At 70.6% G+C, this 57671-nt stretch carries 49 protein-coding genes, 2 rRNA genes and 2 pseudogenes (1 of these 53 only partly in view); 10 read left to right on the top strand and 43 right to left on the bottom strand.

Translation table 11 applies throughout. The features are described from left to right. Positions 1-106: 106 nt before the first annotated feature. Complete coding sequence (locus OG953_RS33405) at positions 107-922, bottom strand: DUF1684 domain-containing protein (protein WP_405688960.1); 816 nt, start codon at positions 920-922, stop codon at positions 107-109. A gap of 4 nt (positions 923-926) precedes the next feature. Continuing rightward, positions 927-1224, bottom strand: a pseudogene (locus tag OG953_RS33400) (F420-dependent methylene-tetrahydromethanopterin reductase); the annotation flags it as partial. Here OG953_RS33400 and OG953_RS33395 point away from each other — a divergent pair. Beyond that, positions 1210-1380 (top strand): annotated as a pseudogene (locus OG953_RS33395) (ABC transporter substrate-binding protein); the annotation flags it as partial. The pseudogenes OG953_RS33400 and OG953_RS33395 overlap by 15 nt on opposite strands. A gap of 64 nt (positions 1381-1444) precedes the next feature. On the opposite strand, the gene OG953_RS33390 reads toward OG953_RS33395, so the two are convergent. After that, positions 1445-2677: a DUF5685 family protein gene (locus tag OG953_RS33390; RefSeq protein ID WP_405692200.1), complete on the bottom strand. Its 1233-nt coding sequence runs from the start codon at positions 2675-2677 to the stop codon at positions 1445-1447. Positions 2678-2985: 308 nt separating this feature from the next. On the opposite strand from OG953_RS33390, the gene OG953_RS33385 reads away from it, so the two are divergent. Next, entirely contained in the window at positions 2986-3429 is a 444-nt protein-coding gene (locus OG953_RS33385) for a cell division protein SepF (RefSeq protein WP_405688958.1), read from the top strand. 22 nt (positions 3430-3451) lie between these two features. On the opposite strand, the gene OG953_RS33380 is transcribed toward OG953_RS33385, so the two are convergent. Next, positions 3452-4663, bottom strand: a complete 1212-nt coding sequence (locus tag OG953_RS33380; protein ID WP_405688956.1) for an acyl-CoA dehydrogenase family protein — start codon at positions 4661-4663, stop codon at positions 3452-3454. Positions 4664-4736: 73 nt separating this feature from the next. Further along, a complete protein-coding gene (locus tag OG953_RS33375; protein WP_405688955.1) occupies positions 4737-6461 on the bottom strand; it encodes an MFS transporter in 1725 nt (574 codons plus the stop codon). 555 nt (positions 6462-7016) lie between these two features. Between OG953_RS33375 and OG953_RS33370 the strand changes: the two genes are divergently transcribed. Further along, a complete protein-coding gene (locus OG953_RS33370) occupies positions 7017-8051 on the top strand; it encodes a phosphatase PAP2 family protein (RefSeq protein WP_405688954.1) in 1035 nt (344 codons plus the stop codon). Positions 8052-8167: 116 nt separating this feature from the next. Here the strand turns inward: OG953_RS33370 and OG953_RS33365 are convergent, their stop codons facing one another. The 4 genes from OG953_RS33365 to OG953_RS33350 form a co-directional block, all read right to left on the bottom strand. Next, the gene (locus tag OG953_RS33365) at positions 8168-8383 is read right to left on the bottom strand and encodes an I78 family peptidase inhibitor (protein ID WP_405688953.1); all 216 of its coding nucleotides are present in this window, start codon (positions 8381-8383) and stop codon (positions 8168-8170) included. A 414-nt stretch (positions 8384-8797) separates the two neighbouring features. Next, entirely contained in the window at positions 8798-9757 is a 960-nt protein-coding gene (locus OG953_RS33360; RefSeq protein WP_405688952.1) for a helix-turn-helix transcriptional regulator, read from the bottom strand. Positions 9758-9814: 57 nt separating this feature from the next. Continuing rightward, entirely contained in the window at positions 9815-10669 is an 855-nt protein-coding gene (locus tag OG953_RS33355; RefSeq protein WP_405688951.1) for a transferase, read from the bottom strand. Next, on the bottom strand, positions 10666-11949 hold the full coding sequence (locus tag OG953_RS33350) for a glycosyltransferase family 4 protein (RefSeq protein ID WP_405688950.1): 1284 nt from the start codon (positions 11947-11949) through the stop codon (positions 10666-10668). The genes OG953_RS33355 and OG953_RS33350 overlap by 4 nt, the downstream gene beginning before the upstream one ends. Positions 11950-12306: 357 nt before the next feature. On the opposite strand from OG953_RS33350, the gene OG953_RS33345 reads away from it, so the two are divergent. Both OG953_RS33345 and OG953_RS33340 read left to right on the top strand, forming a co-directional pair. Beyond that, the gene (locus OG953_RS33345) at positions 12307-13098 is read left to right on the top strand and encodes a hypothetical protein (protein ID WP_405688949.1); all 792 of its coding nucleotides are present in this window, start codon (positions 12307-12309) and stop codon (positions 13096-13098) included. Between the two features lie 137 nt (positions 13099-13235). After that, positions 13236-13601, top strand: coding sequence for a hypothetical protein (locus OG953_RS33340; RefSeq protein ID WP_405688948.1), 366 nt, complete (start codon positions 13236-13238; stop codon positions 13599-13601). Positions 13602-13670: 69 nt separating this feature from the next. Here the strand turns inward: OG953_RS33340 and der are convergent, their stop codons facing one another. The 7 genes from der to OG953_RS33305 all read right to left on the bottom strand — a co-directional run bounded on the left by der (position 13671) and on the right by OG953_RS33305 (position 22236). Continuing rightward, positions 13671-15140 carry a ribosome biogenesis GTPase Der gene (der, locus tag OG953_RS33335; RefSeq protein ID WP_383974253.1) on the bottom strand — a complete coding sequence of 490 codons (1470 nt, stop codon included), beginning with the start codon at positions 15138-15140 and terminating at the stop codon, positions 13671-13673. A gap of 67 nt (positions 15141-15207) precedes the next feature. After that, positions 15208-15864 carry a lysophospholipid acyltransferase family protein gene (locus OG953_RS33330; protein WP_405688947.1) on the bottom strand — a complete coding sequence of 219 codons (657 nt, stop codon included), beginning with the start codon at positions 15862-15864 and terminating at the stop codon, positions 15208-15210. Beyond that, positions 15861-16577, bottom strand: a complete 717-nt coding sequence (gene cmk / locus OG953_RS33325; protein WP_405688946.1) for a (d)CMP kinase — start codon at positions 16575-16577, stop codon at positions 15861-15863. Before cmk ends, OG953_RS33330 begins: the two co-directional genes overlap by 4 nt. A 124-nt stretch (positions 16578-16701) precedes the next feature. Beyond that, positions 16702-17787, bottom strand: coding sequence for a prephenate dehydrogenase (locus tag OG953_RS33320; RefSeq protein ID WP_405688944.1), 1086 nt, complete (start codon positions 17785-17787; stop codon positions 16702-16704). Beyond that, positions 17784-18146 carry a chorismate mutase gene (gene aroH, locus OG953_RS33315; RefSeq protein ID WP_093893778.1) on the bottom strand — a complete coding sequence of 121 codons (363 nt, stop codon included), beginning with the start codon at positions 18144-18146 and terminating at the stop codon, positions 17784-17786. The genes OG953_RS33320 and aroH overlap by 4 nt, the downstream gene beginning before the upstream one ends. A 252-nt stretch (positions 18147-18398) precedes the next feature. Further along, positions 18399-18830 carry a YidB family protein gene (locus OG953_RS33310; protein WP_405688943.1) on the bottom strand — a complete coding sequence of 144 codons (432 nt, stop codon included), beginning with the start codon at positions 18828-18830 and terminating at the stop codon, positions 18399-18401. Between the two features lie 85 nt (positions 18831-18915). Next, positions 18916-22236, bottom strand: coding sequence for a hypothetical protein (locus tag OG953_RS33305; protein ID WP_405688942.1), 3321 nt, complete (start codon positions 22234-22236; stop codon positions 18916-18918). 112 nt (positions 22237-22348) lie between these two features. Here OG953_RS33305 and OG953_RS33300 point away from each other — a divergent pair, with 112 nt between their 5' ends. Beyond that, entirely contained in the window at positions 22349-23053 is a 705-nt protein-coding gene (locus tag OG953_RS33300) for a DNA polymerase beta superfamily protein (protein ID WP_405688941.1), read from the top strand. Between the two features lie 57 nt (positions 23054-23110). Here the strand turns inward: OG953_RS33300 and OG953_RS33295 are convergent, their stop codons facing one another. From OG953_RS33295 to OG953_RS33230, 14 genes are all read right to left on the bottom strand, one after another. Next, a complete protein-coding gene (locus OG953_RS33295; RefSeq protein WP_405688940.1) occupies positions 23111-23923 on the bottom strand; it encodes a DNA polymerase beta superfamily protein in 813 nt (270 codons plus the stop codon). Positions 23924-23926: 3 nt separating this feature from the next. After that, the gene (locus tag OG953_RS33290) at positions 23927-24949 is read right to left on the bottom strand and encodes an ADP-ribosylglycohydrolase family protein (RefSeq protein WP_405688938.1); all 1023 of its coding nucleotides are present in this window, start codon (positions 24947-24949) and stop codon (positions 23927-23929) included. Then, positions 24946-25680 (bottom strand): NUDIX hydrolase, encoded by a 735-nt coding sequence (locus OG953_RS33285; RefSeq protein WP_405688937.1) that lies wholly within the window; start codon positions 25678-25680, stop codon positions 24946-24948. The genes OG953_RS33290 and OG953_RS33285 overlap by 4 nt, the downstream gene beginning before the upstream one ends. After that, positions 25677-26756 (bottom strand): AAA family ATPase, encoded by a 1080-nt coding sequence (locus OG953_RS33280; protein ID WP_405688936.1) that lies wholly within the window; start codon positions 26754-26756, stop codon positions 25677-25679. Before OG953_RS33280 ends, OG953_RS33285 begins: the two co-directional genes overlap by 4 nt. 26 nt (positions 26757-26782) lie before the next feature. Beyond that, entirely contained in the window at positions 26783-27484 is a 702-nt protein-coding gene (pnuC, locus tag OG953_RS33275; RefSeq protein ID WP_405688935.1) for a nicotinamide riboside transporter PnuC, read from the bottom strand. A gap of 127 nt (positions 27485-27611) precedes the next feature. Then, the gene (locus OG953_RS33270; RefSeq protein ID WP_405688934.1) at positions 27612-28718 is read right to left on the bottom strand and encodes a pseudouridine synthase; all 1107 of its coding nucleotides are present in this window, start codon (positions 28716-28718) and stop codon (positions 27612-27614) included. Continuing rightward, positions 28718-29365 carry an SMC-Scp complex subunit ScpB gene (gene scpB, locus OG953_RS33265; protein WP_405688933.1) on the bottom strand — a complete coding sequence of 216 codons (648 nt, stop codon included), beginning with the start codon at positions 29363-29365 and terminating at the stop codon, positions 28718-28720. Before scpB ends, OG953_RS33270 begins: the two co-directional genes overlap by 1 nt. Further along, entirely contained in the window at positions 29362-30456 is a 1095-nt protein-coding gene (locus OG953_RS33260) for a segregation and condensation protein A (RefSeq protein WP_405688932.1), read from the bottom strand. The genes scpB and OG953_RS33260 overlap by 4 nt, the downstream gene beginning before the upstream one ends. A 109-nt stretch (positions 30457-30565) precedes the next feature. Next, on the bottom strand, positions 30566-31189 hold the full coding sequence (locus OG953_RS33255) for a hypothetical protein (protein WP_405692199.1): 624 nt from the start codon (positions 31187-31189) through the stop codon (positions 30566-30568). Next, positions 31186-32304: a ParA family protein gene (locus OG953_RS33250; protein WP_093893768.1), complete on the bottom strand. Its 1119-nt coding sequence runs from the start codon at positions 32302-32304 to the stop codon at positions 31186-31188. The genes OG953_RS33255 and OG953_RS33250 overlap by 4 nt, the downstream gene beginning before the upstream one ends. A 369-nt stretch (positions 32305-32673) precedes the next feature. Further along, positions 32674-33789 (bottom strand): alanine dehydrogenase, encoded by a 1116-nt coding sequence (gene ald / locus OG953_RS33245; protein WP_405692197.1) that lies wholly within the window; start codon positions 33787-33789, stop codon positions 32674-32676. Positions 33790-33932: 143 nt separating this feature from the next. Further along, positions 33933-35996, bottom strand: coding sequence for a tetratricopeptide repeat protein (locus OG953_RS33240; protein ID WP_405688931.1), 2064 nt, complete (start codon positions 35994-35996; stop codon positions 33933-33935). A 248-nt stretch (positions 35997-36244) separates the two neighbouring features. Further along, the gene (locus OG953_RS33235; protein ID WP_405688929.1) at positions 36245-36871 is read right to left on the bottom strand and encodes an NUDIX domain-containing protein; all 627 of its coding nucleotides are present in this window, start codon (positions 36869-36871) and stop codon (positions 36245-36247) included. 89 nt (positions 36872-36960) lie between these two features. Further along, positions 36961-38646, bottom strand: a complete 1686-nt coding sequence (locus OG953_RS33230) for a CTP synthase (RefSeq protein ID WP_405688928.1) — start codon at positions 38644-38646, stop codon at positions 36961-36963. 405 nt (positions 38647-39051) lie between these two features. Here OG953_RS33230 and OG953_RS33225 point away from each other — a divergent pair, with 405 nt between their 5' ends. After that, a complete protein-coding gene (locus OG953_RS33225; protein ID WP_405692196.1) occupies positions 39052-40854 on the top strand; it encodes a glycoside hydrolase family 15 protein in 1803 nt (600 codons plus the stop codon). A gap of 43 nt (positions 40855-40897) precedes the next feature. Here the strand turns inward: OG953_RS33225 and OG953_RS33220 are convergent, their stop codons facing one another. Then, positions 40898-41791: a sulfurtransferase gene (locus OG953_RS33220; protein WP_405688927.1), complete on the bottom strand. Its 894-nt coding sequence runs from the start codon at positions 41789-41791 to the stop codon at positions 40898-40900. Positions 41792-42058: 267 nt separating this feature from the next. Between OG953_RS33220 and OG953_RS33215 the strand changes: the two genes are divergently transcribed. Next, positions 42059-43684 carry a PucR family transcriptional regulator gene (locus OG953_RS33215; protein WP_405688925.1) on the top strand — a complete coding sequence of 542 codons (1626 nt, stop codon included), beginning with the start codon at positions 42059-42061 and terminating at the stop codon, positions 43682-43684. A gap of 27 nt (positions 43685-43711) precedes the next feature. Here the strand turns inward: OG953_RS33215 and OG953_RS33210 are convergent, their stop codons facing one another. The 6 genes from OG953_RS33210 to OG953_RS33185 form a co-directional block, all read right to left on the bottom strand. After that, positions 43712-44809, bottom strand: coding sequence for a glycosyltransferase family 4 protein (locus OG953_RS33210; protein WP_405688924.1), 1098 nt, complete (start codon positions 44807-44809; stop codon positions 43712-43714). Positions 44810-44987: 178 nt separating this feature from the next. Beyond that, entirely contained in the window at positions 44988-45749 is a 762-nt protein-coding gene (locus OG953_RS33205) for a hypothetical protein (RefSeq protein ID WP_405688923.1), read from the bottom strand. 135 nt (positions 45750-45884) lie between these two features. Continuing rightward, positions 45885-47630 (bottom strand): DNA repair protein RecN, encoded by a 1746-nt coding sequence (gene recN, locus OG953_RS33200; protein ID WP_405688922.1) that lies wholly within the window; start codon positions 47628-47630, stop codon positions 45885-45887. 108 nt (positions 47631-47738) lie between these two features. Next, the gene (locus OG953_RS33195) at positions 47739-48644 is read right to left on the bottom strand and encodes an NAD kinase (RefSeq protein ID WP_383977202.1); all 906 of its coding nucleotides are present in this window, start codon (positions 48642-48644) and stop codon (positions 47739-47741) included. Further along, positions 48641-49456, bottom strand: coding sequence for a TlyA family RNA methyltransferase (locus OG953_RS33190; RefSeq protein WP_405688921.1), 816 nt, complete (start codon positions 49454-49456; stop codon positions 48641-48643). The genes OG953_RS33195 and OG953_RS33190 overlap by 4 nt, the downstream gene beginning before the upstream one ends. Positions 49457-49463: 7 nt before the next feature. Beyond that, a complete protein-coding gene (locus OG953_RS33185) occupies positions 49464-49814 on the bottom strand; it encodes a hypothetical protein (protein ID WP_405688920.1) in 351 nt (116 codons plus the stop codon). A 43-nt stretch (positions 49815-49857) separates the two neighbouring features. On the opposite strand from OG953_RS33185, the gene OG953_RS33180 reads away from it, so the two are divergent. Beyond that, entirely contained in the window at positions 49858-50205 is a 348-nt protein-coding gene (locus tag OG953_RS33180; protein ID WP_405688919.1) for an SCP2 sterol-binding domain-containing protein, read from the top strand. 59 nt (positions 50206-50264) lie between these two features. Here OG953_RS33180 and OG953_RS33175 read toward each other — a convergent pair whose 3' ends face one another. Both OG953_RS33175 and OG953_RS33170 read right to left on the bottom strand, forming a co-directional pair. Continuing rightward, positions 50265-51107 carry an ABC transporter ATP-binding protein gene (locus OG953_RS33175; RefSeq protein ID WP_405688918.1) on the bottom strand — a complete coding sequence of 281 codons (843 nt, stop codon included), beginning with the start codon at positions 51105-51107 and terminating at the stop codon, positions 50265-50267. Between the two features lie 176 nt (positions 51108-51283). Beyond that, on the bottom strand, positions 51284-52309 hold the full coding sequence (locus OG953_RS33170; RefSeq protein ID WP_405688917.1) for an HAD hydrolase-like protein: 1026 nt from the start codon (positions 52307-52309) through the stop codon (positions 51284-51286). A gap of 71 nt (positions 52310-52380) precedes the next feature. On the opposite strand from OG953_RS33170, the gene OG953_RS33165 reads away from it, so the two are divergent. Further along, positions 52381-53658 (top strand): DUF1015 family protein, encoded by a 1278-nt coding sequence (locus OG953_RS33165; RefSeq protein WP_405688916.1) that lies wholly within the window; start codon positions 52381-52383, stop codon positions 53656-53658. Positions 53659-53716: 58 nt separating this feature from the next. On the opposite strand, the gene OG953_RS33160 is transcribed toward OG953_RS33165, so the two are convergent. The 4 genes from OG953_RS33160 to OG953_RS33145 all read right to left on the bottom strand — a co-directional run. Next, complete coding sequence (locus OG953_RS33160) at positions 53717-54451, bottom strand: tetratricopeptide repeat protein (RefSeq protein ID WP_405688914.1); 735 nt, start codon at positions 54449-54451, stop codon at positions 53717-53719. Further along, positions 54451-55686, bottom strand: a complete 1236-nt coding sequence (locus OG953_RS33155) for a hypothetical protein (protein ID WP_405688913.1) — start codon at positions 55684-55686, stop codon at positions 54451-54453. The genes OG953_RS33160 and OG953_RS33155 overlap by 1 nt, the downstream gene beginning before the upstream one ends. Positions 55687-55952: 266 nt before the next feature. Continuing rightward, positions 55953-56069 (bottom strand): 5S ribosomal RNA (gene rrf, locus OG953_RS33150). A gap of 108 nt (positions 56070-56177) precedes the next feature. Continuing rightward, positions 56178-57671, bottom strand: a 23S ribosomal RNA gene (locus tag OG953_RS33145); it runs 1631 nt beyond the window's last position.

Genomic DNA, 57671 nt, shown 5'->3' with positions numbered 1-57671 from the left:
CTGGCGCAAGAGGGCCTTCTGGCCTGAACTTGTCGGGCTGCACAGGCGCCCCCGGCAGCACATGGACTGCCGGGGACGTTGCATCCGAGGGGGATGTGTCAGTGCGTCAGCCGTCGACGCGGTTCCGCTCCCCCACCTCGACGGCGATGGGAAGGGTGTTGCCGGGCGGCGGGAAGGGGCAGATGAAGTGGTCCGCGAAGGCGCAGGGCGGCAGCAGCGCACGGTTGAGGTCGACCGTCACACTGCCGTCCTCGGACGGGGCCGCGGGCCGCAGGAACCGGAAGCGATAGCTGCTGTTGCCACTGGTGGCATCTGCGAAGACCGCCCAGAGCGAGCCATCGGGCTCGACCGCGACCTGCAGTGTGTGCTCCGTGCCGTCGACCTCGAAGGCGATCTCGCCCGCGAGTCCGAGGCCGCGCTCGACTCCGTCGGCGTTCTCGACCCGGACCGTACGGGCGCTCTCGTACGGGCGGAAGGTGCCCGGCAGCGCCCAGCGGGCGTCGTACGGGGTGGCCTCGATGTCCCGGAAGGTGCGCCGCGCCACGGAGTCCGGGTCGAAGTCCCGTACCGCCCAGAGCCCTTCGCGACTCAGCACGACAAGTCGCCGCTCGCCGTGCGCGACGCGGGACTCGCCGATCGGGCCGCGGTCGGCGGTGAGGCGGACCCGGCCGGTGAAGGGCTTGCCGTCGACGCTCAGACCGTCCGCGGCGGTGGCACTGAGCACCAGCTCCTCGCCGTCCTCCCGCCACTGCCCGGGCACCCCTGGAATGTGGCCCTCCGGGTAGTCGGAGAGCCAGTGGGTGCCGGTGAGGGAGAGCGGTCCGTACGGTGCGGCGACCGTGGCGGTGCGCTCCTCGTGCCAGTGCTTCCAGTCCTGTGCCGCCTGCCCGGAATCGTGCGGCTGCTGTGCGTCCGTGCTCATGCGATCAACCTTTCCATACCGGCTCCGCGAGCCCGAGATGCGACCGCAGTGTGGGACCCGTGTAATTCGGAGCGGAATGCACCGCGCTCCTGGAGAAGCGGGACGGCCCGGTCGACGAAGTCGTCCAGGCCGCCCGGGGTGAGATGCGGAACGAGAATGAATCCGTCGGCGGCATCGGCGGCGACGAACTCCGTCAGCTGCGCCGCGACCGTCTGCGGGCTGCCGATGAAGGACTGCCGCCCGGTCGTCTCGATGACGGTCTGCCGGATGGACAGCCACTTCCCCTTCGCCTCGACGTCGGCCTCGTCTTCAAGAAGGGCACCCCGCCGGCGCCCGCCTTCCAGGCCGCGGTGAACGGCCTCAAGGCGGAAGGCACCTACGACCGGATCCTGAAGAAGTGGGGCATCGGCGCGTCGGCGATCAAGACCTCTCAGATCTCGCCGCCCGAGATCAAGTGATCCGGCCCTGGCCGGGGCCGGGGCAGCCAAGTCCCGCCCGGCCCCCGAGGCCGGACACCTCGCCTCAGCAGCTGCAGTCGCACCCGCAGTCGCAGCAGTCACAGGATTCGCAGCAGTCCCCGCAGTTGCTGCAGCAGTCACAGGCGTCGCAGCAGTCGCACTGACTGCACAGCCCCTCGCGGCGCCGATGGGTCCACGGGTCGTTGAAGGTGCCGCAGCACATCTGGCAGGTGCAGGCCAGTCCCGCCCACACCAGGCAGCCCGCGATCAGACCGCGCCGGTCGCGCGGGGGCTCGGGCGGGGGCTGCGGCGGGCCGACGGGGCTACCGGGGTTCGGCGCGTACGGATTGCCGGGCAGCGGCCCGAAGGACCCTGTCTGCCGCAATCCTGACGGAGTGACAGCTTTGTCCAGGGCCGGGCTGCCTGCCCGGTGCGAGCATGCCGTAGTGCCGAAAGCCCGGTCCACCGACTGCCGCAGTTCGTGCACCAGCAGGACATGGGCCAGCTTGTCGTCGGTGAACTCCGCGTCGCGCAGTGCCAGCCGCACGCCGCGCAGCGCGTCGTCGCAGAGCCGCCGGGCCTCGGCACGCGTGGTGCCGGTCGCGGTGAGCGGGTTCCAGGCACCCGACGCGGCGTCAGCTTCCTGGTCCTCCACGGAATCCAGCAGATGCGCCAGGCGTCCGAAGAGGCGGCCCGCCTCGGCCAGCGGCTCCGCATTCTGCGGCTTGCCCGCGAGTGTCGCGGTGTGGGCGAAGGCCGCCGCGGTGGCGGTCTCGGTGGGCTCGGTGACCACGAGCAGCGGGGTGCCGGGCCCGGCGAGCAACTCGATGCCGGTCTGCCGGTCGACGGCGTCGACGAGCAGCGCCGTGTCGAAGCCGAGCTGTGCGCCGGTGCGCGCGCCGGCCCGGTCCCAGCCGGCGGCGACCCGGCGCGCTGCGGCGGCGACCGGGCGGCGCTTCAACAGGCCGTCCCCGTCGGCGACGTGGTCCCGTACCTTGGCCGATGCCAGCACCAGGGAGACGGCGGCGGCCAGCCTGGCTCCCTCGCCGCGGGCGACCGGAGCGGTCCGCATGGCGCGCAGCGGGCAGGGCCCCGCGGTACGTCGCCATCCGGTGGCACGCTCGGACTGAGCCTCCGTCAGAACCGAGACGATCAGACCGTCGTAGTTCGTGACGATCCGGGCAAATTGCCCGTGGTCGGAACGGAGTGCCAGACAGAGCCCGCAGAGATGGGCCATCCACTCGGTCCTGAGCCCCTCGGACAACCGGTGGGCACAGGGCCTGACGATTCCGAACACGACGATCCCCCGAGAGTCGTTCACCTGTGCGCCGCACTCGTGCGCATGCGCGACGTGCATCGTATCGAGGGCTCCGTTCACCCGTACGTCCCCCATGTCACCCGTACGGACCGGTGCATCGTATTTTCTTTCTTTCAGGCCCCTGATGCAGGAGGAACCTTGACGAACCGCCACATCTTCTGCACCAGTACCGTCACGAATCCCCTGCGCGCCGACTATCCACTTGGCGCACGATCCGCATCATGGACGACCATAGGGATACGAAAGAGATGCGGAACATCACGGAACCGCGGTGAGAGGAGGCGTCCATGGGATCGGTGCGCAAGGCGAGTGCCTGGCTGGGCCTCGTAGAGGACAACGACGAGCGGTACTACGACGACGACGAGTACGCCGAGGGCGCACAGACCGGGACCGGTCGGGCCTGGATGACCGACCCCCGGGTGCAGGTGGCCTCCGAGGCGGCCGAGGAGACGGACCGCCGGATCGCCACCGTCACCCCGGACAGCTTCCGGGACGCGCGAGCGATCGGAGAGCTCTTCCGGGACGGCGTCCCGGTGATCGTCAACCTCACGACCATGGACCCCACCGACGCCAAGCGCGTCGTGGACTTCACGGCGGGGCTGACCTTCGGACTGCGCGGCTCGATCGAGCGCGTGGCCACCCGGGTCTTCCTACTGACCCCGGCCGACACCCAGGTGGTCAACGGCGAAGCCGTCGGCCGACCGGCCGACGGCTTCTTCAACCAGAGCTGAGCAGGGCGCTCGCCGGACCGCTCTACCGGAACGCGTCGAGGCCGGTGAGCGCCTTGCCCAGCACCAGCTGGTGCATCTCCACGGTTCCTTCGTAGGTGAGCACCGACTCCAGATTCGTCGCATGGCGCATCACCGGGTACTCCAGCGAGATCCCGTTGGCGCCGAGGATCGTGCGCGAGGTACGGCAGATCTCGATCGCCTCCCGCACATTGTTGAGCTTTCCGAAACTGACCTGTTCCGGACGGAGCCTGCCGGCGTCCATCCGCCGGCCCAGATGGTGGGCGAGCAGGATGCCCTTGTGCAGTTCCACGGCCATGTCCGCGAACTTGGCCTGGGTGAGCTGGAAGCCACCGATCGGCCTGCCGAACTGCTCCCGGGTCTTCGCATAGTCGAGGGCAGACTCGAAGCTGGCGCGCGCCGCGCCCATGGCTCCCCAGACGATGCCGTAGCGGGCATGGCTGAGGCAGCTGAGCGGGCCGCGGAGACCGGTGACCCCGGGGAGTACGGCATCGGCCGGCAGCCGTACCTCGTCGAGGACCAGCTCGCTGGTGACCGAGGCGCGCAGGGACCACTTGTGCTTGATCTCGGGCGCCGAGAAGCCCGGGGTGTCGGTCGGCACGACGAATCCGCGGATTCCGCCGCCCGCGCCGCCCTGGCCGGTCTGCGCCCAGACGACGGCGACTCCGGCGACCGAGCCGTTGGTGATCCACATCTTGCGGCCGGTGAGCACCCAGTCCTCGCCGTCGCGCTTGGCGTACGTACGCATCCCGGCCGGGTCGGAGCCGTGGTCCGGCTCGGTGAGGCCGAAGCAGCCGATGATCTCGCCGGCCGCCATGCCCGGCAGCCACTGCTGCCGCTGCTCCTCGGAGCCGAAGCGGTGGATGGCGTACATGGCGAGCGATCCCTGTACGGAGACGAGGGAGCGGATTCCCGAGTCAGCCGCTTCGAGCTCCAGGCAGGCCAGTCCGTACTGGACGGCGGTGGCGCCCGCGCAGCCGTACCCCTGCAGGGACATGCCGAGGGCACCGAGCGAACCGAGCTCACGGGCCAGCTCACGGATGCCGGGCAGCTCGCCGCTCTCGTACCACTCGGCGATGTGCGGCAGGACGCGGTCGGTGGCCCAGTCGCGGACGGTGTCGCGAATGGCGAGGTCGTCGGCGCCGAGCAGATCGTCGATGCCGATCGGGTCGGCGGGGTCGAAGGGCGGGAGCTTCGAGGACTCAGTGGTGGACATGAGGGTGCCTCCGGCGGCTCGCACGATACTAAAACTAGCAGTGATAGTTATGGTGTCGCACCGACGTTACGGCTCAGTGTCCCGCCCGTCCAGAGCCGGTCGCCTCGGCGGGTCGGCGCCGTGCGGGCAGCGGGCGCGGCCGCTGCGTACGCCCCCCGGCGGGCGCCTCGTGCGCACCGTGGAATTCCGGCGCCTCGCTCCGCCCCGGGGACTCATGGACATCGTCGGCCTCCTGGGGTTCACGGACACCCGGTGACGGGCACTCCATCACCCGCGGCAGCCGCAGCGCGGTAAGCGCTCCGACCAGCAGCAGAGCCGCGCTGACCAGCAGCGTGACATGCAGCCCGGTGATGAAGGAGTGGCGGGCCGTGGAGCGCAGCACCTCGCCCAGCGGACCGCCCAGCCGGTCCGCCACCTGGTATGCCTCACCCAGCGAGTGGGAGGCGGCCGCACCGTCCCCGGCGGGGACGCCCTCTTCGGGAAGCTTCGCGAGTCCGGCGGCGTAGGCGGCGTTCATGACGCTGCCGAGCAGGGCGATCCCCATGCCCGCGCCCAGTTGGTAGGAGGTCTCGCCGATCGCCGCCGCGCCGCCCGCCCGGTCGGCGGGGGCCTCGCTGAGCATGGATTCGTACGCCCCGAAGAGCGTGGACTGAAGCCCGAAGCCCAGTGCGACGAAGGCCGCGGTCAGCAGGCCGGGCCGGTCGTGCTGCCCCATCGCCGTCAGGACCAGCACTGAGGCGGCCGTGAGCACGAAGCCCCAGCCGACCATCCGGCGCGGCCCGATGCGGCGCAGGGTGTACGAGCCGGTGGCGCCCGCGGCCATGGCCGCGAAGGTGAGCGGCAGCAGCCGCAGACCGGTCTGAAGCGGGCTCAGACCCAGGACCAGCTGGAGGTACTGCACGGCTATCAGTTCCAGCCCGACCAGAGCCAGCATGGCGAGGATGATGCAGCCCACCGCGGTCGAGAAGGCGGGCCTGGCGAACATCCCGATGTCGATCAGCGGATGCGTACGGCGCTTCTGACGGCGCACGAAGGCCATGAGCAGTACGGCCCCGATCAGCAGCGGGGCCAGTGTGGCCGGGCTCAGCAGCCCCTCACCGGTGCCCGCCCGCTTCACTCCCAGGACCACACCGAGCACTCCGGCCGCGGCCATCAGCGCGCCCAGCACATCCCACGGGCCGTCATTGCTGCCGCGTGACTCGGGGAGCAGCAGGCGGCCGACCGGCAGGATCAGAGCCATCAGCGGGATGTTGATCAGAAAGACCGAGCCCCACCAGAAGTGCTCGACGAGGAAGCCGCCTACGACGGGTCCGGTGGCGGCGCCGACGGCGGCGACCGCGGTCCAGACGCCGATCGCCACGGCCCGTTCGCGCCGGTCGGGGAAGACCTGCCGGAGGATCGACAGCGTCGCCGGCATGATCATCGCCCCGCCGACGCCGAGCAGGGCACGCGCCGCTATCAGTACGCCGGGGCTGTCGGCCATCGCGGCGATCGCGGAGGCGACACCGAAGAGGGCATAGCCGAGCAGCAGAATGCGGCGTCGGCCGACGCGGTCGCCGAGGGTGCCGAAGAGGATCAGCAACGAGGCGCAGACCAGTGGATAGGCGTCCACGATCCAGAGCAGACCGACGGCGCTGGGCTGCAGGTCCTCGGTGACGGCGGGGACGGCGACATGGAGCACGGTCGAATCGAGCGCGACGAGCAGCAGACTGAGGCAGAGGACGACGAGGACGACCCATCGATTGGCACCGTCGGCGGCTGAGCGCAGCCGGATTCGGGCTGTGGTCGTCCCGGACATGCATGTACCTCCCAAAAGGTCCCTCGCGCTCGGCAGGCCAGCCGGGGGGTGCAGCGGTTCGCTGTCCCTCGGGGCCCGGCATCGACGGGCGAGTGATCCGTCAGCGTACGCGAGTTCGGAGCACTCACACGTGGTCCACCTCATACCTCGATGGGCCGTGGAGTGTGGTGTACGCCACGCCGAGCCGCCGCTCGGGACCCGCTCGGACCCGCACGAACCCGCGCGGACAGCTTGCGCACCCGGCACAGAAGGTACTCGGCGTGACTCCTGGAGCACGCGCCGGGCCCGCACCGAAAGCACTGGGTAACCGGTCGAACACTTTCCGCTCCACCTCTCCGGGGGGCCGCAGAAATTCATACCGGCACCCTTGCGCTTTTCCGTCCGCACCCAAGCACCCTTCCGAAATGAGTGCGAAATCAATAGCGCAGAGGCCCATCGATACGCTTCTTCGGGTCAGGAATTAAGGCCCGACTGAGACATAGTCCACATCACATCGTCATCACAAAGAGACCGGATCGACCTGTTCGCGCACTAACTCGCTGTAACGTCGATTGGGTGCGTACCGACATCTTTGCCCGCCTGGACCGGGAGCCGGAGCCGCCGAAGATAGAGCCACCGCGGATGAGCCGTCACCGCATCGCCCTCTTCTGCGGGACGTTGGCGTTCTATCTCGCCATCGTCGTTGCCGTGCTGACCTCTTCCTGGCTGGTGACTCTGGACTGGAAGGTCATGCTCTTCCGGCCGTACGAACAGTGGCCGGAAATCCATGCCTTCCTCGACTACTACATCGTGCTCGGCCAGCGCGGCCCCACCGCCACCATGGTCGCCTGCTGGCTCGGCTGGCGCTCCTGGCGGCAGCACACGCTGCGGCCCCTGCTGACGCTCGCCGCCGCGCTGCTGCTGCTCAATATGACGGTCGGCGCGGTCAAGATCGGCCTGGGGCGGCTCGGTCCGCACTACGCGACCCAGATCGGCTCCGCGGAGCTCTTCGCCGGCGGCGATATATTTCCGTCGGGCCACACCGCCAACGCGGTCGTCACCTGGGGGATCCTCGCCTATCTGGCGACCACCCCGCGGGCCCGGCGCTATCTGTCGGCCACGTCGGCGATCGTCTCGCTCGGCGTCGGACTCACCACCGTCTACCTCGGCACGCACTGGCTCAGCGATGTGCTGCTGGGCTGGGCGGCGGGACTCCTGATCCTGCTGGGCCTGCCCTGGGTCGAGCCGCTGATCACCCGGGCCGAGGCCTGGATCTTCGCCCAGCGCGAGAACCTCCGGGGACGCGGCCGCCCCGTTCCTTCCGTGCCCGTCGCGGCCGGAGGACCCCGGACCGTACCGCTCCCGCAACTGGACGGCGGCGGCTCCGCGGCAAAGAGCCCGGTGCTGGAGCCGGTCGCCGCGGGAGGACACACGGCGACCACAACGGGCACGGTCACGGGCGCGCGCTCGCGTGCACACCCGGCGCCCCCGTCGCATCTGGTGCGCTCGGAGCGGACCCCGGTCACCCCGGCCGGCAGCCGCCGCCCGCCGCACGCGGACCGTACGCCACGCGGCGGCACCACCCCTGCCCGCCCGATGACAGGCGGCTGAACACCCCAGGAGCAGTGGGGCCGGTACGCACAGCCGCTCCCCCGCACGGTGAAGGCCCCGACTTCGGTCGGGGCCTTCACTCATGCCGGGGCCCGGAGCCCAGGGCGCAGGGGTCCTCAGCCCACCCAACAGCGGGTGACGACGGCATCGGCGACCTCGAAGTTGATCCGTCCGCTCTGGAACTCCATGGTGATGATCGCGCCCGGCGGCAGGGATCTGACGGTGCTCCAGCCATGTCTGCGGGCGCGCTGCTCGGCCGCGTCGACGGGGAGGCCGACGTACGCACCGGGTGTGTCGTCCGGCTGGGCGGGAGGGGTCGGTATGGGTGCCATACCTCTCACGGTAGGCGGCCGCGGACCACGACGGAAGCCGGGGCGCCGACCACCGCACGGCATCCTCATGTCCCTCGGCGGTCACGCTTGTGTCACAGGATCACGACACGCGTGCCGCTCGGATCACGCCACCCGAGCATGCGACCCGCGACCGGACACACAGTAATCACACAGGCCGGGAAGCGATCACACGAAAGGCCCGAAAACAAAGCGGAATATTCTGTATCGAACAGCTGGAATTTCCGGGTTGAATAGCCTGAGTAAATGAGCATGCCACCGGGAATTCACGCTTCCTTATGGCAGCCTTATCTTTTGGTCACAAAATCCTTACCGCGGGCCGGGGACAGCCGCCCACTGCCACCCGTATAGCGGACAACCCGAATCGTCCCTGTATGGGGACGCCGGTGGAAGCGCTCAGTCCAGGGCCCGGGACAGCCGGTCCCTGGCCGCCCTGATCGCGTCATTGAGCTCCGGCGGTTCGACGACCTCGAAGTCGATCCCCAGCAGCATGACGTGGATGACCAGCACATCGAGACTCGCCGCCCCGGCGCGCAGCAGGCAGCTGTCGGCGCCTTCCGCCTCCAGCACCCCTGAGGACGGCGAGATCCGGTCGGCCGCGCGCTCGATCCCCACCTTCAGCCGGATCAACGCGTGCGTCGCGTACACGGTGGTCGAGATTCCCTTCGAGACATAGGCGGCCAGATCCTCGGCCGGTGCGTCGCGGGGGACGAATCTCGGGCCGTGGGGCGGCGTGGGCGTGATCCGGTCCGCGCGGAACGTGCGCCAGTCCGCGCGGTCCAGGTCCCAGGCGACGAGATACCAGCGGCGCTCGGTGCACACCAGCCGGTGCGGTTCGACGGTCCGGCGCGATACGGAGCCGGAGTGGTCCCGGTACTCGAAGCGCAGCCGCTCGCTGTCCCGGCAGGCTCCGGCCAGTTCGGTGAGAACACCCGGATCGGCGGTGGACGCGCCGGGTCCGCGGAGCAGCGGCACGGTGAAGGTGTTCAGCGCGTTCACCCGGCGCCGGAGCCGGTTCGGCAGCACTTGTTCGAGCTTGGCCAGGGCGCGTACAGAGGTCTCGCCGATGCCCTCGACGCCATTGCCCGCCGCAGTGCGCAGCCCGACGGCGACGGCGACGGCCTCCTCGTCGTCGAGGAGCAGCGGCGGCAGCTGGGCACCGGCGCCGAGCTGGTATCCGCCGCCGGTGCCGGGGCTGGCGTCGACCGGGTAGCCCAGTTCGCGCAGCTTGTCGACATCACGGCGGACGGTCCGCGGGGTGACCCCGAGCCGTTCGGCGAGATCGGCGCCCGACCAGTCCCGGTGCGCCTGGAGCAGAGAGAGCAGGCGCAGCAGTCGTGCCGAGGTCTCCAACATGGGTCGAGTCTGCCAGGGGTTGCGGACAGCCTGTGTCCGCAACCGGCTGCCGACGGTCTACCGGGCCTGCGCCGGATCCGGTACGAGCCGTACGCACAGATCGTTGTCGGCCGAGTAGCAGGGGATGGCGCGGGCACCCTCCCCTGCGCTGCGGCCCGGGTAGACGAAGCTGTTCTTGCGGTCCCAGACGTCGTCGAGGATGCGGGAGATCCGTACGCCGCCGGCCGGCTCCCCGGCGCCCGTCCCGGGGAGCAGCCAGAGCGTCCACAGCTGCTGCTCGGTGACCGGCCCGGTGCCCAGCCGGTCGAGCGGAAGCGTGAAGGAGAACGTGCCTTCCTTCCCGGCCACCGACACCCGGCAGACCCTGTCGGGGGCGCCGGCCAGTCGCGCCTCGACGCGGGCGTCGTCGCCGAGGCGGGTCCCGTACAGCGTGCCCTCGACGGTCATCCCGCCCCCGTCGAAGATGATCGGCCCGGCCTCGGCGTGCGGTGAGCGGACCCAGCAGCGTACGGCGAGCCGGCCGTCGACGGTCGGGTAGGGGATACGGACCGCGATCCGCCCGGTCTCCGGTGTGCGGTCCATGAGGAGCCGCACATCCCTGATTCCGGGCTCGACGGCCACCGCCCCGTCGTCGTCCGCGCCCGGCTCACGCACATAGACGTCCCAGCGGCCTTCGGCGGGCGTCACGGTGCTTGGCAGCACCGCTCGCAGCCGTCCCCCGCCGAGTGGGCTCAGGGGTAGCCGTACGGTGTCGCCGTCGCCGCCCGTGCCTTTGGCCCCGCGCAGCCGCAGAAGCAGTTCGGGCGTCTCCGCCGCCTCGCGGCGACGGAGGTCGAGGTCGAAGGTGATCCCGCCGTCGGGGCCTGCGGTGCAGTCGGCTCGTGGCGTCTGTCGCTCTGCGGAGACGGTCATGCGGGCTTCCCCCTGCGGATGACATCGGCGGCCTTGTAGCGCAGGGCGTACGCCCCGTCCAGCACGGTGCCGCGGGCTCGGTGCAGTGTGGTGCGCAGAGCGCCGTGCGAGCGGTCGCGCGGGGCTCGGGAGGCGAGTTCGGTGAAGAGCCGCTCATGGCGTTCGGCGATCCGTGACGGGTCGAACCGCTGCGACGCGGCCAGCGCGGCGCGTCCCGAGCGGTGCCGCGCTTCGTCGTCGCCGATCAGACCGAGCAGGGCGTCCGCCACCGCAGCCGTGTCACCGACCGGCACCAGCCGTCCGTCGGTGCCGTCCTCGATGATCTCGCGGGGGCCGTGCGGGCAGTCGGTGGCCACGACCGGCAGGCCGCAGCGCATCGCCTCGACGATGGTCATGCCGAAGGACTCGCGGTCCGAAGTGACTGCGGCGATCGCCCCCTTGGGCCACTCGGCCTCCAGCGGGTTGACCGGACCCATCAGGAACACATGGTTGTGCAGGCCGAGTTCACCGATGAGCGCGAGCAGCGCCTGGCGTTCGTTCCCGGTCGCGTCGCCGCCGCCGTAGATGCGCAGCCGCCAGTCCGGACGGACGGCGACCACGTCGGCGAACGCCCTGACAAGCAGGTCGTACCGCTTGACCTTGTGCAACCGGCCTGCGGCGATCACCCACTTGCTGTCGCCGTCGGCGGGCGCGATCCCCGGCTCGGGCACGCTGTTGGCAATGGCCTCGATCCGTACGCCGGGCAGCTTGAGCCCGGTCCGGTAGGCGCGGGCGTCGGCCTCGGTGACGGTGGTGACCGCGTCGAGCAGCGCGTAGCGATGCCCGATCTCGCGCCGCAGCCGGTAGCTGTGGCTGTCGAGGGTGAGGTGCTCCTGCCCGATCCGGACCGGACCGCGCCGGGCCTGCCTGCTGATCTGCACGTTGAGCCCCGGCCGGGTTCCGACCACGACATCCGCGTCCAGGGAACGCAGATGATCCGCCACCCGCGCGTCGGTCAGCCTGCTGTACTGGCGGTACCTGCTGTCGCCACGCGGGAACACGGTTGCGGGACGGGCGTGTTCGGCCGCGTCGCCGTCGTATGACGGGCTCTTCTTCCGCAGGTCGACGAGATGGCTCATGCGCACGCCTTCGGGGGCGCCCAGTGCGGGGATGTCGCGGTGCCGGAAGACCGAAACGATCTCGATGTCATGGTGTCCGGCCAGCGCCCCGGCGAGATTGAACGTCGTACGGATCGTCCCTCCGACCCCGTAGGCGTTGTGGAGCAGGAAAGAAATGTGCATGAAACGCCATATCTCCTGGTTCGACTGGTCGGTGGGGGACGGCACTGGCCAAGACGGCGTAGACGGGCCGGGGGTTCACCCTGAGCATCGGCCAGTTTCAGCCATTCTCATGCTCACCCGTTTTCCTGATTTGTCGATGTATCGGTGAACCGGTCCATGACCGAGTCGACCACATCGCCGTACGACCAATCAGGATAAACAGGTCGTAATCGGCCTCTCGAATCCTGAGATTCACCCTCGGCGTCGGACGGTTCGATTACGTTCCCTTTCTCGCGTGACCCCGGCCGCAGATCGCCCGTTGTCTTCTGCATGAGCCGGGAACCGCCCGGCGCACGCACCGAGTTCGAGGAGCCACCCGTGCCGCGCATGCTCGACGTCAGCGAGGACGTACGCGCCGAGATCGGCGACGCCGAAGCCGACCGGCTGCTCGTCGGCGACAACGCCCCAGGCAGTTACGACTGCACCTCCTGCCGCACCCCCGGCGACTCCGAACAGGAACGCACCAGCACGGTGCTCTTCGTCGGTGACGAAACCGCTGTCCTCGCCTTCGCGCACGCGACCTGCATCCCCTCGCAGGTCGTCCAGGTCGCCGAGGAGCAGCTGCAGGGTGCCGTACGCAGCATCACCGGCAGCGACACGGAGCACCCTGAGTACCCGGAGGGCCTCAGCCCCGAACAGGCCGTCCTCGGGATCACCAGCGGCCTCGTCCTGATCGACGACGAGCTCCACCCGGCCCTCGTCGTCGAGCCGACCGGCGCGATCGCCCGCCCGGGCACGGACGGCAGCCGGGGCGACGAATTCCTCCAGCTGCTGCTGGAGCAGGGCTTCCACCCGGTCCACCGGATGGACCAGATGCCCGCGGTGCTGCACGGCTGGTCGATCCTGCTCGCCATGGGCCGGCTGCACGCCGTGCTCCAGCCCGGCACCGGCGGCGGCGCCCCGGTCGCCTGGTGGCAGGCGCATGCGCCGCTCCAGGTCACCGAGGGCTGGCGGACCGCGGCCAACAAGTCGCAGACCGTGCTCGTCTTCGCCGCCCCGGCGGGGGCGATCGGCCAGCAGCCCCGCGAGGACCTGCTGCGCGACGCTCTGGACAGGGCCGCCGCCGGCGGGCTCCTGGTCGCCGCGGCGATGCCGCTGGCCGGGACCTGATCATGGCCGTCGGCGCCTCGCACCCACGGCGAACAGCTATTTCTCCGCCGGGCCCGCATCCGACGGACAGTGGGGTCGTTGGCACGTACGTGCACTCATACGACTCCTCCCACCAGCGCCCGAGCCCGATCCCTTCCATGCGTCCCTCGCAGGAGCCATCGGGCGGTCAGTCCCAGACCCCGATCTACGACGCGCTGTACTCCGAGTACCGCCGGTCGTTCCGGGCGCTGCCGGGTGATCGTAGCGGCGAGGAGCATCTCGGCTTCATGGCCTTCGGCGCCGGGCTCTTCAGCAGCCGCGTCCCGCTCAGCAGCCACTCCGGTCTCTCCGGCCTCACCACGGGGCTTTCCAGCGGTCTTTCCGTACCCAGCGGGGCCACCGGACACGGCAGCGGCCCGAGCACGCACACCGGCAGCCTCGGCTCCTGGCAGCGGGTGGGCCGGCACTCCGGGCGGGCCCAGCCTGCGGCGCTGCCCCCGGGATCGGGATCGCGAGGGGCCTGACCGTACGACGGAGCCCCGGACCATTTCGTATGCGAAAGGGTCCGGGGCTCCGTCATGGGGCCTTGCGTACTACTTGTTGCGGCCGCGCTTCTCGCGGACCCGCACCGAGATGTGGATCGGGGTGCCTTCGAAGCCGAACTCCTCGCGCAGCCGGCGCTCGACGAAGCGCCGGTAGCCGTGCTCCAGGAAGCCCGAGGAGAACAGCACGAAGCGCGGCGGCTTGGTGCCCGCCTGGGTGCCGAAGAGGATGCGGGGCTGCTTGCCGCCGCGGACGGGGTGCGGGTGGGAGGCGACGATCTCACCGAGGAAGGCGTTCAGCCGGCCGGTGGGGACGCGGGTCTCCCAGCCGGCGAGGGCGGTCTCGATCGCCGGGACCAGCTTCTCCATGTGCCTGCCAGTGACGGCGGAGACGTTGACCCGCGGGGCCCACGCGATCTGCGCGAGCTCCGTCTCGATCTCGCGCTCCAGGTAGTAGCGGCGCTCCTCGTCGAGGGTGTCCCACTTGTTGTACGCGATCACCAGGGCGCGCCCGGCCTCCACGGCCATGGTGATGATGCGCTGGTCCTGGACGCTGATGGACTCGCTGGCGTCGATCAGGACGACAGCGACCTCGGCCTTCTCCACGGCGGCGGCGGTGCGCAGCGAGGCGTAGTAGTCCGCGCCCTCCTGGAGGTGGACACGGCGGCGGATACCGGCCGTGTCAATGAACTTCCAGGTGATGCCGCCGAGCTCGATCAGCTCGTCGACCGGGTCACGGGTGGTGCCCGCGAGCTCGTTGACGACGACGCGGTCCTCGTTCGCCACCTTGTTCAGCAGCGAGGACTTGCCGACGTTGGGGCGGCCGATGAGGGCGATCCGGCGCGGTCCGCCGATCGCGGTGCCGAAGCGCTGGGCCGGGGCCTCGGGAAGTGCTTCGAGTACGGCGTCGAGCAGGTCGCCGGTGCCGCGGCCGTGCAGCGAGGAGACCGGGTGCGGCTCGCCGAGGCCCAGCGACCAGAGCGCGGTGGCGTCCGCCTCGCCGCTCTGTCCGTCGACCTTGTTGGCACACAGCACGACGGGCTTGCCGGCCCGGCGCAGCAGCTTGACGACGGCTTCGTCGGTGTCGGTCGCGCCGACGGTCGAGTCGACCACGAAGACGACCGCGTCGGCGGCCTCGATCGCGTACTCCGCCTGGGCGGCAACGGAGGCGTCGATGCCCAGCACGTCCTGCTCCCAGCCGCCGGTGTCGACGACCTTGAAGCGGCGGCCCGCCCACTCGGCCTCGTAGGTGACGCGGTCGCGGGTGACGCCGGGCTTGTCCTCGACGACCGCCTCACGGCGGCCGATGATCCGGTTCACCAGCGTCGACTTGCCGACATTGGGGCGGCCGACAACGGCGAGCACGGGAAGCGGTCCGTGACCGGCCTCACCGATCGCGCCCTCGACCTCTTCGGCGTCGAAGCCCTCCTCCGCGGCGAGCTCCATGAACTCCGCGTACTCGGCGTCGCCAAGCGCTCCGTGCTCGTGGTCCGAGCCGTCGGAGTGAATCTGGTCGTTCATGAAGTCCGTTCCTCTTTGCATCATCATCGATGGGCCACGACCACGCGGCCCACTACTCAAGTCTTACCTAGCGCCCGGTGAAACGCCTGGCCTCGTCCAGGTGGGCGGTCAGCCGCCCCTGGATCCGCACCGTCGCCTCGTCCAGTGCCTTGCGCGTCCGCCGTCCGCTCCCGTCGCCCGCGTCAAAAGCATCGCCGAAGACGACATCGACCCGGCTGCGCAACGGCGGCAGTGCCGATATCAACCGTCCGCGGCGCTCGGTGCTTCCCAGTACGGCCACGGGCACGATCGGCGCCCCGCTGCGTACCGCGAAGTATGCGAGTCCGGCACGCAGGGAGGCGAAGTCGCCCTCGCCCCTGGTGCCCTCGGGGAAGATCCCGAGCACCCCGCCGTTCTCCAGCACGCCGAGGGCGTGGGCGATGGCGGTGCGGTCGGCGGTCGTGCGGTCCACCTTCAGCTGACCGATTCCGCGCAGGAACGGGTCGAGGGGGCCGACGAACGCCTCTTTCTTGATCAGGAAGTGGACGGGCCGGGGCGCGGTGCCCATCAGCATCGGACCGTCGATGTTGTGGGAGTGGTTCACCGCGAGTATGACGGGTCCGGAGGCGGGAACCCGCCACGCACCGAGGACGCGGGGCTTCCACAGCCCGTACATCAGCCCGATGCCGATCCCGCGCCCGACCGCTGCGCCGCGCAGCGTGGGCGAGCCCGTGGCTTGGGTCACTTCGCGGCCCGCTTCTCCTCGACGAGGGTGATGACGCACTCGATGACCTGCGGGAGGGTCAGCTCGGTGGTGTCCACCTCGACGGCGTCGTCCGCCTTGGCCAGCGGGGAGGTCTTGCGGCCGGAGTCGGCCTCGTCCCGCTTGATCAGCGCCTCCTTGGTGGCGGCGAGATCGGAGCCCTTGACCTCTCCGCTGCGGCGGGCGGCGCGCGCCTCCGGCGATGCGGTGAGGAAGATCTTCAGGTCGGCGTCGGGCAGCACCGTGGTGCCGATGTCGCGGCCCTCGACCACTATGCCGCCCTCGGCGGCGGCGGCGATGGAACGCTGCAGTTCGGTGATCCGCGCACGCACCTCGGGGACCGCGCTGACCGCGCTGACCCGGGAGGTGACCTCCTGCGTACGGATCGGCCCCGAGGCGTCCTCGCCGTCGACGGTGATCGTCGGGGCGGCCGGGTCCGTGCCGGAGACGATGACCGGCTTGGCGGCGGCGGTCGCCACCTCCATCGCGTCCTGCACATCGATGCCGTTGTTCAGCATCCACCAGGTGATCGCCCGGTACTGGGCGCCGGTGTCCAGGTAGCTCAGGCCGAGCTGGGCGGCGACGGCCTTGGACGTGCTCGACTTGCCGGTGCCGGAGGGCCCGTCGATGGCGACGATCACTGCGGCCGGGGCCGTCCGGGCGGCGGCGCTTGCGGTTTCCACGGTGGTGGACACCTTCCTGGTACACGGGGTGAGCGGGACGGGGGCGCGCGAACCCGCCCCGCACAAGGTTACCGAGTATCGGAGTGGTCCTCTGCACCCCTGTGGACAACCGCCTCTCGGGCCCGCCGCCCCGGGCCTACTGGCGCAGCGACCAGCCCCGGTCGCGCAGTGCCGCGCTCAGTTCAGGGGCCGAGCTCGGCTCGACCATCAGCTGGACCAGGCCCGCCTGCTGCCCGGTGGCGTGCTCGATGCGGACGTCCTCGACGTTGACCCCGGCCCGGCCGGCATCGGCAAAGATCCCGGCCAGTTCGCCCGGGCGGTCACTGATGAGCACGGACACGGTCTCGTAGGAGGCGGGGGCAGTCCCGTGCTTGCCGGGCACCCGGACCCGGCCCGCGTTGCCGCGGCGCAGTACGTCCTCGATGCCTTCGGTGCCTTCGCGGCGCTTGTCGTCGTCACCGGACTGCAGACCGCGCAGCGCCCGTACCGTCTCGTCCAGATCGGCGGCGACCCCGGCCAGCACGTCGGCGACCGGGCCGGGGTTGGCGGAGAGGATCTCCACCCACATCCGGGGGTCGGAGGCGGCGATCCGGGTGACGTCCCTGATGCCCTGACCGCAGAGGCGTACGGCGGTCTCGTCGGCCTCCTCCAGGCGGGCGGCGACCATCGACGAGATCAGCTGCGGGGTGTGGGAGACCAGGGCGACGGCCCGATCGTGCGCGTCGGCGTCCATGACGACCGGTACGGCGCGGCAGAGCGCGACCAGCTCCAGGGCGAGGTTGAGGACCTCGGTGTCGGTGTCACGGGTCGGGGTGAGGACCCAGGGGCGGCCCTCGAAGAGGTCCGCAGTGGCGGCGAGCGGGCCCGATCGCTCCTTGCCGGCCATGGGGTGCGTACCGATGTACGGCGTGAGGTCGACGCCGCGGGCCTCCAGCTCGCGGCGCGGGCCGCCCTTGACGCTGGCGACGTCGAGGTAGCCGCGGGCCACGCCGTCCCGCATGGCGGTGGCCAGCACCGAGGCCACATGGGCGGGCGGCACGGCGACGATCGCCAGGTCGACGCGGCCCTCGGGCGCCTCGTCCGTACCGGCGCCGAGCGCGGCCGCGGTGCGGACCGATTCGGGGTCGTGGTCGACGAGGTGGACATGGATGCCGCGCCCGGCCAGGGCGAGGGCTGCGGAAGTGCCGACGAGGCCCGTTCCGATGACGAGGGCGGTTCTCACTGGGCGATGTCCTTGCGGAGGGCGGCGGTGGCGCCGAGGTACACGTGCGCGATCTCGGACTTGGGAAGGTACGTCTCGACGTGCGCGAGGATGCGCACCACGCGGGGCATGGCCCCCACGATGTCCAGTTCCTGGGCGCAGATCAGCGGTACGTCGACGATACCGATCCCGCGTGCCGCGGCGGCCGGGAAGTCGCTGTGCAGATCGGGGGTGGCCGTGAACCAGATGCTGATCAGATCGTCCGCGACGAGGTTGTTGCGCTCCAGGACGGCGGTGAGCAGGGCGCTGACCCGCTCGTCCATGTGTCCGGCCTCGTCCTGATCCAGCTGGACGGCTCCACGGACCGCTCGTACCGCCACGTCGTGCTCCTCGCTCTTTCGTACGTGTCGCGCCTGCTGTCCGCCTGCGTGATCTTTCTGCGCGATCAGCCTAGAGGGGCGGCGCGGCGGGCGGCCGGGGTGCTCTCCCAGTGAGACGGGGCGGTGGCGTGCACGTGCCGGAGCGCGTCGGCCGGAGGGCTCCGCCTGGTGGCGAAGGCCTCCGGCCGCACGGAGTGTTCCGGAGGAACACTTCTTTCTGCACGGTGAACGGCCCTTGCGGCCGCCCCGGTCTCAGAGCTGCTGTTCCCGGACCAGGTCCTCGATCGAGCGGCCCTCCGGGACCTCTCCCGACGGGGTCAGTCTGTCGACCGCCGTCGGCAGCGACCGGGCGATCTCGTCGGCCGCCTGTTCCGTGGAGACCCCGGTCTCCTGGGCGACCTTCTGCAGGGTCCCGTCCGGCAGCGCCTCGGCGATCTGGGCGCCGCTGACCGCCTGGTTCTCACCGGTGCCGACCCAGGACTGTGCCTGGTCGACGAGGCCGGACTCGGTGAGCATCCCGATCAGACCTTCGAGCGCGTTGCCACCGCCGCCCGTACCGCTTTGGCCGTTGCCCAGCGCGCCCAGCAGCGCGCCGAGGATGTTCCCGGCGCCGCCGGAGGCGCCGCCCTGGCCGCCGCCGCCCAGCAAACTGCCCAGCAGGCTGCCGAGGTCGTTTCCCGCCATGGTTCTACCTTTCCGGAGGAGATGATTTATCGACAATGTCGATCAGAACCCGGGCTTCTGCCACTTGAGCGGGGCGCGTCCGCCGTCACACAGCGGTCGCCGGACCGGTCCGGCGGACATCGGCCAGAAGCGCTGCCTCCGCGACATCCGGATGCTCGCTGTCCCGCAGCGCGGCCAGCTGTTCCGGCCAGGGATCCGCCCACCGGGTGTTATCGCCCGCCCGGACCACCAGCTCCACCACGGCCAGCCCCGCAACGGCCGACCCCCGCGCCCGCAGCGCGGCCACCACCGTGCCGATCGCCGCGATCGGCAGCACCGGCCGCGGCCCCCGCCACTCGTACCGGATGGCGTCGAGCGGGCCCGGCCGCTCCCCCGCGAGGGCCACCCACCGGTCCCACCGCTCGACCATCCACTCGTCCGGATCCGTCAGTGACAACAGGGCCGCCGACAGCGCCACCCCGGACGCCACCTGGACGAGCCCCGCCGCCCGGAGAGCCTCGGTAACGGCATCCAGGGCGGCGACCGGGCGCGGCCCGTACCCCCGCTTCAGCGAGTCGAGGACCAGCAGCGCGTCCCGCCGCTCCCCCTCGTCCACGGAACGGACCTGGCTCACCACCGCATCGAGCGCGCCCTTCAGCCCTGACCGTCCCTCCTCGGTGGTCGCCCACTCGCACAGCAGGCGCGCCGCCTCGTCGCGGACCCCGCGCGGACGGCCGCTGTCGGTCACCGCGGCGGCGACGACTTCTCCGACAGGGGCGGTGACCTCCGTGCCGAGGAGCGCGTGGACGGCGGCCGTCGCGGACGCCTTCTCCCCCGTCGCCACCGTGTACGCGAGGAACCGGCGCAGGGCGTCGGCGGCCGACGGCCGGTCGGGCCGCGCCGCCATCACCCGTTCACGTACCGCAGCATGGTGCAGCTGCGCCGTGAACCGCTCCGCGATACCGGCGACGTCCATGCGGGTCACGAGCACCCCGACCATCGTGGCGTGGACGTCACGATGCTGACGGGGTGCGTCCCATCCGGCCAGCACGGCCGCGAAGGCCGTCGGCGAGGACAGCGCGGACAGCCCGCGCACGGCCGCCTTCCGGCTGCCGACGGACCCGGTGACATCCATGACGACCCGGCTGAACCGCGCAATTGCCTCGTCGTCCGGCACCGTGTCGAGCATGGCCCGCACACCGGTCATCGCTGCCCTCCCCCGTACCCCGCCGGTCCCGGCGTGTCCGAGCAGGAAGTCCAGGGTCTCGGGATGGGCCGGTACTCCGCCGCTGTCGGCGGCGCGCTCCCCCAGCGCGGTGAGGGCAGCCGCGGCAACGGGCTGCGGTGCCGTCCCGGCCAGCAGGCGCAGACTGCCCGTTTCCCCCAACAGGGCGGTGGCGTCGGTCCGTTCCAGCAGCGGCACCTCGTCGGCGGCGGCGATAAGCGACAGCTGCGCATCGAGTGCGGCGCGCTGGCGCGGCAGCCAGCGCCCGAGGACGCTCCGCCGCATCCGCGGCGCCCAGTGCGGCGGCAGCCCGGAGCCCAGGACCGTGTCGAGCAGATCGGTACGGCGACGGGCGATCGTGCGCCAGACGACCGGCACGACGACCGACAGGGGAATGGCGGCCAGGAGTTCGGCGCAGCGTTGCTCCCGGGTGGCCGGATCGGCCAGCCACAGTTCGGCCGCCCGCCGGGCCTGTCCTCCGCCCGACAGGCCCAGTGCCGCCGCCCGGCCGATCGCCTCGTCCAGGGCGGGAATGTGCGGGAGATGACGTACGAACAGGGCGCCGAACGGCACGAGCCGTCCCGCGGACCACGGGCTGCCGAGCTCCCACACTCCGACGGCCGCTTCCCTGCCCAGCGGCAACGGCCGGACGGTTCCGGAGCCGCGCGGGTCGGCGAGGACCTGGATCAACAGCCCGATGACCGCGGCGGCCCGTTCCAGGTCACCGTGGCGGGCGGCGCTCACCGCCGTGCGCCGCAGCCAGTGCTCGGCGGCCACGAGCGATGCCCGGGTCGAGTCGCGGGACTGCACCGTGGTCATCGCGGCGTCCCGCAGAGCCGTGTACGGTGCCGCGTCCAGCAAGGAATCCGGGACGGTGCCGGCCGCGGCCAGGGTCGCTCGGCGTACCTCCTCCTGGTCGTGCCAGGCCCGTTCGCAGGAGGTGAGGACGCGTGCGTACTCCTCCGGATCGCCGTGCCGTGCGGCGCAGTCCAGCAACGCGGGCCAGGCTGCTGCCCGTTCGAACGGGCGGTGCGCGGCGGCGAGTTCCCGAAGGCGGGGCTCGCCCTCGGGCAGCGGGAGCAGGGCCGCGATGAGACTGTGAGGGTATGTCCGGCGCCCGGCCCGTCCGTTCAGCCAGCGTGTGGCGATCTCTGCCCTGTCGGTGGGTGCGAGGGCGGCGACGCCGCCGAGTTCGCCCCGCCAGTCGGTGAGCCCGTCGGCCGACCGTGATTCGACCACTCGCCGCCGCCGGGCCGGTGGCAGCAGGGTGAGCAGCGGCTCCGGCGCCACGCGTGGCCCGAAGGGCCGTAGCTCCCTTGGGGATTCGACGCGCAGGACACCCATGAGCAGGGCGATGTCCTCCTGTGTGCAGGCCGTGAGAGCGCTCAGCACCCGTCGCGGCAAGGGTTCCGGAGCCAGGGGCAGGCGTTCGGTGCCGGTACTTCGCAGTGAGGCCAGTACGGCGGCGGGGTCGCGCAGCAGCGTGGCCGTCGCTGTGCCGGTGACCAGATGAGGGGCCCGGTCGAGCAGCAGCATCCCGGCTGCCGGATCGCGGGCGCTGAGGCGGGTCACGAGGTACCGGCTGCGTCCGCGCAGGCCCCTGGGTTCGGACCGGCCGACGCTCCCCGCGGGCAACCGGTCGGCGAGATGGGCGGCGAGTGCGGCCGGTGCGGTACGGGCGAGGGCGTGCAGAACCCCGAGCGGCACCTGGACCAGCCTCGGCAGCCACTCTTCGGCCGCGTCGGGCGTACAGGCGGGGAGCAGCCGGGCCGTGTCCTCGTCGCCGTGCCGTTCGTGGACCTGTGCGAGCAGTCGGTCGGCGAGCGCGGTCCGGCGGGACAGCCGGAGGATCCGGTACGTGTGATGGCGTACGTACCGCAGATCACCCAACGCCAGTTCTTCCAGGGCCTGTTCGTCGACCGGAAGCCTGATCGCAGCGGCCAGGGCGCGCGGTCTGAGCAGCGGATCGTCCAGTGCCCGGGAGACGGCGTCGAGGTCGCGGCGGACAACGGCCAGGAACAGCGCCAGCCGGCGTTCATCGGGGTTCCCGGCGTCCAGGGCCGTGTGCGCGGCGCGGTAGGCGGTGTCGCCCAGGGAGCGGGTGTGTTCGGCGATGGCCCGCATACGGGCCGGGTACGGCAGGTGTTCGAACCTGGTGTACAGAGCGGTTACTTCTTCTCTGGGGTACGGAGGTGTCGTCATCGCACTCACCGGAGGGTGGCGCGGCAAGCCTTTCCGATCACCGTCATGGTGGTGATCGTGACACCGAGGATCTTCCGGTGCAACACGTTTTCGCCCACGTACCCTCGCCGGCATGATCACCCCTGACCTCGAGGCTCTCGTACGCGACCACACGGTCTACTCCTGTGTGATGGGCTCACGCGCCTTCGGGCTCGCCACGGACGGCAGCGACACCGACCGGCGCGGCGTCTTCCTCGCGCCGACCCCGCTGTTCTGGCGGTTCGACAAGCCACCGACGCATGTCGAAGGCCCGGCACAGGAGCAGTTCTCCTGGGAGCTGGAACGCTTCTGCGAGCTGGCCCTGCGCGCCAACCCCAATGTGCTGGAATGCCTGCACTCGCCGCTGGTGGAACACGTCGACGCCTTGGGCCGTGAACTCCTTTCCCTGCGTGGGGCGTTCCTGTCCCGAATGGCCCATCAGACCTTCGTCCGGTACGCGTTGGGCCAGCGCAGAAAGCTGGAGGCGGACGTACGGCAGTACGGGGCACCGCGCTGGAAGCACGCCATGCATCTGCTGCGGCTGCTGACCAGCGGCCGGGATCTGCTGCGCACGGGCGAGCTCGTGATCGAGGTGGGGCCGGCCCGGGAGGAGCTGCTGGCGGTCAAGCGCGGCGAGGTGCCATGGCCGGAGGTCGAACGCCGCATGACCCGCCTGGCCGAGGAGAACGACGAGGCGGCCGAGTACTCCCCGCTCCCCCCACAACCGGACCGGGCTCGCGTGGAGGAGTTCCTGATCCGCACCCGCCGGGCGTCCGCGCTCTCGCCCGACCAGGGGTGAACGCCCCGCCCTGGAGGGCGCCCCCGTGAATCCCGCACCCCTCGGACGAGCGGAAAATCAAGCCCGTCCGGCGGTTGAGGACAAAGACGCCCACCCCTTCAACCGCGCACGCACCACGAGATCGTGCAGCCCGTCGAACCCACCGGCCACCTCGGGAAGCCCCGATTCAGCCTGTGCCTCGTCAAGCACCCCGTGCAGCATCTCGACGTCCCGGGACACCACCGCACCGTCCACGCCGCCCGCTCCCCCATGCTCGGCCTCGGCCTTCGCGTCGATCAGCTCGGGCAGATACGCCGGAGCCGCCACCTCCCCGAGGAGCGTCGGCAGATGCGCCCGCACCTCACCGCTGCGCATCAGATGGATACCGGTGAGCAGCGCCCGGAACGTGTACAGCAGCGGCTTCAGTTCGCCCGTCTTCTCGAAGAGCCGCCACTGAGTGTTGGCAAATCCCCGGTAGTGGTGCGCGTGATTGCGGGTGAGCACATCGGGCGTCAGATCCACCAGTTCCGCGTGCGACTCACTTGTGTGCACTACGAGCGGAGACAGCAACTGCTCCAGCACGTAGCCGTTCGGTTTCAGCATCAACCGGACGAACTTGCGCAGATCGTGGGTGACGAGGTCCCACTCGACCCCGTCCCGGTCCCACATCCGCGAGCGGGTCTCCTCGGGCCGGCGCAGCCCGAGGAGATCGTCCGCGGGCAGGAGATGGACCCCCCGAAGGTCCACATCCGAATCCCTGGACGGGAACCCGTACAAATGCGCCCCGGAGACCGTGGCGAACAGCAGCGGGTGGCGTTCCTCGGCGAGCACCGGGCCGAAGTCCGTGACCGGCAGCCCGGCCTTCTGGAGCTGCTTCGTTTCCATACGCATGGATCAAGCGTCCCAGAGTGCCCCCAGCGACAGCAGATCACTCCGGTACTCGATCCGCTCCGACCAGTCCTTGGGCCAGGCCCCCGCTCCCAGGTGCGCCCCGGCGAGCGCGCCGGTCAGGCAGCCGAGGGAGTCCGAGTCGCCCCGGGTGCAGGCGGCCCGGCGGAGGGCGGTGACGGGTTCTTCGGGGAAGAGGAGGAAACAGTGCAGGGCAGTGGCAAGGGCCTCCTCGGCGATCCAGCCGTCGCCGGTGGTCTCGCACGGGTCGGTCTCCGGGGACGGGTCGCGCAGGGCGTCCTGGACGCGGGCCAGGGCGGTGAGGCACTCGTCCCAGCCGCGCTGGATGTACAGCTCCGGCGAGGAGTCGCCCGCGTACCGCCAGAGGTCGCCGAGCCAGCGCGTGAGGTAGCGGCTGCTGTTCTCGTACGCGTAACTGCGCAGCTGCCCGATCAGGCCCATCGGCTCCGCACCCTGCGCCAGCAGGTACACCGCGCGGGCCATCAGGTCGGACGCGGCGAGGGCGGTCGGGTGGCCGTGGGTGAGGGCGGCCTGCAACTGGGCGGCGCCGGAGCGCTGTTCTTCGCTCAGCCCCGGCACGAGCCCGACCGGCGCAACCCGCATATTGGCGCCGCAGCCCTTGGAGCCGGTCTGGCTGGCCTCCTGCCAGAGCCGGTCGCTGTCGAGCAGGCGGCAGGCGGTCATGCAGGTGCGGCCGGGGGCGCGGTTGTTGTCGGGCGAGTGGTACCAGTCGACGAACTCCTCGCGCACCGGGCGGACCAGCCGCAGCGGGGTGAGCAGCCCGCGGTCCATGGCGGTACGGATGCCCCGCCCCAGGGCCAGCGTCATCTGCGTGTCGTCGGTGACGATCGCCGGCTTCGGCAGTCGCATCCGGCGCCACGGCCCGCACTTGGCGAGGATCGACGGCACGTTGTTGAACTCGGTCGGGAAGCCCAGTGCATCGCCGAGCGCGAGCCCGGTCAGTGCGCCGGTGGCGGCCTGTTTGGTGATGGTCCTGGTCACGATCACGTGGTTCTTCCTTCCGGTCTCAGGAGTGGAGGGTGCAGAGCGGTGGCGGCACCCGCCCGGTAGAGCGCGGCCGGCTTCCCCCGTCCGCCGGTGCGGCGCGGCGATCCCTCCACGACCTGGACGAAGCCGGGCGTGGTGAGGACCTTGCGCCGGAAGTTGGGCCGGTCCAGCTCGACACCCCAGACCGTCTCGTACACCTGCTGGAGTTCCCCCAGGGTGAATTCGGGCGGGCAGAAGGCGGTGGCCAGACAGCTGTATTCGAGTTTGGCGCCGATCCGGTCGTGCGCATCGGCGAGAATGCGGTCGTGGTCGAAGGCGAGGGGTCCGAGGGCTCCGGCGTCCCACCACCGGGCGCTGGCCGCGTCGCCGCCGCCGTGCGGTTCGGGCAGGTCGGGTACGAGTGCGGCGTAGGCGACGGAGACGACCCGCATCCTCGGGTCGCGGTCCGGATCGCTGTAGGTGCGCAGCTGTTCCAGGTGGAGGGCCGAGACGGTGCCCTCGGTCAGCCCGGTCTCCTCGGCGAGCTCCCGCCGGGCGGCGTCCTCGGCGGACTCGCGGGGCAGGACGAAGCCGCCGGGCAGCGCCCAGTGGCCCTTGTACGGGTCCTCGCCCCTTTCGACGAGCAGGACGTGCAGCCGGGTGCCACGGACCGTGAAGACGGCGAGGTCGACCGTGACCGCGAAGGGTTCGAAGGCGTACGGGTCGTAGCCTGCGGGGACACCGGCGCTCATCGGTGCTCCGGAAGGGGTGCGGCGAAGTTCCAGCCGGCGGCGAGCAGGGTGTCGACGGCGGCGACCGCGGTGGCCAGGCGTTCCTGGTGGGTTCCGGTGAGCTCGATGAACTCCCTTCCCGTGCGGTTCAGTTCGGCCCGGAAGCGGTCGGTCATCCAGGGCCGCAGCTCCTCGCCGTCGCGCAGTCCGTCGTCCTCGAAGGCGACGCCCTCATGGTCGGTGAGCAGCCACAGATGGTGGGCGACCCGGTCGGCGGTCTCCTCGACGAGCGGGTTGCGGCCGCCGATGTACCGCTCGTGCCAGACGGTGGTCGCGAAGGAGTCGGTGTCGCAGAAGAGCACGGGCGACCCGGTGCGCGCGGCCGCCTCCTCCTTGGCATTCTGCACCTGGGCGATCTGCGGGAAGTCGTCGGTGGTGAAGGCGACGTCCTCCCACTGGGCCCCGGGCCACCGGGTGCGCAGCGCGGCCAGCTTCTGTTCGCTGAACTCCCGCCCGTACTCGTCGACGTAACGGGTCTGTGCCCAGACTCCGCCGCGCCGCCGGTAGTGGTCGGCGAGGGCGCGAGCCATCGTGGTGGTGCCGGTGGACTCGGCGCCGAGGACGACGATCCGGCGGGTGAGCGCGGCCCGTACGGGCGGTTCGAGGAAGTCCCAGCAGCCGACCGGGTCCTTGCGGACGGCGGTGCCGGAGACCGGGAAGACCGTGCGGTCGGGGTCGACGCAGACGGACTCGGCACCGAACCGGCGGGCCAGTTCGTCCCCGTACGACTCCGAGGTGAAGACGGCGTCCACCGGCTCGGGGACGGCCCCGGTGAAGACGGCCATGTGCGCGTCCCAGATCACCGGGTCGTGGAGATCCATGCGGATGTCGTCGACGGCGCCCACGACCCGCACGTCCGGGTGCACCTCCCGCATCCAGGCCACCCGGTCGGCGAGCGGCACGGACTCGACGGAGGCGGCGCAGACCAGAACGGTCAGCCGCTCGCAGCGGTCCTGCGCGGTGCGGACGAGGTGGTGGTGGCCGGCGTGCGGCGGGTAGAACTTGCCGAGGACGAGCCCGTGCGCGAAGCGCTTCATGCCGCTGCCCCGTGGAAACCGACCACTCACAGCGACCCCCCACGCCCCCGGCCCACGCCGACCTCGTACCCGGGTGCCGCCGCCATCTCCACGGGCTGCCGTTGCTGCACGGCGAGATCGCGCTGCCAGTTGCGCAGGCCGATCAGGCACAGCGTCAGGAAGCCGACGTACAGCAGGGAGGTCAGATAGAGCTCCTTGTACGCGTACAGCGGGATGTACACCACATCGGCGGCGATCCAGAGCCACCACGACTCGACGAGCTTCCTGCACTGCCCGTACGTCGCCGTCAGGGACAGCGCGGTCGTCAGGGCGTCCCAGAAGGGCACGGTCGAGTCGGTGGCGTGGTCGAGCAGGACGGTGAGGGCGAAGGCCCCCACCACCCCTGCCGCGAGCAGCCAGGCCCATTCGGTGCGCGTGGTGCGCCGCACCGGCAGGTCCGGCGTCCCCGGTCCACCCCCGTGGGTCCAGGTCCACCAGCCGTACGCGGCAAGGGCGATGAAGACGATCTGGAGGCCGGCGTCGGCGTACAGACCGGACTGGGCGAACAGCAGGATGAAGAAGAGGTTGTTGGCGATGCCGATCGGCCAGTTGGCGAGGTGCTGGCGGGCCACGAGCCAGACACACAGCGCTCCGCTGCCGAAGCCGAGCACCTCGGTCCAGCTGACCGGGGTGTCAAGGACCGTCACCAGAGGTTGCTGCAGGGGATCGAGGAATTCCGCGAGACTCACTCCCGCCTCCTTAATAGTCACTCTGACTATAAAGGCGGAACGGTCGCAGCAAAAGGCCCGCGGCCGATTCCTGTTCGAAAATCGAAAGCAGGAACCGGCCGCGGGCCTTGGAACGGACGGAGCCGGGTTACAGACCGACCTCGCGCATCAGCATGCCCACCTCGGTGTTGGTGAGGCGGCGCAGCCAGCCGGACTTCTGGTCGCCCAGCGGGATCGGCCCGAAGGACGTCCGTACGAGCCGCTCGACCGGGAAGCCGGCCTCGGCCAGCATCCGGCGGACGATGTGCTTGCGGCCCTCGTGGAGGGTCACCTCGACCAGGTAGTTCTTGCCGGTGTTCTCCACGACCCGGAAGTGGTCGGCGCGGGCGTACCCGTCCTCCAGCTGGATGCCGTCCTTGAGCCGCTTACCCAGGTCGCGCGGGAGCGGTCCCTGGATGGCGGCCAGGTAGGTCTTCTTCACGCCGTACTTGGGGTGGGTCAGCCGGTGGGCCAGCTCGCCGTGGTTGGTGAGCATGATGATGCCCTCGGTCTCGGTGTCCAGCCGGCCGACGTGGAAGAGCCGCGTCTCACGGTTGGTGACGTAGTCGCCGAGGCACTGGCGGCCGTCCGGGTCCTCCATGGAGGAGACGACGCCGGCGGGCTTGTTCAGCGCGAAGAAGAGGTACGACTGGGCGGCGACGGTCAGACCGTCGACCTTGATCTCGTCCTTGTGCACATCGACGCGCATGCCCTGCTCCACGACGATCTCGCCGTTGACCTCGACGCGGGCCTGCTCGATCAGCTCCTCGCACGCACGGCGCGAACCCATGCCGGCCCGGGCGAGGACCTTCTGCAGCCGCTCGCCCTCCTGCTCGGCGCCCGGGTGGGTCTTGGGCGTCCTGATGTCGGGCTTGCCCGCGTACCTGTCCCGGTTGCGCTGCTCGATCTTGGCGTCGAGCTCACGCGGACGGGACGGGGCGCCCTGGCGACGCGGGCCGCCGCTCCTGCCGCCGCCGGCCTGCGCGGGCTTCGGGCCGCCCTTGGCGCCGCCGCGGGCCGCTGCGCCGCGGCCCTTGCGGGGTCCTTCGCCGCTCTTCTCCCCCGTGGAGCCCACGTCGTAGCGGCGCTCCTCGGGCCGGGGTCGGCGGGGACGCTGCTCCTGCTTGTCGTCGCGCCCGGCGCCGGCACCCCGGGGATTCCGGTTGCCGCCGCTCTTGCCGCTGCCGCTTCCGCTGTTCCTGCCACTGCTTCGCATCAAAATTCCGTCTTGTCGTCTGCGTGAGTATCCGGGGTGTCCGGTGCGTCCGGATCGAACGACGGCACACCCTCTAGCGTCTCAGCCTCGATCGCGTCCGCCTCGGGAAGGAAGGGCGCGAGCTCCGGGAGCTCATCCAGGCCACGCAGGCCCATCCGCTCCAGAAAGTAGTTCGTCGTCCTGTACAGGATCGCACCTGTTTCGGGTTCCGCGCCCGCTTCCTCGACGAGACCCCTCTGCAGCAGGGTCCGCATGACCCCGTCACAGTTCACACCGCGGACCGCGGAGACCCTCGACCGGCTGACCGGCTGGCGGTAGGCAACCACCGCCAGGGTCTCCAGGGCCGCCTGCGTGAGACGGGCCTGCTGGCCGTCCAGGACGAAGCCCTCGACGGCCGCCGCGTACTCCGGGCGGGTATAGAAGCGCCAGCCGCCCGCGACCAGCCTCAGATCGAAACCGCGGCACTGCACGGTGTACTCGTCGGCCAGCTCCCGCAGCGCGTCGGCGACGGCTCTGCGGGGCCGCTCCAGCACCTTGGCGAGGTGCTCCTCGGTGGCGGGCTCGTCGACGACCATGAGGACGGCCTCCAGGGCGGGCTTGAGATCAAGATCCGCGACGGTGGAGCCGGTGGTGTCCTGCTGACTCATGCCTTCACATCCTCACAGACGTCCTGCACCTCGGTATCGAACTCGTCCGTCACGACGGGCTCGGCCCCCTCTCCCCCGGCCCAGCGCACCAGGAGCTCCCCGAGCGCCTCGTCCTGGTCGAGCGCGACGGCCTTCTCCCGGTACAGCTCCAGCAGCGCAAGGAACCTGGCGACGACGGTGAGGGTGTCCTGGGCGTCCTCGGTGAGCACCCGGAAACTGATCTCCCCCGCCTCCCGCAGCCGCGCCACCACGATCTCGGCCTGCTCCCGCACACTGACCAGCGGTGCGTGGATGTGGTCGACGTACACCTGCGGCTCGGGCTTCGGCTGCATCGCCTTCGCGGCCAGCTTGGCGAACCCCTCGGCCCCGATGCTGATGACGACCTCGGGCAGCAGCTCGGCATGGTGCGGCTCCAGCCCCACTGTCCGCGGAAAGCGCCGCCCCTCCGACTCCAGCCGGTCACTGAAGATCTCCGCGATGCGTTTGTACGCGCGGTACTGGAGCAGCCGGGCGAAGAGCAGGTCCCGTGCTTCGAGCAGCGCCAGATCCGCCTCGTCCTCCACCTCGGCGGCGGGCAGCAGCCGGGCGGCCTTCAGATCGAGCAGGGTCGCGGCGACGACGAGGAACTCGGTGGTCTGGTCCAGATCCCAGTCCGGGCCCATGGCGCGGATGTGCGCCATGAACTCGTCGGTGACCTTGGAAAGTGCGACTTCGGTCACATCCAGCTTGTGCTTGGAGATGAGCTGCAGAAGCAGATCGAACGGCCCCTCGAAGTTCGCCAGCCGAACAGTGAACCGCCCGTCGTCGGCGGGCTCGGGGGGCGAGCCCGGGGTCGCCCGTACGACGGACTCGGGGGGTGAGCCGAGTGTTGCCGGTACGGCGGGCTCGGGGGGCGTTACGGCGGTCCCGGCGGCCGCTGCCGCATCGGCCACCGATGGTTCCGGGGACGCTTCCGCGGCTTCGGGAAGAGACGGGGTGGCGCATTCACCCTCGATGCCCCCGCCCCCCGCCGGCCCCGGCGCAGGCCGACCGCCCGGGCCGCGGCCCAAGGGGCGGCGAGGGGTACGGGCGGGCTCGTCGGTCGTCGGCATGAAGGTCCCAGGGGCAGCGGGATACGGGCGGCGGGCAGTGGCCCGTACGGGGCAGGCCGGACACCCGGCCGGCGGCGGCACTCCGGGCAGGCTACCGGCGCCCCACCGGTCAGCGACCGCGCAGCCGCCGTACGAGGATGCTCGCGTCGCCCCGCGACTCCAGGTCCGCGAGAACCACCGCGACCGCCTCGCGGACGATCCGCCCGCGGTCGACTGCGAGCCCGTGCTCCCCGCGAAGCACGAGACGGGCGTGTTCGAGGTCCATCAGTTCCTCGGCCGAGACATAGACAGTGATCTTCTCGTCGTGACGCTCGCGGCCGCTGGGCCGCCGGTTCGCCCCGCGCCCGCCTCCGCGCCTGCGCTGCTGCTGAACGGCAGGGGCGGGAACCGCCTCCTGCGCGGACGACGGCGCGGGCGACTGCGTGGACGGTGAGGACTGCTGAGGCCTGCGCCCCGACTGCCCTGCCACCGCGCCACGGTCACCGCCGCGGCTGCGCGATCCTCCCGCGTCGGCGTCGGCCGCGGAGTGCTCCTCCCGCGAAGGGGCCTCGGTGCCGGCTGCGGCCTCCGCCGCGCCCGCCCCGGATCCGTCGGCCGCGGGATCGCTCTCCCCCGCCGGACCGGGCACCCGGGCCTCGCCGTTCGCCTTGCGCCGCCGGTCCGCGGGGGACGAGGCCTGCAGCCCCATCCCCCCGGTGGTACGGAACAGTTCGTCGGCCCCGGGCAGACTCACTCGGCGTGACACCGGGCGAGCACCTCCCTGGCGAGCTGGCGATAGGCGGCGGCACCGACCGAGTTGGAGGCGTACGTGGTGATGGGCTCACCGGCGACCGTGGTCTCCGGGAAGCGCACCGTGCGCCCGATGACCGTGTGGTAGACGTGATCGTCGAAGGCCTCGACGACGCGCGCGAGGACCTCGCGGCTGTGCACCGTACGGGAGTCGTACATGGTGGCGAGGATGCCGTCGAGCTCCAGATCCGGGTTGAGCCGCTCCTGGACCTTCTCGATGGTCTCGGTGAGCAGCGCCACACCTCGCAGCGCGAAGAATTCGCACTCGAGCGGCACTATCACCTTGTGGGCCGCCGTCAGGGCGTTCACGGTGAGCAGCCCCAGCGAGGGCTGACAGTCGATCACGATGTAGTCGTAGTCGGCCATCAGCGGCTTCAGGGCGCGCTGCAGCGTGGACTCCCGGGCCACCTCGCTCACCAGCTGGACCTCGGCAGCCGACAGGTCGATGTTGCTGGGCAGCAGGTCCATGTTCGGGACCGCGGTCTTCAGCAGGACCTCGTCGGCCGACATGCCCCGCTCCATGAGCAGGTTGTAGACCGTGAGGTCGAGCTCCATCGGGTTGACGCCGAGCCCGACCGACAGGGCTCCCTGCGGGTCGAAGTCGACGAGCAGGACGCGGCGCCCGTACTCCGCGAGTGCGGCACCCAGGTTGATGGTCGACGTGGTCTTGCCGACGCCGCCCTTCTGGTTGCACATCGCGATGATCTTCGCGGGACCGTGATCGGTCAGCGGGCCCGGGATCGGGAAGTAGGGCAGGGGCCGACCGGTCGGGCCGATCCGCTCGCGGCGCTGGCGGGCAGCGTCGGGCGCGAGGGTGGCCGCGTACTCCGGATCGGGCTCGTACTCGGCGTCGGGGTCGTAGAAGTGCCCCTGGGGCACCTCGTCGAAGTCGGCGAAGTGGGCGGTCTCTCGGCCACTCTCGTTGCCGGCCATGGCGTTCACGTTTAGGCCGTCCATCATCTGGGGGGCTGTCGTCATGTGCTGGTGGGTGGCGAAGGTGCGGACAGCGACGGAGCCGACAGCCTCCAGCCCGTTCGGGCTCTGGCCCCGTGCAGGCATCCCTGGTTGAACACCCCCGGGAGTAAATGTCGACTCATTCACAAGTCGTCTTACCTCCTTGGACGTGACCAGGAAACTTATCGATAGGTCAGCGTGGCACCATGCCGACGATTGGCGACTCTATGGCGTGTCACCGCTCCGCAGCAACACAATCCGCCGGACCCGGCCCGATGTGTCGGCAATCGAACACCTCCCTGTCAAGGGCACGCAGCCACCCGGGCACACTTCTAGCGGGTGCACGAATCGGTTGAAGGGTTACGTTCGAGACGAGTTGAACGGGGGCCTCACAGGGGCCCGGCATGCGTCCGGCCGGACCTTGCTGAGCAAGGTCCGGCCGGACGCATGAGGTTGACGGAAGATGTTGACCCGTCAGCCGAGAAGCGAGCTCAGCTCGACGTGCTCCAGGCCGAGGGACTCGGCCACCTCACGGTAAACGACCTGCCCGTCATGGGTGTTGAGGCCCTTGGCGAGTGCGGCGTCACGGCGCAGCGCCTCGACCCAGCCGCGGTTGGCGAGCTCCACGATGTACGGCAGCGTGGCGTTGGTGAGGGCGTACGTGGAGGTGTTCGGCACCGCGCCCGGCATGTTCGCGACGCAGTAGAAGACCGAGTTGTGGACCATGAAGGTCGGCTCGGCGTGCGTCGTCGGACGCGAGTCCTCGAAGCAGCCACCCTGATCGATTGCAATGTCGACAAGTACACTTCCGGGCTTCATCTTGGCGACGAGCTCGTTGGTGACCAGCTTCGGGGCCTTCGCACCGGGGATCAGCACGGCGCCCACGACGAGGTCGGCCTCGATGACGGCCTTCTCCAGCTCGAAGGCGTTGGAGACGACCGTCTTCACCTTGGTGCCGAAGACCTTGTCGGCCTCGCGGAGCTTGTTGATGTCCCGGTCGAGCAGCGTGACGTGGAAGCCGAGACCGACGGCGATCTGCGTGGCGTTCCAGCCGGAGACACCGCCGCCGATGACAACGGCCTCAGCGGGCGCCGTGCCCGGGACGCCGCCCGGCAGCACGCCGCGGCCGCCGACCGAGCGCATCAGGTGGTAGGCGCCGACCTGCGGGGCCAGCCGGCCCGCGACCTCGGACATCGGGGCGAGCAGCGGCAGCGCGCGGTTCGCGGTCTCCACGGTCTCGTACGCGATCGCGGTGGTACCGGACTCCAGCAGCGCATCCGTGCACTCGCGGGAGGCGGCGAGGTGCAGGTAGGTGAAGAGCGTCTGGTCCTTGCGGAGGCGGTGGTACTCCTCGGCGACCGGCTCCTTGACCTTGAGCAGCAGGTCGGCGGTGGCCCAGACCTCGTCGGCGGTGGGAAGGATCTGCGCCCCGGCGGCGACGTACTCCTCATCCGTGATGGAGGAGCCGGCCCCGGCGTTCTCCTCGACGACGACCTGGTGGCCGTGGCGTACGAGCTCGTTCACACCGGCGGGCGTGATCGCCACGCGGAACTCGTTGTTCTTGACTTCGCGGGGGATGCCGACCTTCACGTCGATCACGGTCCTTGGCTCAGAGGGTTACCCGGACATAGCTATACATACCCGGATAGACACAGCGTAAATGGAGACACCGCGAACGCACGCGGCAGAGCCATTCTAATGAAGGGCTTCGCGCTGTCTAGCCTTACAAAGCATTAATTTTCACTCACCGCACTACGGATTTCGTAGGCTGCACCCTTCTCTCCCAGCAATCTGTCGGCCAAGCCCCGGTGCAGCCGGGCCGCAGCCGGGTCGCCCAGCCGGTCGAGCGTGTCGGCCAGCCGCAGCTCCAGCGCCGCCTGCAGCCGTACGTCCCCGGCCCGCCTGGCCCACTCAACGGCCTCCTGACAGGTGTGCAGCGACTCCTGCGGCCGGCCCGCGTACTCCTGCACCCGAGCCGCCTCGCTCAGCGCCCGTGCCTGGGCCGGCACATCGCCGAGCCTGCGGTACCCGGCCGCGGCGGCCCGCCAGTTCCGCAGTGCCTCGCCGTACCGGCCGGCATAGGTGTGGACGGCGCCGAGCCGCCCGTACAGCCGCGCCTCGTCGGCCCGCTCGCCCTGGGTGAGCCGCTGCGCCAACGCCCGGCCGTACCAGTCGGAGGCCCGCTGGAAGTCCCCCAGCTCGGCGTAGGCACCGCCTACGGATTCCATCGCACGGCCGGTGGCGTACGGATCCTTCGCGGCCCGTCCGGCGTCCAGCGCGGCCCGGTAGCGGGTCAGCGCCTCCTGCGTACGGCCGGTCCTGGCATCGAGGTCGGCGAGGTTGAGCAGTGCGGCGGCCCGTTCGCGCGGCAGCTCGCGCCGCTCGGCGACTGCCAGAACCAGACCGTGCAGCCCGTACAGCTCGGGCGCGGCCGCCTCGGTGCCCTGGTGCACGGCCAGCGCCCGCACCAGTGCGGCCACCAACCTCCTTGCCAGAGTGTCGAGTTCACCGTCCTCGACGGCGAGCCTGGCCGAGGCCAGCAGGGCGGGACGGCGGATCCGCAGCCATTCGGCGGCCGCATCGGGGTTGGGGAAACGCAGCGAGCGCGGCAGCCCGGCGAGCTTGCCGCGGGCCGGGGAACCCTCGGGGTCGGTGACCGCACGGCAGGATTGCAGCAGCCTTACGGTCCGCTCCAGCATCCGGGCCCTGGCGAGCTGGATCTCCGTCGGCCGGTCCCTGTCCTCCAGCAGCGCCCGCAGCAGCGGAGCGAGGCAGCCGGGCACCTCGTACTGCGGCTGGTCCGCCCCATTGGTACGCAGCAGTCCCAGGGCCACGAAGTCGTCGAGGGTCGTCTGGGCCGCGGAGACGGAGCAGCCTGCCAGGGCGGAGGCCGTGTGGGCGTCGGCGAGTCCGGCGGGGGCAAGGGCCAGCAGTCGCAGTATCCGGGCGGCGGTCGGCGGCAGGGAGTCATGAACCAGCCGGAAGGCGCGCGCCAGCGGACGGGCGCCGGTGGACCGCTCCGTGTCGTCCGGCAGCTCGCGCAGCTGTTTGGTGACATCGGCGACCGACGCCATGGGGTGGGCGGCGAGCCAGCCGCCGACCATGACCAGGGCGGCCGGCAGGCCGGCGCACTCCTCGGCGAGGGTCTCGGCGGTCCGCGGGTCGACGGTGATCCTGACCTGGCCGATGATGCGGGCGAGCAGCCGGACGGCGGAGCCCGCGTCCAGGCCCCCGATGGTGCAGGGGCGGACACCGGGGATACCGGTCAGCGGGCCCTCGGAGGTGGCGACGACCAGGCAGTCGGGGTTGTCCGGCAGCAGCGGGTCGACCTGTTCCGCATCCACGGCGTCGTCGAGGAGCAGCAGGGCGCGGCGCCCGGCGAGCGCCTCGCGGACCATTTCGGAGAGCTCGTCCCCGTCCGCGCCGGGCGGCCCCGTCACACCCAGTTGGTCGAGCAGCTTGCGGGCGGTGCGCTCGGTGGGGACGGGTGCGCCGCCGGGGTCGGTGAGCCGGGCCCGGAGCAGGCCGTCGGGGTGGTCGCCGGTGGAGAGCAGCCGGCTGGTGAGCTCGCCGGCGAGGGCGGTGCGACCGGAGCCGGGGCGTCCGGCGATCAGCAGGACCCGGGCGCGGGCGGCCTTGCGACCGGCCAGGGTGTCCAGTCCGGCCCGCTCGATGTCGGCTCGCAGCGCCTTCAACTCGCGGTCGCGGCCGAAGAATTGGGGTGGGACGGTGTCGGACGGCTCCTCGGTTCCCGCCGCCTTGGCCGGGCCGCTGGTGTCCACCGCCTGCTCCGTCACGGGCCACGCTCCACTTCGCTGCACGCGTTGCCCGCCGGGACTCCGGCCAGGGCGTTCCGAGCGTAGTTCAGGCGTGTAGACGAATTCCGTGGGGCGTGGCGTAGAGGTCCCCCGATCGGATCAGAATCTTTTCCGATCGGAGGACGCCGGTGAGCCGTTCAGCGGCCTCCACGGGCTGTCGGACCTCGAACGATCCCTGCGAACGCGGGACCTCGAACGATCCTTACGAACCGTCAGGCCACTGACCGTCAGGCCTCGAACGGGCGGGCCGGCCACGGCGCCTCGGCCGGACGCAGCGACTCGATCCCGTCACCGGCGAGCACCGTCGCGAGCGAAAGGACGCCCACCACGAGGCAGTTGTTGTGCAGATCCCCGGCGAGCACCCCCCGCACCAGCTCCTGGAGCGGTACCCGGGCCAGCTCCATGTCGGCCTCCTCCTCGGAGACCGCGAAGCGCTCCCCGTCGGCCTCGGAGAGATTCCGGGCCAGGAAGATCCGTACGGCCTCGTCGCAGCCGCCCGGCGTGGTGTAGACGTCGGTCAGCACCCGCCAGTCCTCGGCCTTGACGTACGCCTCCTCGTAGAGCTCTCGCTGGGCAGCGTGCAGCGGGTTCTCACCGGGGATGTCGAGCAGTCCCGCCGGGATCTCCCAGAGCTTGTGGCGCACCGGGTGGCGGTACTGCCGCAGCACGACGACCCGGCCCTCTTCGTCGAGCGCGAGAACGGCGACCGAGCCCGGGTGGACCTGGTAGTCGCGGCGTACGACCGTGCCGTCGGGCATCACCACTTCATCGGTGCAGACGCTGGTCTTGTTGCCGGTGAAGGGCGTCTCGGTCGCGGTGACCTGCCACTCCTCGGGCGTGTCCTGGAAACCCATCTACGTCCTCCCACAAAAAACAGAAACCGGGGCACGCATCCTCAGTGGATCCGTACCCCGGTCAACGTTAATGCCTGCGTACCGCCGGACTACTTGCCCGACGCGGTGCCCTGCTTGCCACCGGTTCCGGCACCCGTCTTGCGCTCGACGGCCGCCTTCACCAGACCCGCGAAGAGCGGGTGCGGGCGGGTCGGGCGGGAGCGGAGCTCCGGGTGCGCCTGGGTGGCGACCAGGTAGGGGTGGATCTCACGCGGGTACTCGACGTACTCGACGAGCTTGTTGTCCGGGGAGGTACCGGAGAAGACCAGACCGGCCTTCTTCTCCAGCTCGGCGCGGTAGGCGTTGTTGACCTCGTAGCGGTGGCGGTGGCGCTCCTCCACGTACGGCTGGTCGTCGTACGCCTCACGGACCAACGAGCCCTCGGCGAGCTTCGCCGGGTACAGGCCGAGCCGCATGGTGCCGCCGAGGTCGCCCGCGCCCTCGACGTACGCGAGCTGCTCCTCCATCGTCGAAATGACGGGGTGCGAGGTGGCGGCGTCGAACTCGGTGGAGTTGGCGTCGGGGATCTCGGCCAGGTTGCGCGCCGCCTCGATCACGATGCACTGCAGGCCGAGACAGAGGCCGAGCAGCGGCACCTTGTTCTCACGGGCGTACTGGATGGCGCCGATCTTGCCGTTGACACCGCGGTCGCCGAAGCCGCCGGGGACGCAGATCGCGTCGACGTCGGAGAGCTGCCTGGCGGCGCCGGCCGGGCTCTTGCAGTCGTCGGAGGCGACCCACTTGACCTTGACCCGGGCCTTGTTCGCGAAGCCGCCGGCCCGGATGGCCTCGGTGACCGAGAGGTAGGCGTCGGGCAGGTCGATGTACTTGCCGACGAGCGCGACGGCGACCTCGTGGTCGGGGTTGTGGACGCGGTCCAGCAGATCGTCCCACGTGGTCCAGTCGACGTCGCGGAACGGCAGGTCGAGCTTGCGCACGACGTAGGCGTCCAGGCCCTCGGTGTGCAGCACCTTCGGGATGTCGTAGATCGACTTGGCGTCCACGCAGGCCACCACCGCGGCCTCGTCGACGTCGCACATCAGCGAGATCTTGCGCTTGATGGCGGTCGGTACGTCACGGTCGGCGCGCAGCACGATGGCGTCGGGCTGGATGCCGATGTTGCGCAGCGCGGCGACGGAGTGCTGGGTCGGCTTGGTCTTCAGCTCGCCGGACGGGCCGATGTAGGGCAGCAGCGAGATGTGCACGACGAAGACGTTGTCCCGGCCGACCTCGTGGCGGACCTGGCGGACGGTCTCCAGGAACGGCAGCGACTCGATGTCACCGACCGTGCCGCCGACCTCGGTGATGACGACGTCGACGTCGTCGGTGGCCATGCGGCGGATGCGGTGCTTGATCTCGTTGGTGATGTGCGGGATGACCTGCACGGTGTCACCGAGGTACTCGCCGCGCCGCTCCTTGGCGATCACCTGCGAGTAGACCTGGCCGGTGGTGACGTTCGCGGACCCGTCGAGGTCGACGTCGAGGAAGCGCTCGTAGTGGCCGATGTCCAGGTCGGTCTCGGCGCCGTCGTTGGTGACGAACACCTCACCGTGCTGGAAGGGGTTCATCGTGCCCGGGTCGACGTTCAGATACGGGTCGAGCTTCTGCATGGTGACCCGAAGGCCGCGCGCCTTGAGCAGGGCACCGAGGCTGGAGGCAGTCAGACCCTTGCCGAGGGAAGAGGCGACACCCCCGGTGACGAAGATGTGCTTGGTCGTCGTGGATGTGGGCTGCATAGCCAAAGGGGGCTCCCGTGGTCGCGATCGTGAGGTGCGTACGGCGTTGCCGTCCGGAGATTCCGGAGGTGCCGTCGCTGCGGTTCGGGGGCCTCGTCTGCTGTTGCCGACGACCACCGGTCCACGGGCTACCAGGGTATCAGCGACAAAGGGAGCCTGCTTCCGGCCACACCCCACACGCTGACCGCACAAGATCAACGTCGGCCCCTCCCGCCCCACCCGTTCGGCTCAGGCGCTTCGCTGAGACCGTCGCGCAGATCATCCGGGTGCGTCGTATCCTGCTCGGACACTCGCTCCGGGCAAGGTACCGAGCTCGCAGGTTCCCCCACAACGCCCCCTTGCGACGACCTCATTACCCGCAGTAATGCCCCACGGGGCGACATGGCCGTTCGACTGGAGACGCACGTGGCCGGGCGCATCGAGGATTACGCACTCATCGGAGACATGCAGACCGCCGCCCTGGTCTGCCGGGACGGCACAGTGGACTGGCTGTGCCTTCCCCGCTTCGATTCGCACGCTATTTTCGCGGGACTGCTGGGTACCGAGGAGCATGGCTTCTGGCGCCTGGGACCGGCGCGGGAGGACGGGGCGGAGCCGCCGTCCGCGGACCGCCGCCGTTACCGCGGGGACTCCCTCATCCTGGAATCGGAATGGGACACACCGCGCGGAACGGTCAGAGTGACCGATTTCATGCCGCCTCGTGACGGTGCACCGCAGGTGATCCGGATCGTGGAGGGGATCAGCGGCCGGGTGCCGATGCGCTCCGAGCTGCGGATGCGGTTCAGCTACGGGCGGGTCACACCGTGGGTGCACAAGGTCGACGGCCGTACGGTCGCCGTCGCCGGCCCGGACTCCGTCTGGCTGGACACCCCCGCCGACACCTTTGGCGAGAACCTGACGACGTACTCCGATTTCACGGTCGCGCCCGGGGACCGGATCGCGTTCACGATCAGCTGGCAGCCCTCGCACCACGAGCCGCCCGGCCTTCCGGACCCGGAGAGTTCGCTGGTCGCGACCGCGGACTTCTGGCGTGAATGGGTCGAGCAGTGCACGTACCACGGGCCCTACCGCGAGGCCGTGGTCCGCTCCCTGATCACCCTCAAGGCCCTGACGTACGCGCCGACCGGCGGCATCGTCGCCGCGCCGACCACCTCCCTGCCGGAGGACATCGGCGGCTCCCGGAACTGGGACTATCGCTACACCTGGCTGCGTGACGCCGCGATCACCCTCTCCTCCCTGCTGCGCACCGGCTACCGCGAGGAGGCCCGCGCCTGGCGCGAGTGGCTGCTGAGGGCGGTCGCCGGCGACCCGGAGAACCTGCAGATCATGTACGGCATCGCGGGCGAGCGCGAGCTGGGCGAGGCCGAGCTGGACTGGCTGCCCGGTTACGAGAACTCCGGCCCGGTCCGGGTCGGCAACGGCGCGGCGGGCCAGCTCCAGCTGGACGTGTACGGCGAGGTCATCGAGGCACTGCACCTCGCCCATATGACGGGCCTGACCCGCAACGACTACGCGATGGGCCTCCAGCTCAAGCTGATCGAGTACCTGGAGAAGCACTGGGGCGAGCCGGACGAGGGCATCTGGGAGGTGCGCGGCCCGCGCCGCCACTTCGTCCACTCGAAGGTGATGGCCTGGGTCGCCGTCGACCGCACCATCAAGTTGATCGAGTCCGGGGACGCGGAAGGGCCGCTGGAGCGGCTGCGGGAACTGCGCGACGACATCCACCGCGATGTCTGCGACCGGGGCTACGACAAGGAGCGCAACACCTTCACCCAGTCCTACGGGTCGAAGGAGCTGGACGCCTCCCTCCTCCTGATCCCCCAGATGGGCTTCCTGCCGCCGGACGACAAGCGCGTGATCGGCACGATCGAGGCGATCCAGCGCGAGCTGTCCACGGAGGACGGCTTCGTGCTGCGCTACCCCACCAAGGGCGAGGACGCGGGCGTCGACGGCCTGGAGGGCGACGAGGGCGCGTTCCTGGCCTGCTCGTTCTGGCTGGCGGACGACCTGGCGATGATCGGCCGGGTCGACGAGGCACGCCAGCTCTTCGAGCGGCTGCTGTCCCTGCGCAACGATCTGGGCCTGCTGGCGGAGGAGTGGGACCCCCGGCTGCAGCGCCAGGTGGGGAACTTCCCCCAGGCGTTCAGCCATGTGCCGCTGATCGACACGGCACTGCGCCTGACGGCGAGCGGGGCGTACGTCGGCTGACCTCGGGGAGGGGGCGGGCCCTAGGAGGTTGCGGCGAGCGGCATCATTGCAGCGGCCCCCCGCTCTCCGCTCCGGTCACGACGGGCAGCCCCGAAGGCAGCCCCCACTCGCTCCAGGACCCGTCGTACACGGCCAGCTCGCGGTACCCCGCCAGCTCGGCCCCCAGCGTCAGCACGCAGGCGGTGACGCCCGATCCGCAGCTGAAGAACAGCCGCTCCCGCTCCCCGGCGAGGGCTGCGAACGCGGCGCGCAGCTCCTCCGCCGGGCGCATCCGGCCGTCGCGCTGGATCTCACCGAAGGGCAGATTGACCGCCCCCGGCATATGGCCCGCGCGCAGCCCCGGTCGTGGCTCGGCGACCGCGCCGGAGAACCGCTCCCTGGAGCGGGCATCGAAGACGGCCGCGGCGGGGTCGGCCAGGGCCGCCACCACCTCGTCGCTGCCGACGACCAGCCCCACGCGCGGCCGAGCTGTGAAGTCGCCGCGCGCCACGGCAGGCGCGGGCCCGGCGTTCTCCAGCGGCAGCCCGGCGTCGGTCCAGGCGGGCAGGCCACCGTCGAGCACCGCGGCCCGGTCGAAGCCCATCGCTCGCAGCATCCACCAGGCACGCGCGCTGGAGTAGATGCCCGCAGCGTCGTAGACGACGACGGTGTCGGTGTCGTCCACGCCGAGGGAGCGCAGCTCCTCGGTGAATCTGTCGGCGTCGGGCAGCGTGTGGGGCAGTGGTCCGGAGTGGTCGGACAGTGCCCCGTCGATATCGAAGAGCCGCGCTCCCGGAATCCGCTGCTCGGAGCCCCGGTGCGCGCCCACCGAGGCATCGAGGACCACCGGCCCGCGCTCGCCCAGCCGCGCCGCGAGCCAGTCGGCCCTGACCAGCGGGCCGGGAAGTGGGCCCGCAAGGCCTTCCCGGCCTGAGTACGCCGATATGTCGTCGCCCACGCGTCTGCTCCAGGTCCGGTCCGGGTATGAGGGCCACTCGGCCCGAACCGTGCGGCGGTCACAAGATCGCAGCGGCCCTCGGCCCGTGTCAACAGCGGTTCCATGCCCCCGGGCATGCCGAAAGTGGCTGATCGATGCCGCTGCCCCCCCCGGTCGGCGGACTCCCCCGACGGCTCCCCGACGACGCCTCCGGCGCCCGGGGCCGGTACCTTCCTGAATCAGGGCGACTGCCCACCCGACCCGAGTGGAAACGCGAGGCCTGAGTCAGTGGAGACCCAAGGCGGAATCACCGTGCAGCGAGCCCTTGAGCTGCCGGGGCTGCGCAGCGGGCTCCCGGAGGTGGTGGCCGCCGCGGACCGGCTGAACCGTACGGTGCGCTGGGTGCACGCGGGCGAGGTCCCGAACATCGCTTCGCTACTCAAGGGCGGTGAGCTGCTGCTCACCACCGGTCTGGGGCTCGGCACCCGCCCCGCCGAGCAGCGCGCCTTCGTCCGCAGGCTCGCCGACCGCCAGATCGCCGCCCTGGTGGTGGAGCTCGGACCGCGCTTCAGCAGGCTGCCCGCATCGATCGTGGACGCCGCGCGCGCGGCCGGTCTGCCGCTGGTGCAGCTGCACCGCGAGGTGCCGTTCGTGACGGTGACCGAGGAGATCCACACCGAGATCGTCAACGGTCACTACGCGCTGCTGCGGCAGGCCGAGGACGTGCACCGGCGGTGTACGGAGGCGCTGCTCGGCGGCGGCGGGGTGCCCCAGGTGCTCGGCATCCTGGCGGACTTCACGGCCAACCCGGTCTTCCTGGAGACGGCGGACGGCCAGCTACTGTACGCGGCGGGCCCCGGGTCCGGCCCGGTGTCCGCCGATCCGCTCCAGGTGTGGGACGGGATGCGCGGCGACCGGGCGGCCCGTGAGACACCGCCCACCGGTTCGGTGCTGGTGGATGTGCCGGGCGGCGGCCCTGGAACCGGTTCGGTACGGGCCAGGCTGGTGCTGCTGGCCGTGGCCGGCCCGCTGGTGACAGTGCACCGGATGGCGGCGGAGCGGGCGGCCGGCATCCTCGCCGTCGTGTTGATGCAGGCCCGCCAGGAGGAGGAGCTCGCCGCGCGCGGCCGGGGCGACTTCCTGACGGATCTCGCCGAGGGCCGGATCACTCCGGAGGACGCGCCGGCGCAAGCCCGCGTACTGGGCTTCAAACCGGGTGAGATGCCACTGCTGCCGGTGGTCATGCGGCTGGCACCCGAGCTGTCCGTGTCGGGGAACTGGGCACTGCTGGCGCGGGCGGTGCTGGAGGAGCTCTCATCGGTGGGTGTGCCGGTGCTGCTCGGTGTGCGGCCCGTGGAAGGCCGGGTTCCGGTGCTCCTGGGGCTGCGGTCCGAGACGGAGCGCACGGCGGTCGCGGACCGGGTCGCGGCGGCGCTGCGGGCGGGTGTGGAGCGGGCCGGTCTGGAGCGTGCAGGATCGTATCCGCCGGTCGTGGTGGTGGGCGTGGCGGGCGGCTGGGCGGCGGCCGGTGCGGGGCTGCGGCACGCCGCGGAGACGGCGACGGCCGCGCACGGTCTCAGCGACCGGCCCTGGTACGACGCCCGGCGTCTGGACATCGATCTGCTGCTGTGGCGGCTGCGGGACCATCCGGATCTGGCGGCGTTCGTGGACCGTGCGATCGGTCCGCTGCGCGATCACGACCGCACCTCTCGCCCTCCGCTGCTGCCGACGCTGGAGACGTATCTGGCCCACGCGGGCCGCAAGGCGGAGACGGCACGCGAACTGCATCTGAACCGTCAGACGCTGTACAACCGGCTGGCCCGCATCGGCGAACTGCTCGGCACCGACCTGGACGACCCCCAGGCGGTCCTGGCGCTGAGCCTGGCCCTCCGGGCCCGCCGCCACACCTCGTAGCTCCGGACTCGTCCGACGAGCAGCCGATCACCTCGTCCGCGCCACCGCCAACGGCTTCGTCAACTCGTCATAGATGCTGAGAACTTGAGCGATCGTGTCGTCCTCCGTCGGCCAACTCGCGGCCTGCACAAGCCCCGCGGCCACCAGCTGCGCGCGCCGCTCCGGATCACCGAGCAGCCTGACCACTGCCCGCGCGAGCGCCTCCGCATTCCCGTACGGTACGAGCTCCGCTCCGTCCCCCACGAGTTCGGGCACCCCTCCGACCGCGGTGGCGACCAGCGGAACGCCGAGCCGCAGCGCCTCCTGGGCCAGCACCGAGCGGGCCTCCCACCGGCTGGACAGCACGACCAGATCGGCAGCGGCGAGAAGTTCTGCGATGTCGTCGCGGCTGCCGATGAGCCGGACGGGCAGTCCCTCGTTCCTGATCCGGCGCTGCAGAGCGGCCCGCTCCCGTCCCTCCCCCACGATGATCAGCAGCGGTACGGGGTCGAGTTCGCGCCATACCCGTGCGGCATCGAGCAGCATGTCGTACCCGTGATGCGGTACGAGACTCCCGTACGACACGATCAACGGCCGTTCCACCACACCGAGTTCGGCCCGCGCCTTGCCTTCGTGGACACCGGCGGGAACGCGCGGCACGGGGGCGGAGACCGGCGAGAGCCGGGCATCGCGCGCTCCTCGGTGCCGCGCCCGGTCGACCAGGTCCGATGTCGTACCGAGCACAACTGCCGCCGCACGGGCGGCTCTTCGCTCCATCAGATGAAGCAGCCGGCTGCGGGCTCCCTCGGCGTGGGCACGAGCGTGCCAGGTGACGACCAGCGGAATACAGCGGCCGCCGAGCGCAAGAGTGGCGCGTACGGCGGCGTGCAGACCGTGCGCGTGGACCACGTCCGCCGTCAGGCAGGCGGCACGAAGCGCGGCAACGGCGGCGGGATCACTGCGCCGCGGTACGGGGGCGAACCGGGCACCCGCACCGGAGAAGCCGTAGGCGTGGTCCAGTTCGGCCGGGGCACAGACGGTGACGTGCACGCCTCTCGCCACCAGCCCTGCGGCCAGCGAGCTGACGTGGGCGCTGCTGCCCGCGCTGCCGCCGCCCAGGACTTGGACCGTACGCAGCTGTGACACGTTGAATGGCTCCCGGGGCTCCCGAGTGGGCGGTGATGGCACCGCCAAGGATGCCAGTCCGTACGCACGTTCCGGCACAGTCGAGCCGCTGTCCCGCTGCATACAACAGCAACCGGCCATGACGCACCACTCGCACGGGTGAGGAGGCGGCGTGATGTTGCCGCGTCCGTGGACCCTGTCAGCGGTCCGACAGCATGTGGGCGAGTCGGCTGATCCGGTCCCCGTACACCGTCGCCGCGACAAGCCCCGCCGCATGGGCGACGAGCCCGGCCCGGCCGCGGCCCGCGACGATGGCGACACCGAGTGCGGCGCCCAGGGCGTGGGCCCCCGTGTCCCCGATCATGGTGCGCTCACCCAGGTCGTCGGCGACAAGGGCTGCCGCGGCCCCCATGGGCGCGGCGGCGAGCGCGCCCGGCAGGCCCGGGGCCCCGAGGACGAGCACGGTGGCGGCGGCCACGGCGGGCCGTACATCCGCCAGATTGACGAGGTGCGCACTTCCGGCGATCACGACGCCGGCGAGAACCCGGTCGACGGGCCGCTCCTTGAGCAGCGCACCGGCCGCAAGCCCCGCGGCCCCGATTCCGAAGAGCTTCACCGCGCCACTGGTCACCTCGCCGTCCCGCAGCGCACCCAGGTGGGCACGGAACCCGCGGCGCGGATCGTCCGCACCGACGAGGTCGTCGTAGGCACCGCAGCCGCCGGCCGCGAGAACGGCGAGCACGGCGGCGCACCGGGTACGCGCAGGCAGTGGGAGAACGGCGGTGCCGGCTGCGGCGCCGAGAGCGACGGCCGGCCCCGCGTACAGATCGACGGTACGGCCCGCGTAGTTGGTTCGCTGCCAGCGCCTGCGCGGCCGGGCCCGGAGCGCTCCGTACGCACCCCTCGCGACGGCGGCGGCGACGGCACCGGACACTGCGGCTTTGCTGAACGTTGCTCCCATGCGGGCCAGGCTACGCAGCGGCCCGCCGGGACCGTCCGGCGGGCCGCTGCGTCCGCAAATCGCCGGGCGGACTCGATTGACAAGCCCGCCCGGAGACTGAGCACGAACACGCGCCCGGCGGCCGCGAAGCCCCCGCTACCCGTCGGCCCGCGCCGCGGCCAGCAGCTCCTCCGCATGGGCCCGGGCCGTCTGCGAGTCCTCCTGGCCCGCGAGCATCCGGGACAGCTCCCGTACCCGGTCCTCGCCCTCCAGGACCGTGACTCCGCTGCTGGTCACCGCCCCGTCGACCGTCTTCTCGACCAGCAACTGCCGGTCCGCGAAGGCCGCCACCTGCGGCAGGTGCGTGACGACGACGACCTGCGCGGACCTGGCGAGCTTCGCCAGCCGCCGCCCGACCTCGACGGCCGCCTTGCCACCGACGCCCGCGTCGACCTCGTCGAAGAGGTACGTGGGTACGGGATCGGAGCCGGCGAACACCACCTCGACGGCGAGCATCACCCGGGACAGCTCACCGCCCGACGCGCCCTTGGCGATCGGCCGCGGCTGGGCGCCGGGGTGCGGGGCCAGCAGAAGCTCGACCTCGTCGGCGCCGGACGGCCCGTAGACCACACTCCGCCCGCCGATCTCGATGCCGGATGCCTCGTCCGCCGCCTCGGTCTGCCGGATGTCGAAGGAGACCCGGGCGTGCGGCATGGCGAGGGATGCCAGCTCCGCGGTCACCGCCTCGGCGAAGCGCTCCGCCGCCCCCGTACGCGCATCGGTCAACGCCTGCCCGAGGCCCGAGAGTTCGGCGCGCAACGCATCGCGCTCCGCCGTCAGCTCGCCGATGCGGTCGTCGTCGCCCTCCAGCTCGGTGAGCCGGGCGGCCCCTTCCTCGGCCCAGGCGAGTACGGCGGTGATGTCCTCGCCGTACTTACGGGTGAGTCCGGTGAGCGCGGCCCGCCGCTCCTCCACCGCGGCGAGCCGCAGCGGATCGGCGTCCAGCTGGTCGGCGTACCCGGCCAGTTCGCCCGCCACATCGGCGAGCAGGATCGAGATCTCGCCGATCCGGTCGGCGAGCGCGGCCAGCGCCGGATCGTGGGCCCGTACGGCGTCCAGGGACCGTCCGGCGGCCGCGACCACGGTCGTCGCGTCGACGCCCTCCGGGTCCTCCGGGTTGCCCGCGAGCGCGGTGTGTGCGAGGGCCGCCGCGGAAGCGAGCGCTTCGGCATGGCCGAGCCGCTCGGCCTCGGCGGCCAGGTCGCCGTCCTCACCCGCGAGTGGTTCGACCGCGGCGATCTCGCCCAGCCCGAAGCGCAGCAGATCCGCTTCCTGGGCGCGTTCGCGGGCGCGCGTCGTCAGCTCGTCGAGCTCCGTGACGACGGCCCGCAGCCGCCGGTAGGCCGCCGCGTACTTGGCGTGCGGCACGGCGACACCGTCGCCCGCGTACCGGTCGAGGGCCTGCCGCTGCCGCGCGGGCTTGAGCAGCCCCTGCTGGTCGGTCTGGCCGTGCACGGCGACGAGTTCGTCGGCGAGTTCGGCGAGCACCCCCACCGGCACGGACCTGCCGCCGAGATGCGCCCGGGAGCGCCCCTCCGCGGAGACGGTACGGCTGATCAACAGCGCGCCGTCGTCGAATTCGGCCCCGGCCTCCTCGGCCCGCAGGGCCACGGCGTCGCCGTCGGACACCGTGATCCGCCCCTCGACGACCGCGGCCTTGGCCCCGATCCGTACCAGGGCAGGGTCGGCACGCCCACCGAGCAACAGCCCCAGGCTGGTGACGACCATGGTCTTGCCCGCGCCGGTCTCACCCGTCACCGCGGTGAAACCGGGTGACAGCTCGACCACCGCGTCGTCGATGACTCCGAGCGACCGTATCCGCATCTCCTCCAACACGGACATGACCTTACGAGGTCCGGGCCCCGATGTGCGACGGGCCCCGCCTGCCGGGGTTCACTCTCCCGTGTGCTCCTGGAGCATTCGCACCGCCACCGGGGGAATGTCCGCCGGTCAGTGCGGCGCGCCCCGCCACCCCGAGACGGGCAGTGCGAACTTCGCCACCAGCCGGTCCGTGAACGAGGCGTGGTGCAGCCGGGCGAGCCGCACGGGCACCGCGCCACGCCGCACCTCGACCCGCGCCCCCGCGGGCAGCTCCACGGTCCTGCGCCCGTCGCACCACAGCACTCCGTGCGGGGTGTGCTGCTGGACCTCGACGGCGAGCACCGAGGTCGGCGAGGTCACCAGTGGCTTGGCGAACAGTGCATGGGCGCTGATCGGCACCATCAACAGCGCCTCGACCTCGGGCCAGACGACGGGGCCGCCCGCCGAGAAGGCGTATGCGGTCGATCCGGTCGGGGTCGCGCAGACGATCCCGTCGCAGCCGAACCCGGTCACCGGCCGGCCGTCGATCTCCAGGACCACCTCCAGCATCCGCTCGGGCGACACCTTCTGCACGGCCGCTTCGTTGAGCGCCCAGTCGGTGTGGACGATGTCGCCGTTGCTGTGCACGACGACGTCGAGCGTCATCCGTTCCTCGACCTGGTACGCCCGGGTGACGACCCGGTCGACGACCTTGTCCAGGTCGTCCCGCTCGGCCTCGGCGAGGAAGCCGACCCGGCCGAGGTTGACGCCGAGCATCGGCACCCCTGAGGCGCGGGAGAGTTCGGCGCCGCGAAGCAGCGTGCCGTCCCCGCCGAGCACGATCAGCAGCTCACAGCCGTCCACGGCCTTGGGCGTGGTATCTGTGACAGTCTCGACGGACGGCGGCAGCGGGAGATCGGCCGCCTCGGTGGCCAGCACCCGTACGCCGAGGCCGCTGCGCAACAGTCCCTGTACGACCAGCTCGGCGCTGCGGATCGCGGCCGGGCGCCCGGTGTGTGCCAAAAGAAAGACAGTTCGTGCCGCATTCGTCGTCAACGAGGCCCCTCCGCCACTGCACGGTCGACATCTGCGGGATCCAGCTCAGGTGCTCCGGCCCGCAGCCACAGAAAGTACTCGACATTTCCCGAGGGCCCCGGCAGTGGACTCGCCGTCACCCCCTGCACTCCGAGGCCCAGCGCCCAGGCCCGGCGCGCCACCTCCCGTACCGCTTCGGCCCGCAGCTCGGGGCTGCGCACCACGCCGCCGCTGCCGAGCCGCTCCTTGCCGACCTCGAACTGCGGCTTGACCATGAGGACCAGGTCCGCCTCCGGGGCGGCGCAGCGCGCCAGAGCGGGCAGGACCAGCCCCAGCGGGATGAACGACAGATCGCCGACGACCAGGTCCACCGGCTTCCCGTCGATGGCTTCCAGCGTCAACTCCCGTACGTTGGTACGGTCCTTGACGGTGACGCGCTCATCGGACTGGAGCGACCAGGCGAGCTGCCCGTAGCCGACGTCGACGGCGACGACATGACCGGCGCCGGCCCGCAGCAGTACGTCGGTGAAGCCACCGGTCGACGCCCCGGCGTCCAGCGCCCGCCGCCCCTCGACCTTCAGCCCGAGGGGTACGAAGGCGGCGAGGGCGCCGGCGAGCTTGTGCCCGCCGCGCGAGACGTACTCGGGGTCGCTGTCGTCCTTGATCACGACGACAGCGGCGCTGGTCTCGACCTGGGTGGCGGGTTTGGTCGCGGTGTTTCCGCCGACGGTCACCCGCCCTGCGGCGATCAGCTGGCTCGCATGCTCGCGCGAGCGGGCGAGCTTACGGCGTACCAGCTCGGCGTCGAGGCGGCGACGTGCCACTCCTGCCACGTTCGGTTCAGCTCCTGTTGTTGTACGAGGGCATCGGTGCGGGTACCGGTGCGGGTGCGGGCCTGGCGTCCAGCGCGGTCAGCGCATCGCGCAGCCCACCGTGTACATCCTCGTACACCTCGATGTGTCCGTCCGCCGGGAGGTGGTCCGCATCGGCGAGACGCTCCAGCCGTGCGTCGACCTCGGCGTTGCCGGTGGGGGTGCGTACGAGGCCGAGGGGCGCGGGTGCGGCGGGCTCGACAGGGGTTGCGGCGGCCGGGGCCACGCCCTCTTCGGACGGTTCTTCCGCCACGGCCACGGGTGTCACTCCGGGCGCTGTTCCGGCTGCCGTCCCGGACTCCGGCATCGAGTCGCTCATGCGGGAAACGCTACCGTGAAGGGCTGCGGTACCGTCGGTCAAGATGGCGACCATGGCGGAGTGCCGCAGCGCACTCGACAAACTTTCCGACAACCTCGCGAGGGCCGACGGCGACGTGCGCAGCGCGGCTGCCCTCGACCGCTCGCTGAGCTGTCACATCAAGGACCTCGACGTCACCTTCACCGGCCGGCTGGCCAATGGCCGGATCCAGGTCCTGGACACGGTCGACGGCCCGCCCAGGGACAAGGCCGAGATCCGGCTCGCGATGACCGGCGATGACCTGGTGGCCATGGTGAACGGCGAAATGAACTTCGCCAGGGCATGGGGCGCGGGCCGGGTCCGCCTGGAGGCAGGCTTCCGCGACCTGCTGAGGCTCAGGTCGCTGCTGTAGCCGCGGGGCGGATCCGCTTTCCCGGCCGGTCCCGCCACTGGGGGCAGGCCCCCGTTCGGTCAGCCCCCTGCCGACACCCCGGCAGCCGCCTTGCCCTGCACGCCCACCGCGCCGCTCCGCGGCTTGCGCGCGGCCGGCACCACCAACGGCGTCCCGGTCTCCGGGTCGTCGATGACCTGGCAGCGCAGCCCGAAGACCCGCTCCACCAGCGCCGCGGTGACGACCTCGCCGGGTGTCCCCTCGGCGATCACCTCGCCTTCCCGCATCGCGATGAGGTGCGTGGCGTACCGCGCGGCGTGATTCAGATCGTGCAGGACGGCCACCAGGGTGCGCCCCTGTGTCTCGTGCAGCTCCGCGCAAAGATCGAGGACATCGATCTGGTGCTGGATGTCGAGGTACGTCGTCGGCTCGTCGAGCAGCAGCAGCGGCGTCTGCTGGGCGAGCGCCATGGCGATCCAGACACGCTGCCGCTGTCCGCCGGACAATTCATCGACATAGCGATCGGCAAGTGCGTCGACTCCGGTAGCAGCCATCGATTCCTCGACAATGCGTTCGTCGTCCGGCGACCACTGGCGCAACAGCCCCTGGTGCGGATATCGGCCGCGCCCGACGAGGTCGGCGACGGTGATGCCGTCCGGCGCGATGGAGGACTGCGGCAGCAGCCCAAGCGTCTTGGCGACCTTCTTGGCCGGCATTCCGTGGATCGTCTGCCCGTCCAGGAGTGCCCGCCCGCTGTTCGGCTTCAGCATCCGCGAGAGCGCGCGCAACAGGGTCGACTTGCCGCAGGCGTTGGGGCCGACGATCACCGTGAACGAGTTGTCGGGGATCTCGACCGAGAGATTCTCCGCGATGACCCGCTGGTCGTAGCCGAGGGTCACCGAGTCCGCGGTGAGGCGCTGCATGGTCGTACTCCCGGAGTCGAAGGTTATCGGGTGCCCGGGTCGTCCCTCGCCACGAGCGGAGGCCGGGGCCGAGCCCGGTCGCCCGGCGGGTCGGCCATCCGGACGGCGACACACCGAGCAGAACAAAGTTAGGTTAGCCTACCCTCCTCTTGACTCAAATTGCCGGGAGCCACCCTTCACAGCCCCAGCCTGGCGACCGCCTTCCCCGCGTCCAGCCCGCACGAGCCGTCTCCGGCGTACGACCACGCCGCCCCGCAGAGCGCCCGCAGCCCGTCGAGCACGTCCCCGTCCCCTTCGAGCACCAGGTCGCCACCGCGCACCGACGCCGTCCAGCCGCCGCAACCGAACCCATCGCCCGCCCGCACCACCTCGGGCTGCCCGGTCAGCAGCCCCCGCAGATCCGCGTCCACATACGTCGGCCGGTGCTTCGGCTCGGCGGCCACCAACTGCGCCGCGTCCGTCACCCCGGTGAGCACCAGCAGCGAGTCCACACCGCCGTTGAACGCGCCCTCGATGTCCGTGTCCAGCCGGTCCCCGACCACCAGCGGGCGCTCGGCCCCGGTCCGCAGCACCGTCTCCCGGTGCATCGGAGGCAACGGTTTCCCGGCGACCTGCGGCTCGGCCCCGGTCGCAATCCGTACGACCTCCACCGCCGCGCCGTTCCCCGGCCCGATCCCCCGGGCACTCGGAATCGTCAGATCCGTGTTGGACGCGAACCACGGCACCCCCCGCGCAATCGCGTACGCGGCCTCGGCGAACCGCCCCCACGTCATGTCGGGCCCGCCGTACCCCTGCGCCACCGCGACCGGCTCGTCGTCCGCCGATTCCACCGGCACCAGACCACGCTCCCGCAGCGCGACGCGCAGTCCCTCGCCGCCCACCACCAGCACCCGCGCCCCGGCCGGCAACTGATCGGCCATCAGCCTGGCCACCGCCTGCGCCGAGGTGATCACATCGGCGGGCTCGGTGGGAACCCCGAGTTCGGTCAGATGCTCGGCCACCGCGGCCGGGGTCCGCAGGGCATTGTTCGTCACATACGCCAGGTGCATCCCGCCGTCCCGCGCCGCTCCCAGCGACTCGACGGCGTGGACGACCGCATGACCGCCCGCGTACACCACCCCGTCGAGATCGAGCAGCGCCGTGTCGTACGCCTCGTTCAACGCAGTGCTGCTGCTCGGCCTGGTCCTGCTCGCCTGACTCATTCTTTGCGCTCCTCATTCCATACTTCTGTCCAGATCATCGCGCATCCCGGCCACACACATACGATGCAGAAATGAACACATCAGGTCCGGCCGGGCAGGGACTGCGTCTGATTCCGTTCCGTGGACTGCGATATGTCCCCGAGCGGGTCGGCAGTCTTGCCGCGGTGACCTCACCGCCGTACGACGTCGTCGTGCGCCCAGACGGGCTGCACCACCTGGAGTCGGCGGATCCGCACAACATCGTCCGGCTGATCCTGCCGCAGGCCGACACGGCCGCGGACCGCCACACGCAGGCCGCCGAGACCCTGAACCGCTGGCTGGCCGAGGGCATACTCGCTCCCGATCCCGAGCCCGCGCTGTACGTCTACGAGCAGAGCAATGCCGAGATCCTGCAACGCGGCATCGTCGGCGCGCTGGCGCTCTCCTCCCCCGCCGACGGCATCGTGCTGCCGCACGAGGACGTGATGGCCCATGTCGTCGAGGACCGGGCCAACCTGATGCGCACCACCGCGGCCCATCTCGAACCGCTGCTGCTCACCTACCGCAGCGAGGGCCACCCGACCGGCGCGACCGCCGTCATCGAACGGACCATCCACCGGCCGCCGCTCCTCTCCACCACCACCGAGGACGGCTACAGCCACCGGCTCTGGGCGGTCACTCACCCGGCCGACCGGGCGGAGATCGAGGCCGATCTCGCCCACCATCAGGCCTTGATCGCCGACGGCCACCACCGCTGGGCCACCTACCTCCGCCTCCAGCAGGAGCAGACAGCTCCCGGCCCCTGGGACTTCGGCCTGGTCCTCCTCGTCGACACGGCCCTCTACCCGCTCCGGGTCCGCGCCATCCACCGGCTGCTGCACCGCTTCCCGGTCGCCGACGCACTCGCCGCGCTCAACGGCCTCTTCCGCATCCGCGACATCGAGGGCCCGCTCCCCCGGGCCCTGGACGCACTCGCCGAGGCGGCCGCCGAAGGCAACGCATTCCTGCTCGCGGGCGACGGCGGCTTCCACCTCATCGACCGTCCCGACACCGGCCTGCTGTCCCGTACGATTCCGGCCGACCGTCCGACCGCCTGGCAGAACCTCGACGCGACGGTCCTGCACGCGGCTCTGCTCGACCACGTCTGGCAGATCCCCGACACCCCGGAGCACATCGCGTACATACACGACACCGCGGCCGTCGTCGAACAGGCCGAACGTCACAATGCCACGGCGGTCCTGATGCATCCGGTACGTGAGGAAGTCGTCCGGGATCTCGCCCGACAGGGCGTCACCATGCCCCGCAAGTCGACTTCCTTCGGCCCCAAGCCGGCCACCGGCCTGGTCCTGCGAAGCCTCGCCCTCGGCTGACCCCCGCAGCAACAAAAAAGGGCGGCACCCCTTCCGGAGTGCCGCCCTTCCTCATGCCTTACGACTCGGACGTACCGTCCCCGTCCTCGTCCTTGCCGTCGCTCTTGTCGTCATCCGCGGCGGCGGCCGGCGCCTGAGCGGCGTCGTCCTCGTCCTCGTCCTCGTCCTCGTCCTCACCGAGGGCATCGACGAACTCGACACCGTCCAGCTCGGCAAGCCGGTCCGAGGAATCGGTGGCGCCGTCCTTGTCGGCCTCCAGCGCCTTCCCGAACCACTCACGCGCCTCGTCCTCGCGCCCCGCCGCCAGCAGCGCGTCCGCGTACGCATAGCGCAGCCGCGGAGTCCACGGATGCACGGCGCTCGAGGCGAGCTCGGAGCTCTGCAGCGTGACGATGGCGGCATCGATCTGCCCCATGTCCCTACGGGCCCCGGCAGCCACCAGACGCATCTCGACCTGACCGGCCTTGTCCAGCTTCTGTACCTCGGGCTCGCCGGCCATGGCCATCGCCCGCTCGGGCCGCCCGAGTCCGCGCTCGCAGTCGGCCATGACGGGCCACAGCTCCACGGAACCGGTCATCCGCTTGGCCGCCCGGAACTCCGCCAGCGCCTCCGAGTACTTCTGCGTCGCGTACGCGGCGAACCCGGCCGCCTCACGCACGGCAGCAACCCGCGAGGCCAGTCGCAACGCGATCCGCGAGTACGCGTACGCCTGCTCAGGGTCCTCGTCGATCAGCCGGGCCACCATCACGAGATTCCTGGCCACATCCTCGGCCAGGGTCTTCGGCAGGCTCATCAGCTCCTGCCGCACGTCCTTGTCGATCTCGTCACCGGTGACGTCGTCAGGAATCGGAAGCCGCTTGATGGGCTCACGATCCCGGTCGTCACGCCGCTCGTACCCACCACGGTCGTCGCGACCGCGGTAACCACCCCGGCCACCGCGGTCGTCCCGCTGCCCGCGGTAACCCCCGCCCCGGCTGTCGTCCCGCCGGAAACCGCCGCCGGTGCCACCACCGCGGCTGTCGTCCCGCCGGAAACCGCCGCCGGTGCCACCACCGCGGCTGTCGTCCCGCCGGAAACCGCCGCCGGTGCCACCACCGCGGCTGTCGTCGCGCCGGTAACCGCCACCACGGCTGTCGTCGTCACGGCGGGGACCACGCGAACGGTCATCACGCCGCTCGAACCCACCCGCAGGACGCCCACCACGGTCGTCATCACGCCGCGGACCACGGTAGCCACCGCGGTCATCATCCCGACGCGGACCACGGTCACGATCACGATCACGGTCATCTCGCCGGAACCCACCACCGGCACCACCGCGACTGTCATCCCGCCGGAACCCACCCGGACGCTCATCCCGCCGATCATCTCGCCGGAAACCGCCGCCGGTGCCACCACCGCGGCTGTCGTCGCGCCGGTAACCGCCACCACGGCTGTCGTCGTCACGGCGGGGACCACGCGAACGGTCATCACGCCGCTCGAACCCACCCGCAGGACGCCCACCACGGTCGTCATCACGCCGCGGACCACGGTAGCCACCGCGGTCATCGTCCCGACGCGGACCACGGTCACGATCACGGTCATCGCGCCGGAACCCACCACCGGCACCACCGCGACTGTCATCCCGCCGGAACCCACCCGGACGCTCATCCCGCCGGAAACCGCCGCCGGTGCCACCACCGCGGCTGTCGTCGCGCCGGTAACCGCCACCACGGCTGTCATCGTCACGGCGGGGACCACGCGAACGGTCATCACGCCGCTCGAACCCACCCGCAGGACGCCCACCACGGTCGTCATCACGCCGCGGACCACGGTAGCCACCGCGGTCATCATCCCGACGCGGACCACGGTCACGATCACGGTCATCGCGCCGGAACCCACCACCGGCACCACCGTGACTGTCATCCCGCCGGAACCCACCGCCGGAACCACCACCGCGGCTGTCGTCGCGACGCGGCGCACGATCCCGGTCGCGGTCATCGCGGCGGAAACCGCCGCCGCCGCTTCCACCGGTGGGCCGGCTGTCGTCACGCCGGTAGCCACCACGGTCGTTGTCCCGGCGCGGTCCGCCGGATCGGTCGTCGCGACGGCCGCTGAAGCCGCCTCGGTCACCACCGTCCCGGCGACGCGGCTCGCGCTCCGAACGATCGTCGGGAGAGTTGGGGGACATCGGTGTGACTCCTGTCATCGGGTACTACAAGACATTCTCGCGCAGCCGGACACCCGACGCGCTTCGACAAAACAAAAGGACCCTTGGTCCCAGCGTGAACGCTGGGACCAAGGGTCCTTGAAAGATTGTTCGGCGGCGTCCTACTCTCCCACAGGGTCCCCCCTGCAGTACCATCGGCGCTGAAAGGCTTAGCTTCCGGGTTCGGAATGTAACCGGGCGTTTCCCTAACGCAATGACCACCGAAACCCTATCGGGTTCTAGCGAACAAGCACACTTTTCAATTAAGCAGTGAAGCTGTTCAACCGGTGCGACTGTTCGCAACCCGGGAACAACACAGTGGACGCGAGCAACTGAGGACAAGCCCTCGGCCTATTAGTACCAGTCAGCTCCACCCGTTACCGGGCTTCCACATCTGGCCTATCAACCCAGTCGTCTACTGGGAGCCTTAACCAATCAAGTTGGTGGGAATACTCATCTCGAAGCAGGCTTCCCGCTTAGATGCTTTCAGCGGTTATCCTTTCCGAACGTAGCCAACCAGCCATGCCCTTGGCAGAACAACTGGCACACCAGAGGTTCGTCCGTCCCGGTCCTCTCGTACTAGGGACAGCCCTTCTCAATATTCCTACGCGCACAGCGGATAGGGACCGAACTGTCTCACGACGTTCTAAACCCAGCTCGCGTACCGCTTTAATGGGCGAACAGCCCAACCCTTGGGACCGACTCCAGCCCCAGGATGCGACGAGCCGACATCGAGGTGCCAAACCATCCCGTCGATATGGACTCTTGGGGAAGATCAGCCTGTTATCCCCGGGGTACCTTTTATCCGTTGAGCGACAGCGCTTCCACAAGCCACTGCCGGATCACTAGTCCCGACTTTCGTCCCTGCTCGACCCGTCGGTCTCACAGTCAAGCTCCCTTGTGCACTTACACTCAACACCTGATTGCCAACCAGGCTGAGGGAACCTTTGGGCGCCTCCGTTACTCTTTAGGAGGCAACCGCCCCAGTTAAACTACCCATCAGACACTGTCCCTGATCCGGATCACGGACCCAGGTTAGACATCCAGCACGACCAGAGTGGTATTTCAACGACGACTCCACAACCACTGGCGTGGCTGCTTCAAAGTCTCCCACCTATCCTACACAAGCCGAACCGAACACCAATATCAAACTGTAGTAAAGGTCCCGGGGTCTTTCCGTCCTGCTGCGCGAAACGAGCATCTTTACTCGTAGTGCAATTTCACCGGGCCTATGGTTGAGACAGTCGAGAAGTCGTTACGCCATTCGTGCAGGTCGGAACTTACCCGACAAGGAATTTCGCTACCTTAGGATGGTTATAGTTACCACCGCCGTTTACTGGCGCTTAAGTTCTCAGCTTCGCCGACCCGAAAGTCAGCTAACCGGTCCCCTTAACGTTCCAGCACCGGGCAGGCGTCAGTCCGTATACATCGCCTTACGGCTTCGCACGGACCTGTGTTTTTAGTAAACAGTCGCTTCTCGCTGGTCTCTGCGGCCACCCCCAGCTCATGGAGTAAATCCAATCACCAGTGATGGCCCCCCTTCTCCCGAAGTTACGGGGGCATTTTGCCGAGTTCCTTAACCATAGTTCACCCGAACGCCTCGGTATTCTCTACCTGACCACCTGAGTCGGTTTAGGGTACGGGCCGCCATGAAACTCGCTAGAGGCTTTTCTCGACAGCATAGGATCATCCACTTCACCACAATCGGCTCGGCATCAGGTCTCAGCCTTAACGTGTGACGGATTTACCTACCACACGGCCTACACCCTTACCCCGGGACAACCACCGCCCGGGCTGGACTACCTTCCTGCGTCACCCCATCGCTTAC

Origin of the sequence: Streptomyces sp. NBC_00057, from assembly GCF_045041165.1 — a bacterium.
Lineage (GTDB): Bacteria > Actinomycetota > Actinomycetes > Streptomycetales > Streptomycetaceae > Streptomyces.
This window is presented reverse-complemented; position numbering and strand designations above follow the sequence as displayed.

Bases quoted from the DNA above. Each gene is read 5' to 3' on its own strand.
- OG953_RS33405 (WP_405688960.1), bottom strand. From the start codon at position 922: ATGAGCACGGACGCACAGCAGCCGCACGATTCCGGGCAGGCGGCACAG.
- OG953_RS33385 (WP_405688958.1), top strand. From the start codon at position 2,986: ATGGGATCGGTGCGCAAGGCGAGTGCCTGGCTGGGCCTCGTAGAGGAC.
- OG953_RS33380 (WP_405688956.1), bottom strand. From the start codon at position 4,663: ATGTCCACCACTGAGTCCTCGAAGCTCCCGCCCTTCGACCCCGCCGAC.
- OG953_RS33375 (WP_405688955.1), bottom strand. From the start codon at position 6,461: ATGTCCGGGACGACCACAGCCCGAATCCGGCTGCGCTCAGCCGCCGAC.
- OG953_RS33365 (WP_405688953.1), bottom strand. From the start codon at position 8,383: ATGGCACCCATACCGACCCCTCCCGCCCAGCCGGACGACACACCCGGT.
- OG953_RS33360 (WP_405688952.1), bottom strand. From the start codon at position 9,757: ATGTTGGAGACCTCGGCACGACTGCTGCGCCTGCTCTCTCTGCTCCAG.
- OG953_RS33355 (WP_405688951.1), bottom strand. From the start codon at position 10,669: ATGACCGTCTCCGCAGAGCGACAGACGCCACGAGCCGACTGCACCGCA.
- OG953_RS33350 (WP_405688950.1), bottom strand. From the start codon at position 11,949: ATGCACATTTCTTTCCTGCTCCACAACGCCTACGGGGTCGGAGGGACG.
- OG953_RS33340 (WP_405688948.1), top strand. From the start codon at position 13,236: ATGCGTCCCTCGCAGGAGCCATCGGGCGGTCAGTCCCAGACCCCGATC.
- der (WP_383974253.1), bottom strand. From the start codon at position 15,140: ATGAACGACCAGATTCACTCCGACGGCTCGGACCACGAGCACGGAGCG.
- OG953_RS33310 (WP_405688943.1), bottom strand. From the start codon at position 18,830: ATGGCGGGAAACGACCTCGGCAGCCTGCTGGGCAGTTTGCTGGGCGGC.
- OG953_RS33305 (WP_405688942.1), bottom strand. From the start codon at position 22,236: ATGACGACACCTCCGTACCCCAGAGAAGAAGTAACCGCTCTGTACACC.
- OG953_RS33300 (WP_405688941.1), top strand. From the start codon at position 22,349: ATGATCACCCCTGACCTCGAGGCTCTCGTACGCGACCACACGGTCTAC.
- OG953_RS33295 (WP_405688940.1), bottom strand. From the start codon at position 23,923: ATGCGTATGGAAACGAAGCAGCTCCAGAAGGCCGGGCTGCCGGTCACG.
- OG953_RS33285 (WP_405688937.1), bottom strand. From the start codon at position 25,680: ATGAGCGCCGGTGTCCCCGCAGGCTACGACCCGTACGCCTTCGAACCC.
- OG953_RS33280 (WP_405688936.1), bottom strand. From the start codon at position 26,756: ATGAAGCGCTTCGCGCACGGGCTCGTCCTCGGCAAGTTCTACCCGCCG.
- OG953_RS33270 (WP_405688934.1), bottom strand. From the start codon at position 28,718: ATGCGAAGCAGTGGCAGGAACAGCGGAAGCGGCAGCGGCAAGAGCGGC.
- scpB (WP_405688933.1), bottom strand. From the start codon at position 29,365: ATGAGTCAGCAGGACACCACCGGCTCCACCGTCGCGGATCTTGATCTC.
- OG953_RS33260 (WP_405688932.1), bottom strand. From the start codon at position 30,456: ATGCCGACGACCGACGAGCCCGCCCGTACCCCTCGCCGCCCCTTGGGC.
- OG953_RS33250 (WP_093893768.1), bottom strand. From the start codon at position 32,304: ATGCCTGCACGGGGCCAGAGCCCGAACGGGCTGGAGGCTGTCGGCTCC.
- OG953_RS33235 (WP_405688929.1), bottom strand. From the start codon at position 36,871: ATGGGTTTCCAGGACACGCCCGAGGAGTGGCAGGTCACCGCGACCGAG.
- OG953_RS33230 (WP_405688928.1), bottom strand. From the start codon at position 38,646: ATGCAGCCCACATCCACGACGACCAAGCACATCTTCGTCACCGGGGGT.
- OG953_RS33205 (WP_405688923.1), bottom strand. From the start codon at position 45,749: ATGGGAGCAACGTTCAGCAAAGCCGCAGTGTCCGGTGCCGTCGCCGCC.
- recN (WP_405688922.1), bottom strand. From the start codon at position 47,630: ATGTCCGTGTTGGAGGAGATGCGGATACGGTCGCTCGGAGTCATCGAC.
- OG953_RS33185 (WP_405688920.1), bottom strand. From the start codon at position 49,814: ATGAGCGACTCGATGCCGGAGTCCGGGACGGCAGCCGGAACAGCGCCC.
- OG953_RS33180 (WP_405688919.1), top strand. From the start codon at position 49,858: ATGGCGACCATGGCGGAGTGCCGCAGCGCACTCGACAAACTTTCCGAC.
- OG953_RS33175 (WP_405688918.1), bottom strand. From the start codon at position 51,107: ATGCAGCGCCTCACCGCGGACTCGGTGACCCTCGGCTACGACCAGCGG.
- OG953_RS33170 (WP_405688917.1), bottom strand. From the start codon at position 52,309: ATGAGTCAGGCGAGCAGGACCAGGCCGAGCAGCAGCACTGCGTTGAAC.
- OG953_RS33165 (WP_405688916.1), top strand. From the start codon at position 52,381: ATGAACACATCAGGTCCGGCCGGGCAGGGACTGCGTCTGATTCCGTTC.
- OG953_RS33160 (WP_405688914.1), bottom strand. From the start codon at position 54,451: ATGAGCCTGCCGAAGACCCTGGCCGAGGATGTGGCCAGGAATCTCGTG.